The sequence below is a fragment of the Martinezella sp. CNPSo 3890 genome (genome assembly GCF_057784455.1).
Genome location: NZ_JBXSOR010000006.1, coordinates 226951 through 284621 on the forward strand (window position 1 = coordinate 226951; position 57671 = coordinate 284621).

At 59.2% G+C, this 57671-nt stretch carries 47 protein-coding genes (2 of these 47 only partly in view); 21 read left to right on the plus strand and 26 right to left on the minus strand.

The features are described from left to right. The 3 genes from bcsA to AC13RC_RS17330 form a co-directional block, all read right to left on the minus strand. Positions 1 to 861 carry the beginning of a UDP-forming cellulose synthase catalytic subunit gene (bcsA, locus tag AC13RC_RS17320; protein WP_488557922.1) on the minus strand. The gene continues 1329 nt to the left of window position 1, outside the view, so the window shows 861 of its 2190 coding nt (coding positions 1-861); its start codon is at positions 859 to 861; its stop codon lies off the left edge, out of view. Positions 862 to 921: 60 nt separating this feature from the next. Continuing rightward, positions 922 to 1905 carry a cellulose biosynthesis protein BcsN gene (bcsN, locus tag AC13RC_RS17325; protein WP_488557923.1) on the minus strand — a complete coding sequence of 328 codons (984 nt, stop codon included), beginning with the start codon at positions 1903 to 1905 and terminating at the stop codon, positions 922 to 924. 249 nt (positions 1906 to 2154) lie between these two features. Beyond that, positions 2155 to 3063: an alpha/beta hydrolase gene (locus AC13RC_RS17330; protein ID WP_113390125.1), complete on the minus strand. Its 909-nt coding sequence runs from the start codon at positions 3061 to 3063 to the stop codon at positions 2155 to 2157. A 298-nt stretch (positions 3064 to 3361) separates the two neighbouring features. Between AC13RC_RS17330 and AC13RC_RS17335 the strand changes: the two genes are divergently transcribed. Next, a complete protein-coding gene (locus AC13RC_RS17335) occupies positions 3362 to 5551 on the plus strand; it encodes a TonB-dependent siderophore receptor (protein WP_488557924.1) in 2190 nt (729 codons plus the stop codon). A 198-nt stretch (positions 5552 to 5749) separates the two neighbouring features. Next, positions 5750 to 6331 carry a dienelactone hydrolase family protein gene (locus AC13RC_RS17340; protein ID WP_488557925.1) on the plus strand — a complete coding sequence of 194 codons (582 nt, stop codon included), beginning with the start codon at positions 5750 to 5752 and terminating at the stop codon, positions 6329 to 6331. Positions 6332 to 6432: 101 nt separating this feature from the next. On the opposite strand, the gene fhuB is transcribed toward AC13RC_RS17340, so the two are convergent. The 8 genes from fhuB to AC13RC_RS17380 all read right to left on the minus strand — a co-directional run bounded on the left by fhuB (position 6433) and on the right by AC13RC_RS17380 (position 17531). Then, positions 6433 to 8424, minus strand: coding sequence for a Fe(3+)-hydroxamate ABC transporter permease FhuB (fhuB, locus tag AC13RC_RS17345; protein WP_488557926.1), 1992 nt, complete (start codon positions 8422 to 8424; stop codon positions 6433 to 6435). Beyond that, positions 8421 to 9326: an iron-siderophore ABC transporter substrate-binding protein gene (locus AC13RC_RS17350; protein WP_145323924.1), complete on the minus strand. Its 906-nt coding sequence runs from the start codon at positions 9324 to 9326 to the stop codon at positions 8421 to 8423. The genes fhuB and AC13RC_RS17350 overlap by 4 nt, the downstream gene beginning before the upstream one ends. Further along, entirely contained in the window at positions 9316 to 10128 is an 813-nt protein-coding gene (locus AC13RC_RS17355; RefSeq protein ID WP_488557927.1) for an ATP-binding cassette domain-containing protein, read from the minus strand. Before AC13RC_RS17355 ends, AC13RC_RS17350 begins: the two co-directional genes overlap by 11 nt. Positions 10129 to 10194: 66 nt before the next feature. Next, a complete protein-coding gene (locus tag AC13RC_RS17360) occupies positions 10195 to 10668 on the minus strand; it encodes a GNAT family N-acetyltransferase (RefSeq protein WP_113352450.1) in 474 nt (157 codons plus the stop codon). Between the two features lie 59 nt (positions 10669 to 10727). Further along, positions 10728 to 11318, minus strand: coding sequence for a sigma-70 family RNA polymerase sigma factor (locus AC13RC_RS17365; RefSeq protein WP_113333899.1), 591 nt, complete (start codon positions 11316 to 11318; stop codon positions 10728 to 10730). Between the two features lie 164 nt (positions 11319 to 11482). Continuing rightward, a complete protein-coding gene (locus AC13RC_RS17370) occupies positions 11483 to 12202 on the minus strand; it encodes a 4'-phosphopantetheinyl transferase family protein (protein ID WP_488557928.1) in 720 nt (239 codons plus the stop codon). Beyond that, on the minus strand, positions 12203 to 13522 hold the full coding sequence (locus tag AC13RC_RS17375) for a lysine N(6)-hydroxylase/L-ornithine N(5)-oxygenase family protein (RefSeq protein ID WP_488557929.1): 1320 nt from the start codon (positions 13520 to 13522) through the stop codon (positions 12203 to 12205). A gap of 31 nt (positions 13523 to 13553) precedes the next feature. Further along, entirely contained in the window at positions 13554 to 17531 is a 3978-nt protein-coding gene (locus tag AC13RC_RS17380; RefSeq protein ID WP_488557930.1) for an amino acid adenylation domain-containing protein, read from the minus strand. Positions 17532 to 17854: 323 nt separating this feature from the next. Here AC13RC_RS17380 and AC13RC_RS17385 point away from each other — a divergent pair, with 323 nt between their 5' ends. The 6 genes from AC13RC_RS17385 (at position 17855) to AC13RC_RS17410 (ending at position 25465) form a co-directional block, all read left to right on the plus strand. Further along, positions 17855 to 19006 (plus strand): GNAT family N-acetyltransferase, encoded by a 1152-nt coding sequence (locus tag AC13RC_RS17385; RefSeq protein WP_488557931.1) that lies wholly within the window; start codon positions 17855 to 17857, stop codon positions 19004 to 19006. After that, positions 19006 to 20376 (plus strand): MATE family efflux transporter, encoded by a 1371-nt coding sequence (locus AC13RC_RS17390; RefSeq protein WP_488557932.1) that lies wholly within the window; start codon positions 19006 to 19008, stop codon positions 20374 to 20376. The genes AC13RC_RS17385 and AC13RC_RS17390 overlap by 1 nt, the downstream gene beginning before the upstream one ends. A gap of 15 nt (positions 20377 to 20391) precedes the next feature. After that, the gene (locus AC13RC_RS17395; RefSeq protein WP_488557933.1) at positions 20392 to 21573 is read left to right on the plus strand and encodes a PLP-dependent transferase; all 1182 of its coding nucleotides are present in this window, start codon (positions 20392 to 20394) and stop codon (positions 21571 to 21573) included. A gap of 106 nt (positions 21574 to 21679) precedes the next feature. Further along, positions 21680 to 22924, plus strand: a complete 1245-nt coding sequence (gene lysA / locus AC13RC_RS17400; RefSeq protein ID WP_488557934.1) for a diaminopimelate decarboxylase — start codon at positions 21680 to 21682, stop codon at positions 22922 to 22924. A 79-nt stretch (positions 22925 to 23003) separates the two neighbouring features. Continuing rightward, complete coding sequence (locus AC13RC_RS17405) at positions 23004 to 24485, plus strand: cytochrome P450 (RefSeq protein WP_488557935.1); 1482 nt, start codon at positions 23004 to 23006, stop codon at positions 24483 to 24485. Then, positions 24482 to 25465 carry a lysophospholipid acyltransferase family protein gene (locus AC13RC_RS17410; protein ID WP_488557936.1) on the plus strand — a complete coding sequence of 328 codons (984 nt, stop codon included), beginning with the start codon at positions 24482 to 24484 and terminating at the stop codon, positions 25463 to 25465. The genes AC13RC_RS17405 and AC13RC_RS17410 overlap by 4 nt, the downstream gene beginning before the upstream one ends. A gap of 246 nt (positions 25466 to 25711) precedes the next feature. On the opposite strand, the gene AC13RC_RS17415 is transcribed toward AC13RC_RS17410, so the two are convergent. Beyond that, the gene (locus AC13RC_RS17415) at positions 25712 to 26848 is read right to left on the minus strand and encodes a mannitol dehydrogenase family protein (protein ID WP_488557937.1); all 1137 of its coding nucleotides are present in this window, start codon (positions 26846 to 26848) and stop codon (positions 25712 to 25714) included. Between the two features lie 543 nt (positions 26849 to 27391). On the opposite strand from AC13RC_RS17415, the gene fba reads away from it, so the two are divergent. Further along, entirely contained in the window at positions 27392 to 28456 is a 1065-nt protein-coding gene (fba, locus tag AC13RC_RS17420; RefSeq protein ID WP_488557938.1) for a class II fructose-bisphosphate aldolase, read from the plus strand. A 9-nt stretch (positions 28457 to 28465) separates the two neighbouring features. On the opposite strand, the gene AC13RC_RS17425 is transcribed toward fba, so the two are convergent. The 7 genes from AC13RC_RS17425 to AC13RC_RS17455 form a co-directional block, all read right to left on the minus strand. Further along, positions 28466 to 30208, minus strand: a complete 1743-nt coding sequence (locus AC13RC_RS17425) for a glycerol-3-phosphate dehydrogenase/oxidase (RefSeq protein WP_488557939.1) — start codon at positions 30206 to 30208, stop codon at positions 28466 to 28468. Positions 30209 to 30267: 59 nt separating this feature from the next. Then, positions 30268 to 31797 carry an FGGY-family carbohydrate kinase gene (locus AC13RC_RS17430; protein WP_488557940.1) on the minus strand — a complete coding sequence of 510 codons (1530 nt, stop codon included), beginning with the start codon at positions 31795 to 31797 and terminating at the stop codon, positions 30268 to 30270. A 53-nt stretch (positions 31798 to 31850) separates the two neighbouring features. Further along, the gene (locus AC13RC_RS17435; RefSeq protein ID WP_350223831.1) at positions 31851 to 32606 is read right to left on the minus strand and encodes a DeoR/GlpR family DNA-binding transcription regulator; all 756 of its coding nucleotides are present in this window, start codon (positions 32604 to 32606) and stop codon (positions 31851 to 31853) included. A 269-nt stretch (positions 32607 to 32875) separates the two neighbouring features. Next, on the minus strand, positions 32876 to 33823 hold the full coding sequence (locus tag AC13RC_RS17440; protein ID WP_069615621.1) for a D-ribose ABC transporter substrate-binding protein: 948 nt from the start codon (positions 33821 to 33823) through the stop codon (positions 32876 to 32878). A gap of 99 nt (positions 33824 to 33922) precedes the next feature. Further along, positions 33923 to 34975: an ABC transporter permease gene (locus tag AC13RC_RS17445; protein ID WP_488557941.1), complete on the minus strand. Its 1053-nt coding sequence runs from the start codon at positions 34973 to 34975 to the stop codon at positions 33923 to 33925. A gap of 22 nt (positions 34976 to 34997) precedes the next feature. Then, entirely contained in the window at positions 34998 to 36542 is a 1545-nt protein-coding gene (locus AC13RC_RS17450) for a sugar ABC transporter ATP-binding protein (protein ID WP_488557942.1), read from the minus strand. Continuing rightward, positions 36539 to 37195, minus strand: coding sequence for a DUF2291 domain-containing protein (locus tag AC13RC_RS17455; RefSeq protein ID WP_488557943.1), 657 nt, complete (start codon positions 37193 to 37195; stop codon positions 36539 to 36541). The genes AC13RC_RS17450 and AC13RC_RS17455 overlap by 4 nt, the downstream gene beginning before the upstream one ends. A 904-nt stretch (positions 37196 to 38099) precedes the next feature. Here AC13RC_RS17455 and AC13RC_RS17460 point away from each other — a divergent pair. The 7 genes from AC13RC_RS17460 (at position 38100) to derI (ending at position 45395) form a co-directional block, all read left to right on the plus strand. After that, complete coding sequence (locus AC13RC_RS17460; protein ID WP_488557944.1) at positions 38100 to 39650, plus strand: FGGY family carbohydrate kinase; 1551 nt, start codon at positions 38100 to 38102, stop codon at positions 39648 to 39650. Positions 39651 to 39727: 77 nt separating this feature from the next. After that, the gene (locus AC13RC_RS17465; RefSeq protein ID WP_488557945.1) at positions 39728 to 41239 is read left to right on the plus strand and encodes a glycerol-3-phosphate dehydrogenase; all 1512 of its coding nucleotides are present in this window, start codon (positions 39728 to 39730) and stop codon (positions 41237 to 41239) included. A gap of 28 nt (positions 41240 to 41267) precedes the next feature. Beyond that, the gene (locus AC13RC_RS17470; protein WP_488557946.1) at positions 41268 to 42200 is read left to right on the plus strand and encodes a sugar phosphate isomerase/epimerase family protein; all 933 of its coding nucleotides are present in this window, start codon (positions 41268 to 41270) and stop codon (positions 42198 to 42200) included. Positions 42201 to 42327: 127 nt separating this feature from the next. After that, entirely contained in the window at positions 42328 to 43266 is a 939-nt protein-coding gene (locus AC13RC_RS17475) for a sugar-binding transcriptional regulator (protein WP_488557947.1), read from the plus strand. 119 nt (positions 43267 to 43385) lie between these two features. Beyond that, positions 43386 to 44162, plus strand: a complete 777-nt coding sequence (locus AC13RC_RS17480; protein ID WP_152092861.1) for a DeoR/GlpR family DNA-binding transcription regulator — start codon at positions 43386 to 43388, stop codon at positions 44160 to 44162. Then, complete coding sequence (locus AC13RC_RS17485) at positions 44159 to 44929, plus strand: triose-phosphate isomerase (RefSeq protein WP_488557948.1); 771 nt, start codon at positions 44159 to 44161, stop codon at positions 44927 to 44929. The genes AC13RC_RS17480 and AC13RC_RS17485 overlap by 4 nt, the downstream gene beginning before the upstream one ends. A gap of 10 nt (positions 44930 to 44939) precedes the next feature. After that, on the plus strand, positions 44940 to 45395 hold the full coding sequence (derI, locus tag AC13RC_RS17490; RefSeq protein ID WP_069615612.1) for a D-erythrulose-4-phosphate isomerase: 456 nt from the start codon (positions 44940 to 44942) through the stop codon (positions 45393 to 45395). Positions 45396 to 45777: 382 nt separating this feature from the next. Here the strand turns inward: derI and AC13RC_RS17495 are convergent, their stop codons facing one another. Next, the gene (locus tag AC13RC_RS17495) at positions 45778 to 46479 is read right to left on the minus strand and encodes a cell envelope integrity TolA family protein (protein WP_488557949.1); all 702 of its coding nucleotides are present in this window, start codon (positions 46477 to 46479) and stop codon (positions 45778 to 45780) included. Between the two features lie 212 nt (positions 46480 to 46691). Between AC13RC_RS17495 and AC13RC_RS17500 the strand changes: the two genes are divergently transcribed. After that, on the plus strand, positions 46692 to 47507 hold the full coding sequence (locus AC13RC_RS17500) for a DUF4946 domain-containing protein (RefSeq protein ID WP_488557950.1): 816 nt from the start codon (positions 46692 to 46694) through the stop codon (positions 47505 to 47507). Between the two features lie 131 nt (positions 47508 to 47638). Here AC13RC_RS17500 and AC13RC_RS17505 read toward each other — a convergent pair whose 3' ends face one another. The 3 genes from AC13RC_RS17505 to AC13RC_RS17515 form a co-directional block, all read right to left on the minus strand. Then, positions 47639 to 48649 (minus strand): polysaccharide pyruvyl transferase family protein, encoded by a 1011-nt coding sequence (locus AC13RC_RS17505; protein WP_069615611.1) that lies wholly within the window; start codon positions 48647 to 48649, stop codon positions 47639 to 47641. A gap of 59 nt (positions 48650 to 48708) precedes the next feature. Then, positions 48709 to 50193, minus strand: a complete 1485-nt coding sequence (locus AC13RC_RS17510; RefSeq protein ID WP_112723231.1) for a lipopolysaccharide biosynthesis protein — start codon at positions 50191 to 50193, stop codon at positions 48709 to 48711. A 410-nt stretch (positions 50194 to 50603) separates the two neighbouring features. Beyond that, complete coding sequence (locus AC13RC_RS17515; protein ID WP_488557951.1) at positions 50604 to 51476, minus strand: glycerophosphodiester phosphodiesterase family protein; 873 nt, start codon at positions 51474 to 51476, stop codon at positions 50604 to 50606. 235 nt (positions 51477 to 51711) lie between these two features. Here AC13RC_RS17515 and AC13RC_RS17520 point away from each other — a divergent pair, with 235 nt between their 5' ends. Further along, positions 51712 to 52839 (plus strand): ROK family transcriptional regulator, encoded by a 1128-nt coding sequence (locus tag AC13RC_RS17520; protein WP_488557952.1) that lies wholly within the window; start codon positions 51712 to 51714, stop codon positions 52837 to 52839. 16 nt (positions 52840 to 52855) lie between these two features. On the opposite strand, the gene AC13RC_RS17525 is transcribed toward AC13RC_RS17520, so the two are convergent. Continuing rightward, entirely contained in the window at positions 52856 to 53299 is a 444-nt protein-coding gene (locus tag AC13RC_RS17525) for a hypothetical protein (protein ID WP_488557953.1), read from the minus strand. A gap of 218 nt (positions 53300 to 53517) precedes the next feature. Here AC13RC_RS17525 and AC13RC_RS17530 point away from each other — a divergent pair, with 218 nt between their 5' ends. Beyond that, complete coding sequence (locus AC13RC_RS17530) at positions 53518 to 54135, plus strand: glycosyltransferase family 29 protein (RefSeq protein WP_488557954.1); 618 nt, start codon at positions 53518 to 53520, stop codon at positions 54133 to 54135. Positions 54136 to 54172: 37 nt separating this feature from the next. Here AC13RC_RS17530 and AC13RC_RS17535 read toward each other — a convergent pair whose 3' ends face one another. Continuing rightward, a complete protein-coding gene (locus tag AC13RC_RS17535) occupies positions 54173 to 55150 on the minus strand; it encodes a DUF1402 family protein (RefSeq protein WP_488557955.1) in 978 nt (325 codons plus the stop codon). Positions 55151 to 55352: 202 nt separating this feature from the next. Here AC13RC_RS17535 and AC13RC_RS17540 point away from each other — a divergent pair, with 202 nt between their 5' ends. Further along, the gene (locus AC13RC_RS17540; protein ID WP_069615711.1) at positions 55353 to 55688 is read left to right on the plus strand and encodes a hypothetical protein; all 336 of its coding nucleotides are present in this window, start codon (positions 55353 to 55355) and stop codon (positions 55686 to 55688) included. On the opposite strand, the gene AC13RC_RS17545 is transcribed toward AC13RC_RS17540, so the two are convergent. Continuing rightward, positions 55676 to 56350, minus strand: a complete 675-nt coding sequence (locus tag AC13RC_RS17545; RefSeq protein ID WP_145323785.1) for a transglutaminase-like cysteine peptidase — start codon at positions 56348 to 56350, stop codon at positions 55676 to 55678. The two genes, AC13RC_RS17540 and AC13RC_RS17545, sit on opposite strands and share 13 nt — an antisense overlap. Before the next feature lie 328 nt (positions 56351 to 56678). On the opposite strand from AC13RC_RS17545, the gene AC13RC_RS17550 reads away from it, so the two are divergent. After that, on the plus strand, positions 56679 to 57671 hold the 5' portion of the coding sequence (locus AC13RC_RS17550; RefSeq protein ID WP_488557956.1) for a glycoside hydrolase family 3 C-terminal domain-containing protein. 1479 nt of this gene lie beyond the right edge of the window; 993 of the gene's 2472 nt are visible here — the first part of the coding sequence; the start codon lies at positions 56679 to 56681; its stop codon lies off the right edge, out of view.

The following is a 57671-nucleotide window of genomic DNA, read 5'->3' on the forward strand; positions in this document are numbered from 1 at the left end:
CTCGTTCTCGCTCGGCATGCTGTCGAAGGTGCGCAGATTGCGCTCCAGCGGGTCCGGATTGATGAAGAAATGAGGGGTCTGAACGAGAAAAAGCTTCGGATCGTCCTCGAAGTAGCCGACGGTTTCGCGCAGGAAATCACGCGCAGGAGCATGGTCGGCATCGAAAACGGCGATCAGGTCGCCGTTCGAATGCTCCAGCCCGTTGTTGAGGTTGCCGGCTTTGGCATGTTCGTTGCGGTCGCGCGTCAGATATTTGACATCCAGATCGGCGCACAGCCGCTTGAGCTCGTCATGGCGCGCGATTGCGGCCTGCGATTCCAGGATTTTGGTCGAATTGCGCTTCTGCAATGTGCCGCCATCGTCGAGCAGCCACACTTTGAGCTTGTCGGCCGGATAATCCATCGCCTTGGCGGAGGCGAGCGTGTTGGCCAGAAGATTGGTATCTTCGTTATAGGACGGAACGAAAACATCGACGCTCGGGAAATTCTTGGTTTCGGAAGCGCGCTTGGTTCGTGGCGGCAGCGGAGTAGCAACGATGAAGAGGCTGAGCATCAGCATCGCCACGTTGTACATTTCGGCGAGATAGAGCAGCAGCCCGGGAATGAAGTTTTCCAGCTGGTTTACGGGCGGTATCGTATAGGACGTGCGCCAATAGACATAGCGCAGAACGATGGCCGTGCCGAAAGCGAGCGCCACGAGCCGCCATGTTCCCTGACGCTTGAGGATCTTGATGATCGCCATCAGGGTGACAACCACGGTGCTGGCAATCAGCTGCGTTTGAAGGTTGACCGGCAACGTGATCAGCACGATTCCGCATAGTGCTATCACGGCCCATATCAAGATGCTGCGTGCAGTCTGCATCGGTGTCCCTTCAAAGGTATTGCCAGACGCCATCCTGGCGCCCCCAAGCAGCGCCGCCTGCTAGCGGCACCCCTGAGATATGCCAGTTGCCCCGTTACAGTCCGGTAAAGGCACGACGATATTGCTTGCAGTATTTGCAGGTGGCGGCGCCGCCATCGAACTTGCACCATTCGCGCCATTCGTCTGCGGTTGATCGTTCTGCCCATCCGGCAGCGGTACGCGCGGGCCGATCATCGGCGGCAGAGCTGGCGCCGCCTGCGGCTGGGGCTTCATCATGATCGGTCGGCGCACGACCGTAGGACGCGGTGCGGCGGGGCGGTTCTGGTAGCCGATGCTGATGGGTGCCGTGCGATAAGGGGCGGCATCGGGATAGACCGGTTCGCCGGGCTTGCCCAGAACGGTATCCGCGCCGCGGGGCGCGCCAAAAGGGTTGAGTGCGGCGCCGGCAAAATGGCCTGCGATCGTATAACCATAGACCGTGCTCAACAGCTGGCCTTCGCTCGCATGGGCGTCGCAGAGCCGGATGCGCACCTGTACCATGCCGAAATTGCGTTGCTCCTGGGGCGGCGCAAAGCCGGCCTTCACCTGCTGCCAGGCATAAAGACAGGTATCGCCGGCGCGGCTCTGGCCGGAGGCGTAACCGAAGGGGCCATAGTTGTTTTGAACGAAGGTTGCCGAGCGGGCGAGCCGAACGCCGGGGATCGCGGCCGCCATTTCGCGGGCGATCACACGGTCGCTGATCGTTTCGAACGGCCGGCTTCCGAGCCCCGGATCGGAGCCTGTTATGCCTTGAAATTGGATCTTGAGGAAATTCTGGCCTGAGACGGAAGATGAGGTGGAAAGCGCGATCGTCTGCTCGACATCCTTGCCATGCCTGCGCTCGACCACGTTTATGATCGCCGGTCCGCCTGGCGGCGGAAATGCCAGTGCCTTGTCACTCGAGACCGTTTCCACGCCGATCGACTGACGAACCTGGCCGGTTGTGGTGCAACCAGCGCCGATGCAGGCCAGCATCATCAACGCTATCGTCTTTGAAAAATGCATCTCTTAGATCGCGGCAATCCTGTGTGATCACATTCATCGGCAAATTGCGCGACGGTCTTTGGAATCAAGTGCTTGTATTCACTATAGCAAATAAAGGTGATTATGGTTAACCAAGGGTTAATTTTAGCCGATTGGTGTACCGCAAGAGGCCTGAAATGCACGCCGAATACGCCCTCTCGCGCCGAATGCACGAAGAGCGATGCAGAGTCGGAGATTAAGCTGCAACTTTAGGCCGCAAGCCTATGAATTTCAGGTCGATTTCTTTCTTTGAAATGCGATCTGGACGGCTCGGTTCAGCGCGACCGGGAGGACCGACATATGGTTCTCTCCCGCATATTCCTCAAACGTAATCGTTTCTGTGGATGACGCCAGTTTGGCCCATCTCTCAGCCATGTCGCGGGCGAGTTCTATCGTGCGTGTTTCTCTTGCCCGTTCTTGTCGTTTTTGCTCCTCGGCGGTGCCTTTATGGAAGGGCGCCAAGGTCTCGCCTTCATACTGACCGGCGGAAAGATGCAGCTCCATATCGAGCGGCTCTTTGTGCCTGTCGAGGAATTCTCTCTCCATCGAAAGAATAGCGGCATCTTCCCAGTAGATCGCCGGGCTTGCAGAAATCCAGCGGCTGAAGGCATTCGGTTTGCAAAACAGCGCGTAGAGCGTGAACAGGCCGCCGAACGAATGGCCGAAAAGTGTCTGGCGTGAGCGGTCGACCGCGACCTGCTGCTCTATCCAAGGCTTAAGCTCATCCTCGATGAGCGCCAGAAAACGTTCGCCGCCGCCGGTCTTCACATCCGGCGTATCGGGGAAGAATGGCGGATAGACGCGTCCGGGCGGTGGGCTCAAATCCCAGGAGCGGCGGAGCGGGTCATATGGCTCGTCCGTGGGATAGCCGATGGCAACAATGACGCCTTCCGCGACATTGGTTCCGTTCGGATAGCTCGCCTGTACTTTGAGTGCGTCGACAGCGGTCGCAAAACAGGCGTTCCCGTCGGTCAGGTATAGGATCGGCCAACCCTCCCGCGGTGCCGGCTTGTCCGGGCGATAAAGAAAGATCCTGTGCGGATGATCGGCATTGTCGAACTTCAGGTCAATGAATGTGCAGCCGGGAAGGGTGACCGGCGCCAGAATGGCAGCGGCATTATGTGACGAGGTATGGGACATGGCCTCTCCGGCTGACCGATCATGTAAGGCGCAGGAGCAACAGGCGCCGATGTTTGAAAGATGATGAAATTTCTCATATTATGAGTGGTGCGATCTGGCAAGCGGGCCAAATGCTTCGCTAAGCGTAATTTTCAGGTGTCTTCCGCAATCCGGTATTCGGCCGCCGGAGCCATTCTGCAACATGAGGGTGGAAACCAATAAAAAATATGACTCTTGCACTCATGTATTCTTGACGCCGGCGGTGCCTGCGAACTAATTTGCGCCATCTTTTTCAGAAACGGGCAGGCGCAAAGGGCTTATGAGGCAGAAATCCCATAATTATATCAGTAATTTGGCACGTAAGAGATTCCAGCTTGCAAGCAGCGCCACCGCACTTGCAACACTATTTGCTTTCAGTGGAAATGCCTTTGCGCAGGACGCTGCGGTCAATGCGAATGATGGAGGTGCCACCCAACTCGCGCCGATCGTCGTCAGCGGACAGTCGGGCGACGCAAGCGATAATACGACCGTAGCGGCAAAGAAGAGTAGGGGCGCCACTAAGATCAATACGCCCCTGGTCGAAACCCCTCGCTCCGTCTCGGTCATCACGAAGAAGGAAATGGAAGAGCGCGGCGCGCAGGACATCGTCGAGGCTGTGCGTTATTCTGCCGGCGTCCAGACCGGCTCCTATGGCTTCGATCCGCGCTTCGACCAGATCTATGTTCGCGGTAATGACATCACCATCGGCGGCGACTATCGCGATGGGTTGCGTCAGCCCTATATGAACTACGCCATGTTCCGGACTGATCCCTATGCACTCGACCGTGTCGAGATCATCAAGGGGCCTGTTTCCGTTCTTTACGGTGCCGGTTCGCCTGGCGGCATCGTCAACAAGATATCGAAGCTGCCGACAGACGAGACGATCAGGGAGGTCGGTGTTCTCTACGGGACATCGGACCGCGCGCAGACGATGTTCGATTTCGGCGGCCGGGTCAATCAAGACGATGACAGCATGCTGTATCGCATCGTTGGCCTTGCGCGAAAGGGCGATACCAATTTCGATATCGCCGACGATCGTTATCTGATCCAGCCGTCCTTCACCTGGAAGCCGGACGACACGACGAAAATCACCATCTATGGCTCGGCGCAATCCACCGAGACGGACGCAAATCCCGGCGCAATGATCGGCCCCGATGGCAATGTTCTCGATTATCGCGACAGCGACCCGGATTACGATTATCAGAGGACCAAGCAGCAGCAGGTCGGCTATCAGTTCGAACACGAGTTCGACGGCGGCTTCACCTTCCGTCAGAACCTTCGCTTTTCGCATCTTGATCTGAAAGCACGCTATCTTAGCACCTACAGCTGGGTCGGAGACGTCGCCCAGCGCGGTGCGACCGCGATCGGCGACAGGATGAATGTCTTCCAGGTCGACAACCAGCTAGAATCCAAATTCGATACCGGCCCGGCAGCCCACACCATGCTGTTCGGTCTCGACTATACCCGTATGAGCGATTCATTCGCCTATGGGATGGATGCAACGACCAGCCCCGCCTATGACTTCGATATCGACAACCCGACCTACGGAGTATCGGGTCCCACGCCCGCCTATAATGTCAGCCGGGTTGATGGCCGCCTGCAGCAGTTCGGCGCCTATGCCATGGATCAGATCGAACTCGACAAGTGGCGCTTCACGCTTGGCGGCCGTCAGACCTGGGTGAAGCAGTCGACCGACACCACCATTGTCTCCACCGATACGACCACGAACGACAGCCTCAACAAGAATGCGTTTTCCTACCAGCTCGGTGCAGTCTATCTCTTCGACAACGGCATCGCGCCTTTCACCAGCTATTCGACCTCCTTCAATCCGGTCACGGAGCGGTCTGCATCCGGCAGCATCCTCGATCCGGCTAAAGGCGAGCAGTATGAGCTTGGCGTGAAATATCAGCCGCCGGGCACCGACATCCTGCTCTCAGCCGTTGCCTATCACCTCGTCGAGAAGAACAAGCCGGTCCTGGTCGACCCGCTGACGCTCGTCTATGAGTCGCTGGGTGAGGTCACCAACAAGGGGATTGAGCTGGAAGCCAGGGCTAATATCACCGATGGCTGGGACGTGATTGCCGCCTACTCTTACAACCATTCCGAAATTACGCGGGGCGACGATCAAGGCAACGCGCCTGCGGTGACGCCAAAGAACATCGTCAGCCTATGGTCGAATTATACCTTCCAGGAGGATTCGGCTGCCAAGGGTCTGACCGTCGGCGCCGGCATTCGCTATACTGGCGAGACCTACACCAGCACGGCCAATACCGCCAAGAACGACGCGAGCTTCTATCTCGACGCTGCGCTTTCTTACGACTTCGGCGCGATCGACCAGAAATACAAGGGCCTCATCGCTTCTGTTGACGTCCGCAACATTGCCAACCGCCGCCTGACGGTCTGCAACGAGGGCTATTGCTACCTCGGACAGGGCCGCAACGTCACGGCTTCATTGAAGTATCGCTGGTAAACTTATCGGGGCGCCGTATTCTGTGCGGCGCCCGCTCCGCCCTGATAGCCTCCTCGTCGGCCGAACTCGACCTTATTGTAAGTAAGGCTGCCTTGCCGCCTGAGCCTATCGCGTAAGATATCCGCATTCTTGCCGATGCGGCGATGAGGCTGTAGCCTGGCAGAAGATGTGCCCGACCATTCCAGGGGGAGGTTCCGTATGGCCGAGGTCCTTTTGTTCCACCACGCACAGGGATTGACCCCGGGTGTGCGCGCGTTCGCTGATATGTTGCGGGGCGCCGGTCACATCGTGCACACGCCTGACCTATTCGACGGGCGCACTTTCCAGAGCATCGAAGACGGGCTCGCTTATATCGAGGGGATTGGATTCGACCATATGCGGGAGCGCGGCGCCCGCGTCGCCGACGAGCTGCCTGCTGCACTTGTCTACGCCGGGTTCTCGTTCGGTGTGCTACCTGCCCAGAAGCTGGCCCAGACACGGCCCGGAGCCCGAGGAGCTCTCTTCTTCCATTCCTGCCTGCCGATCAGTGGCGAATGGGCCTTCGGACCTTGGCCGCATGGCGTCCCGGTCCAGATTCATGGGATGGAAAACGACCTAATCTTCGTAGGCGAAGGTGATATCGATGCCGCCCGTGAGATCGTGGCAAGGGCCGAGGACGCGAAGCTTTTTCTTTATCCCGGCAATCAGCACTATTTCGCCGACAGTTCTCTCCCGTCGTATGATGCGGGTGCAACCGCACTGCTGACGAGCCGAGTGCTTGAGTTCCTCGATCGCGTCTGATCGAAGCCAGTGTAGCAACACCCGCACACTGCCCGCCTTCAGCTAGCACAAGCATCCCATTTGCATATATGCCGCGCTCGGGGAGCGTCTGCTACGTCAGACTATGCCGCTCTGCGCCGCTTCATCAGCAATATCAGCAGCAGCGGGGCGCCGACGAGGGCGGAAACCAGGCCGGCGGGCATCTGGTAGGGAAAGGCGATCATTCGGCCGAACCAGTCCGCGAGCACCATGAGGCCGCCGCCGGCGAGTGCCGCGCCGGTAAGCTGGGGCGCGGCGCGGCGCAGGCCGAGCTCGCGTGCCAGATGCGGCCCCATGAGGCCGATGAAGCTCAAAGGCCCGACGACGAGGGTGGCGGCTGCGGTCATGGCTGCGGCAAGAGCAAAGAGGCAGGCCCGGGCAAAGTTGACGCGAACGCCGATCGCCTGGGCCGCCTGGGTCCCAAGCGGCAGCAGATCGAGCCAGCGACGGGTCAGAAAGGCAAGCGCAAGGCCTGTCGCTGCTGCTGTCGTCGCAGAGATTGCCTTCGTTGTATCAACGAGATAGGTTGATCCGCTCATCCATTGCATCACGATCATTGCACGCGGATCGCCGCTCGCGACCAGCACGCTGATGAAGGCATCCAGCATGGCTCCGAGCGCAATGCCGGTCAGAAGTACCCGTTCCGGCGCGAAGCCGGACCGGATGCCGAACAGGAAGATGGCGATGAGGACGGCGAAGGCACCGATACCACCGAAGCCTAGTTGGGCGGCCATGCCGGGAGCGGGCAGAAGGAAAAGTGCGGCGGTGACGCCAAGGGTAGCGCCCGCCGAAATGCCTAAAACCTCCGGACTTGCCATCTCGTTGCCGCTGAGCCGTTGCAGGATGGCGCCGACGACGCCAAGCATCGTGCCCGCAGCAAAAGCACCGGCGACGCGTGGAAGGCGATAGGGCAGCACGTCGGGCCAATGGGGATAGGCAAGCAGCGTCCATGTTCCATCCGGTGCGCGCCCGAAGAAGACCGCGCCGGCCAGCAGAAGCACGAGTGCCGGAACTGATGCAAGCAAGAGTACGCGCGGCGTATGTAAGGCGCTGTTCGCATTCCGAGAGGGAGACGGCGTGCTGCGTTGCACGGCCTTCAGGCGCGGCAGCATCAGGAGCAGCAATGGCGCGCCCAGCAAAGCGGTGATGGCACCCGTCGGCAGGAAGGTCGAAGAGGCCCCGGAAAGCAGCATCACGGCCTCATCGGTCAGCAGCAGCAATCCTGCGCCGATGAGGGGCGACCAGACGAGCTGGCTTTTCATCTGTCGGGCGCCGGCAAGCTGAGCGATGCGTGGCGCGATGAGACCGATGAAGCCGATGACGCCGACCGCGCTGGTGACGATCGCGGCAAGCGCAATCGCGATGCAAACGGCAGCAATGCGCGTGCGCTTGACCGACAGACCAAGCCCGCTCGCGCCGTTATCGCCTAACTCCATGAGTCCCAAAGGCCGCGCCATGAGCAAGGCCGCGGAAGACAGGATGAGGATTTTCGGAAGAAGGGAAAGCGGAATGGTCCAGCTTTGCTGCGCCAGCGATCCAGCCCCCCAGATGAAGAGGCCGGAGAGATAGCGATCGTTCATCAGGACGAGAATGGCGGCAAGCGCTCCGCTCCAGACGCCGACGATCAGGCCGGCAAGCACGAGTGCCAAGGGCGAGAAGCCCCGCCTTGCACCGATCAGGAAAACGACTGCCGCAGCGGCGGCGCTGCCGAACAGGGCAACGGCGTCGCGGCTGAGGCCCTGAAGGGCCGGAAAGGCGAGCATGATGGCAACGAGCGCAAGATTGGCGCCTGCGGAAATGCCAAGTGTGGAGGGCGAGGCGAGTGGATTGCGCAGCACCTGCTGCAGCAGGCTTCCAGAGAGCGAAAGTGCGGCGCCGGCCAGCAATGCGGTAACGATCCTCGGTAGGGTTGAATAGACGAGCAGCAAACGCTGCGGATCGTAACCTGCTTCCTGCTCGAACAAGCGTGAAAGGTCAGGCGCCAGTTGATGCCAGGCAAGCAGGCTGGCGAGCACGAACAGCGTCAGCGCCACGGTTGGAGCACCGAGGACGTTATTTGCTTCGGTGCGGATCATGCGACTGTTTCCAGATGGTCAAGCAATATGCGCGCGAAGCGCTCCGCTTCCTGCACCATGCCGAACATCAATGTGCCCGGCAGCACGGAGACGCGTCCGTCTCTAACGAAAGGGAGGCTGGTCCACAGCGGACTATCCTGCAGATTGTCGAGAACGTTCGGCGGTAGCAGTGGTTCGAATGCGATGAGGCGCAGGCTTTGATCGAGCGTCGCCAATTGCTCCAGCCCGATCGTCTCGAAGCCCCAGTAATCGCCCGGCCTGATCCAGGCGTTTTTGAGCCCGATCCTGGTCATGACGTTCTGGTAGAGGCCAGCGCCGCAATAGATGCGGGCATGGCGCGGGTCGACAAAATTGATGAGCGCCAATGGTGGAGGGTTGAGCTTTTTGACGCGGTTTGCGCAGTCGTCGAAGAATTGTTCCGACCGGGCAAGGAATTCTTCCGCCTGTTGCCGCCTGCCGATGGCGTCGGCCAACTGACGCGTCGCCTCGATGGAGCGTGGCAAAGCTTCGCCGCCTTCGGCATAGATCGTCAGTTCCAGGACCGGCGAAATTACCTCCAGTTGCGGCTTCAAAGGCGCAAGATAGGGCGTCGTCAAGATCAGGGCCGGCTTGACGCTTGCCAGGACCTCGAAATTGATCTCGCTGGTGGTGCCGAGATCGATGACACCTCCAGGCATTTTCGGTTCGACGACCCATGTGTCCCAATCGGCAAGCGAGGCGATGGCGGCGGGCGTGACGCCGAGCGCCAGCAGTGTCGACGCCAGGCCGTAATCGAGGGAAACGATCGGGCCGGATATGGTTTCGGCAGCCACATCCACTTGCGGAACGGCAAAAAGTGCCGCAGCAGCAAGCAGCGTGCGGCGGGAGAGCATCAGGTTCTCGAAGCTGCTTTCAAATGACATAGGCAAGCGGCGTTCCATGCACGGGATGGGCGGTGACGCCCATGTTGGTGCCGTAGATCGTATTGAGCGTTTCGGCCTTCATGAGGCTTGGCGACGAGCCTGCTGCAATGAGGCGCCCTTGCTTCAGCGCATGCAGATGATCGCAGAAATGTGCCGCGACATTGATATCGTGCAGGACGAGAATGACGCTCAGATCCTTCGTCCGGCAAAGCTCGCGCACGAGCCCGAGGATTTCCATCTGGTGGGCGATGTCGAGTGCCGATGTCGGCTCGTCGAGCAACAGGCAGCGGCTGTCCTGGGCAACCAGCATCGCGATCCAGACACGCTGGCGTTCGCCGCCGGAGAGCGTATCCACCATCCGGCCTGCCAGCGTATCGACATGCGTGAGCTTCATCGCGGTCTCGACTTTTTCCCGATCGATATCGGTGAACCGCCCGAGCGCGCCATGCCAGGGATAACGCCCGCAGGCGACAAGCTCCTCGACGGTCATGCCGGCAGCGGAACTGGTGTCCTGCGGCAGATAGGCGACGGCGCGGGCAAAGGCGCGCATGTCATAGGAGCTGGCGGCTACGCCATCGAACAGGATGCGCCCGCCGGTCGGCTGAATCTGTCGAGCCAGCAGTTTGATCAGCGTGGATTTGCCGGAGCCGTTATGGCCGATCAGACCGGAAATCTCGCCCGCCTTGAAGCTGATATCGAGCGGGTGCAGAATGGTCTTGCCGTCGACCTCGAAACGCAGGCCTTCCGTCGTGAAGACGGTTGCGTGATTCTGATCGTATCCGGTGATCGTTTTGTCGTTCATGGTCATTATCATTCCTGCTGAAGCGCGCTGGCTTCGTGAAATTCCGATGGCCGGCGGGTGGCCTGGTTAGTTTATTGAGGTCAATGGCTTGACGAAGAAGAGGCACGGATCGCTTTCACGCCAGAGGGTCGGGAATATCTCGGCGCGGATGAAGCCGTTTCTATCGTAGAAGGCGCGGGTCTTTTCATATTGCGGTTCGTCCCTGCCGCGCGGCGCGAGTGTCTTGACCGTCAGGAGCTTGCAATCGGAAGAGCGGGCGAAGGTCTCGGCTGCGGCCAGCAATCGCTTGCCGACGCCGCTGCGATGGTGTCGGCGCCTGGTTGCTATCACGAGAATCTCCATGGCGGCTGGCGGATGGGCGCGCAGCGCAACGAAGCCGGCAACGGTATCCGCCTCGACGCAGCCGAACATCGGCAGGGTCTCCACGGCACCCGCACAGGCTTCGATGACATCGGGGTCGGTAAACCAGTCGGTCAATTCCGACATGATGTCACGACAGATAGCGCCTTTGGATTTGGTTATCTCGATGGCTTCCTGCATCTGTTCTTCCCTTTCCTGGCGGTGGAGCGCGGTTCGCAGGCGATGGTGGCGAACCACCACTAGACCCGCATCTCGCGCACCCGTGTTGTTCGGTTTCGTTTGTGACTGCCGCCGGCAGCGCAAGCATGGTCGGCCTCAAGCGAAATGGCGGCGAGGCATCGCGAATGCGCCTCCCGCAGGAGGCCGCAAACAAGGGCGCACGATACGCCCGCCTCCTTGGCAATGATGTTTTGGGGGATATCGTCGAAATAGTGCTCTTCATAGAACTTCCGGGTTCTGGCGGGCATGGATTCGACCGTGCAGCGGAAGGCCTTGTAGGCCTCGGCCTCGTGAAGATGCTCCTCGGGGCTTCCATAGGCCGAGGTATTGCCGCCGACTTCCTCTTCGACGAACAGGCCGCGCTCATATTGCCGGCGCCGCATATGATCGGTTGCCAGATTGCGCACCATGCGCATCACATAGGGCGTGGGAGCCGCTATATCCTCCTTCAGTGGCTTGGAGACCAGTTGCAGGAGAACTTCCTGCACGACATCCTCGGCCAAGCTCATGCAGCCTGTGATCCTGCGTGCGACGGAGAGGAGCTTCGGATAGGCGTGAAGTGCTGTTTGGAGTTGCTCATTGGAAGTCGACTGCGAATGGTTGGCAATCATGTCGGGCTCTCGCTGAAATCCAAAGTTGCATTTCTGTGTGCCCCTCTTTTTGAGAGGGAACCTATAAAACATGACAATGATAGTCAAGATAGCGGAGTCGAAAAGTGAAGCATCTCCTAAACCAAGGTTTATCCACCTGATTTTATTTTAATTTTTTTAGCAATCTAGAAGAAAATCCCGCTTTTGTGATGCTGCCATTGCGGCCGTGCCACAGCTCTTGAGGTCGCGATAGCCCATTGAAAATCCCCGCTTTCTCCATTGCTGATCCTGCCGGAATGGATGAAAATCGCTTCGTCCGATATCCGGCTTTTGCTTTCAAAGGTTGTATTTCCCGGCGCCAGCATCACACCTTGCGCGTCGGCCAGAAAACCCTGGCCGAAGCATTTCAACGCAGCCTCTTTCTGAACCCAGCAGGCGAGAAAAACATCGTGGCGATATCGCTCATCCAATTGATGCACCTGATTGAGCTCTTGTTCGGAAAGGATCATCGGCATGATCTCGGAGGCTTCCTTCTCCGAAAATGCGTCGAGGCGCTCGATATCGATACCGATGCGGCCGCCGCGACAGATCGCGAGCGCTATGTGGTCTTTGGTGTGCGAGAGATTGAAGTCGATGTCGGGGTAATCACGCAGGTAGGGCCTGCCGGAAGGGGTAATCGCGAGACAAAGTGCTTGCGGGGCGCAGCCAAGCAGATTGGCGATAATGCTTCGGCACAGCACCCGTCCGGCAACGAAAAGGCGCCGCGCCGGGCATGATCTGAATGCTGCGGCACGGCTTTTTTCTGCCTCGCTCAAAATCGAGTCCGGTACGGGAAGCTCGTCAGACAGGTACAGGCTATGAAGCTCTACCTGCGCTGTCTCTTCCCCCGGTTGAGCCGTTTTCACCTATTCCGCTGCCTGTCCCATGTGAGAGGGAAGGTTCGACGGCTGCCCGTGCGTTTCCCACTGTACGATGGGATCGAGCTGATCGAGATCGAAATGTGGGCGACCGAGCAATGCATTGGCAATCACGGCGCTGCGCCATGCGGCGAGGCTGAGCTGCGGTTCGGCGATGCCGTGGCTATGGCGTCCGGCATTGAGAACGAAGATGTGGTTCTCACGCGGCCCGTCCCATGCCAGCGAGAAGTCGCTTTCCAGCACCGGTTCACCGATGGCGTTGAGTTCGATGCGATTTTCAAGCGAATGCAGGAATTGCGGAAGGACAAAGCGATAGCCGGTTGCAAAGACGACCATGTCGACAACAAGCGTCTCGACGCTGTCATCGAAACCGTTGCGCATGGTCAGCGTGATTTCGGGACCATCCTGCTCGGCTGCGATGACATTGCGGAACGGGCGCAGTGATATGCCCTGATCGGGGTTATCGGCGGCATCGAGCTTTCGCTCGTAGAGCCGGCGATAGAGTTTTTTCAAGGTGGATGCGGAAACGCCGTCGCTCGCCAGCACCTGCCGGCGTGTGTGCGTGAGCCGCAGCTCTTCGGGAAGTCCGTGGAAACGCTCCATATAGCCTGGCGTGAAGAGCTCGTTGGTGAATGGCGTCGCGTCGAGCGGCTCGAAATTCGGCCGGCGGCTGATCCAATGGATGGACGAAACCCTGTTCAGATCTATAAGCGCATCGACGATCTCCGCCCCGCTTTGGCCGCCGCCGATAACGGCAACACGGGGCGCTTTGACATCACCGATACGCTGCGTCGCTTCGCTGCTGTGGAAGGTCATGGATTTGGGCAGCTGTTCGGCCCAGGCCGGACGAGACGCAATCTTGCCGACGCCGACGGAGAGATTGCGGGCGCTGATTGCGCCATCCTCGGTGGCAATGGAGAAGAAGCCGTCGTTGGCGTGGACCTCCCGGACGCTGGCGCCGAAGCGCAGCGACGTCAGGCCGCGCGCGACCCATCCGAGATAGTCGGCGAATTCTTTACGCGGAACGGCTTCATATTCCGCATTGAGAAATTGATAAAAGCGTTTATGCGCAACAAGATAGGAGAGGAAGCTCCACGGACTTGTCGGGTTGGTGGCGGTTACCAGATCTTTTAGAATGGAGGTCTGCATTTCCGCGCCCGGCAGCATCATTCCCGGATGCCATGCGAAGGATGGGCGCCGCTCGAAGAAGCGGACGGAAAGTTGCGGTATGGAATCGAGCTGAGCGGCAAGGCTGAGGTTGAAGGGACCGATACCGGCCCCGGCGAGGTCGAGCACGTGCGATGTCATGATGCAGCTCCAGAATGATGTCGAAGAGGGGTTACTTGACGGTGTCTTTGGACAGCGGCGCCGGCGCAAAGGCATGATCGAGCCGCCGGGCGAAACGCTGGTGGAAGGGCGTCTTGCCGATGATCGTCAGATGGTTGGTGCCGGTGACGATCTCCGATGCCGTGGCGTTAGGGGAATAGCGCCGCCAGTCGATGACGTTGAGGGCGCGCGTCAGAGAATCCTCGGCCGCAAAGGCATGGATGCGAAAATCGGATTGCTCCAGGCGGTAGTTTCGGAAGATCATCGCATTATCGATGAGGATCCAGAACGTATGTTCTTCCGAGCCGATATCGGGACCATCCGTCGGCAGTTTGACATTATGTTTGACGACATGGTGGAGGAACTGTTCGTAAACCTCCTCGTTCATAGCGGCGAACAGTCTCTTCCAATCCTCGCGCATCGGCGTGGTGGCAAGCCAACTCTGCACGGCAGCATGGGTGCGATCCCGGATACCGTCTTCGAAGCGCGGCATGATGCCGACGGTAAATTCCTCGTCCATGTCGCAGACATCGACCATGCCGATCATGCGCAGATCGATGTCATCGCCGAGCTGACGGGCTGCCTCATAGGCGAGCAGCCCGCCCCACGACCAGCCGAGGAAGGCGCATGGCCGGCCCTTGGCTTGTCTGCGCACGGCTTCCGCATAGCGCGCCGTGATATCTTCGACGCGGGTGCTGAGCGTCTTGGTCTCGGTCAGTGAATAGCAGATGAAGCCGGTCGCCGGCTGTTCCGGCCCGAGATAGTCGACAAGCCGCATATATTCGCGCGTGCTGACGAGCAGGCCCGGGAAGCAATAGAGCACCGGCCGATCGCCATTGCGTCTGAGGTAGACGACGTCGACGCCGGTTTCATCGCGACTGCCGTCTATCGCCAGTGCCAGATCGCGAACCGTCGGATGGTTGAACATGTCGGCGATCGACAACGGCCATTCGGGATGGCGCATCTTCAGGCGCGAGACGATGCGCACGGCCATCAGCGATTGCCCGCCAATATCGAAGAAATTCTCCGTGACACCGATATCGCCGATGTCGAGGATGTCTTTCCAGACCTCCAGGATTGCTTTTTCCTTGTCATTGGCGGGCGCCGCCATTTCCCGTTCGATACGCGGTACCGGCAGGGCGGCGCGGTCCAGTTTGCTGTTCGGCCCCATCGGCAGCCTGTCGATCAGCATGATCGTTTGCGGCACCATGTAATCGGGCAAGGCGGTCATGGCGGTGCGGCGCAGTTCTGTCACGCTCAAGCTTTCGCCCTCGCGCGGCACCACATAGGCGACCAGAGAACTACGTCCGCCGTCATTGTGCAGCAGGATGACAGCCTCGGCGACACGTTGGTCTGAGCGCAGCACAGCTTCGATTTCGCCTGGCTCGATGCGGAAGCCGCGCAATTTGATCTGGTGATCGACGCGGCCGGCGAATTCGACGATGCCGTCCTCGCGCCAGCGGCCGAGATCGCCTGACTTGTACAGTCGTCCGCCCGGTGTGAAGGGATCCGGAATGAAGCGATCAGCCGTCAGCTCCGGCTGGCCGAGATAGCCGCGGGCCAGGCCGCTGCCGCCGATATAGATTTCGCCGATTACACCGACCGGGACGGGCGCGAGGTCGGCATCGAGCACATAGATGCGTCGATCGCCAACGCCGCGGCCGATCGGCGCGACGGTCCCTTCGAAGCGAGTTCCCGCCGGGATCTTCCAGATCATCGGCGTCATGATCGTTTCGGTCGGACCATAGCCGTTGATCAGCAGCTGCGCCTTCAGGTTCTCGGTGATCATGTCAAACACCGCCTGCGACAGCGCCTCGCCGCCGAAGGAATAGAGCCGCAGCCGCGGGATTTCGTTGTTCTCGCCCGCATATTCGGCAAGGCCGCGCACATAGCTTGTGGGCAGGCTGGCATTGTTGACGCCGTGCCGCTTCATGGCTGCAAAGGCATCTTCAGGCGTGGCAAGCTTGTCTTGCGTCAGCACCACACCGCCGCCTGCCATCAGTGGCACCATCCAGCGCTCATGGCCGCCGTCCGAAGTGAAGGGCAGTACCGGATATTCGCAGGACTCCTCGCTCATTTCGTAGATGCGCAGGGTCGCCTTGCAATGGTGGGCGAGCGGGCCGTGCTCGACGGCGACGCCTTTCGGCACGCCCGTCGAGCCTGACGTGTAGATCACATAGGCAAGTTGCTGCGGGGCAATGATCGTTGCCGGTGCGTCGACGCTCTCCGCGGACAGGTCGATGGCATCGAGATTAAGATAGGGTGTTGCGATATCGCTCGGCAGGTTGGCGATATGCTTTGCCCGGGAGATGACGAGCGAGAGGCCCGGAGCGGTCAGGATGTGACGATTGCGGGCCTCAGGATGATCCGGCTCCACCGGCGTGAATGCGCCGCCGGCCTTCAATACAGCAAGAATGGCGATGATCGCGTCGATCGATTTTTCAAGGGCGATAGCCACGCGTTTTTCCGGGCCGATCCCCATCGCGATCAGCCGATGGGCCAGCCGGTTGGCGGCAGCTTCGAGTTCGCCATGTGTCACGGATTTCTCGCCCTGTGCGACGGCAAAGGCGTTCGGCCGCCTTTTCGCCTGCGCGGAGATGACCTCGTGGATCGGTGTGCCGTCGTCCGCTTCCGGTGCGTCGGGATAGGGTGCGGAAAGCCTGTCCAATTCCTCTGGCGACACGAAGGGGATGTATTTGACCTGTGCGCCGGGATTGGCATTCAACTGCGCAAGCGCAATGACAAGATCGTCGGCGAAGCGTATGATCTGCTTTCGATCATGCTTCTGCGGGTCGAAACCGATGCTGATACGCAGTTTGCCGGCGGATGCCGAAGAAACGGTAACGACCAGATCGGCATCGCGGCGCGCCTGCGGTTTGATGGGGCTGCGCAACGCGACGTCGCTCGAGGTTGCTTCAAGGAGACGCAGGGGCGGACGCACATCGAGGAGCGTCTTGACGAGGCCGGTGGTGTCGAAGGATTCGTCCCGTCTTATCAACGCATCGGCAAGGGCCTCGAAGGGCAGGGATTGCCGGGTTACGGTCTCGATTTCCTTGACGAATGCATTGCGAACGTCCTTGAGCGTCATGGCGCCGTCGAGTTCCGGCGTCAGGATCAACACGTCCTCGTTGCGGGCGGCAACTCTTTGCCTTTCCAGACGCGTGACCAGGCCGATCCTCTGAGTGCCGTATCCGGTATGGCGCCGCAGGGCGATCCCGAGGGAGGCAAGCATGTCCTCGGAGATGTCAGCGGACGATTGTATCGGCACGTCAAGCATATGCTCGAACCATGCCTCGTCGGCCGTGTTTTTCCCCGCCGATGTTTGCGGCAGGAGCGACGCAATATTCTCCTGAGCCGTCAGCCGCTGGAACCAGAAGTCGATTAGCTCCGGTGCCGCAAGGCGTGGTGCACCATTGGCAATCATCCACGAAGCGGCGTCGGGTAACGCCGTCTCTACGATATCCGCTGGGGCGTGACGGTCGATGTTGCGAAGGAAATCCGTAGCAAGCAGGTCGAGCGCCGCAGCGTCGGCAAGAATTGCGTGGAGGGAAAATAGTGCACCCACCGCCCGCCCTTCTTGCGCCAGGAGAATGAAACGGGCCGGATTGCCATCGGTAAGGTCGATCGGGCGGACCTGTTCCGCCGTAGCAGCCGCGGTCAACGCCTCGTCCGGGTTTTCGCCTGCAGTCAACGTCGCCTCGATGATCTCGACGAAACGATCGTTCTTCAGGATCTGCTGGACGGCGCCGCCCGCCCGCGCCTCGAATTCCGAGGTGATGAGGGGATGTTGCCGAGAAAGTTCTGATAGGCCCTCGCGCGCGAGGTCAAGAGAGATCGAAGGGAAGACGATCCCGAGTATTTGTCGCCCGTAGACGACTTCGTTACCCGTCTCCGATAGGAGCCAGATACGTGACTGTGCTGGCGATAGCGAGCATTTGGCGAGGTAATCCGTATCGTTTGCTGCCTTGGCGTTCCGATCGTGGACAGTCATTTCTTCGCCATTCTCCCTGGGTGTACTGAAATACATATCTAATCAATCGAAATACAATAGCGTATACATCTCAATATCTATTGTAGATATTAATTTTAATCGATTGATATCTCTGACTTCTGGCGTCGATAAACTCGGATAATCCGGGAATTACATCAACGCAGCTGCATGACGAATGGTGTTTGGGAAAATTCAGGAGATTTTCAAAAAATATTTCCGGAAAATATTTTGAATTTTTGCCGATGCCGTTCGTCACCGCAGAATTAGCGCTGTGCTTGGACTGTCGATCTCAGCCGGCGGTTCTGAAGATATGGAGATGAAATATGGATGTTTCCCTGGCGATGAGGAGCGATGGAGCAGCGGAGAAATCCTCTGATCTGCGCCTGCCGGCTTCGGGCTTTGAGAGCAGTGCGCTTGTCTGCGGCCAGCCGCTCATCATATCGGCAGGGTCTGCACCAGGGAGTTTCCGCGTCGAGCATCACGGAGTGAAGGTGGCCTCAGGTCATCTATCGGGGCCTGCCACCAATCTCCTGGTCTTTGATACAATCTCGACGGCGATGCCGCCGCTTTCTGGCGAGGATATCGTCAACGCCGTGTCGGAAGCCGTTCTGACGTGCAATCCGCATCTGATTTGCTTCGAGATCACGCTTGCGGATGATGATCTTGCAAGGCGACTGCTGGAGACCGGCGCGATCGAGCGTAGCGGCGAGCGCCTCATCGTGCGGCCGGAATCCTTTTTCCAGCAGGCAAGATCCTGGCTCGGACGTGCGCCAAAGGCCTATCCGGAATTGCCGACCCTGACGAATGGTGCCCTTCATCCGCAGCGGCCGCCGAAGCCCACTGGCCGCGTCTACAGCCGCTTCATTCCCTGGCTGAATACCCAGCTTGGCTTCCATGTCGCCGATATCGAGGCCGATCTTGCGCATTTCCATCGCTGGATGAACGATCCGAGGGTTGCTGCCATATGGGAAGATAGCGGCGATCTTTCCTATCATCGCGATTTCATCGCCGGTCGCCTTGCCGACCCGCGCACGCTGCCGCTGATCGGAACCTTCGGCGGCGTGCCCTTCGGTTACTTCGAACTCTATTGGGCAAAGGAAGACAGGATCGGACCGCATTACGACGCCGATGGCTATGATCGCGGCTGGCATGTGGCGATCGGTGAGGATGATTTCCGCGGAAAAGCCTTCGTCAGCGCTTGGCTGCCATCGCTGATGCATTACATGTTCCTGGCCGATCCACGCACCCGCCGTATCGTCGGCGAGCCGATCCATCATCACGTCCAGCAAATCCGCAATCTCGACCGTTCCGGCTTCGCCAAGGTTAAGCATATTCAGTTCCCGCACAAGAAGGCGCTGCTGGTCATGCTCCTGCGCGAGCGCTTCTTCATGGACCGGCTGCTGCTGCCGGATCTCACCGGCTTGCCCACGGAAGATGGACAGCCTGTCCTTGGCTCGCTGGCGCGAGGCGCCTGATGAAAACAGCCGTCGATATGAACGATCCGCGCGTCAAGCGGCTCGTTCTGGCGGTCGCGCTTCCGGCCGTGGCTGGACTGGCCGCCAGTGCCGGCCATCATGCGATCAACGCGATCTTCCTGGGAACGCTCGGCCCGGACGTGCTGGCGGGCATCAGTCTGGTCATGCCGCTGTTTCTGCTTGTCGCGGCTGCAGGTCAGGGGCTGGGTATCGGACTTGCGACGCTGCTTGCGCGCTATCTTGGCGAAGGGGATATCAAAGCCGCGGCGTCGGTCGCCACGACAGCGCTCGCGGCGACGATCCCGCTCGGCATCCTCTTGTCGATGCTGATCTATCTCGGCCTGCCGGATTTTGTCGGCGCACTTGGCGCCAGCGACAATCTCCTCGCCCCTGGGCTCGATTATGGGCGGCTGCTTGCTTTCGGGGTGACGCTCGGGCTTTTGCAGGCTATCTGCGATTTCATCGCGATTGCCGAGGGCAATTCACGTTTCTCGATGATCGTGTTGATCGCGAGCTTCGCCTTGAACGCGATTCTCGACCCTGTCTTCATCTTTCTCTTCAAGCTCGGCGCGTCCGGCGCAGCACTGGCGACCGTTGTTTCGTCCATTGCAGCCCTTGCATGCTATGCCGTCTACCTCCTGCGCCGATGGGGAACGGTGAGCGTGACCGGCGGGGCGATTTGCTGGCAACTGCTTTGGCCGATCGCGCGGATCGGCCTTCCCGCTGCCGCAACAAGCATTGTCACCGGCCTCGGCTTTCTGGTCCTGATGCGGGAGGCCGCGGTCCATGGCGGCGATACCGGCGTCGCCGCAACGGCGATTGCCATCCGGCTGATGACTTTGGGACAGCTTCCGTTGTTTGGTTTTTGCCTCGGCGCCCAGAGCGTCGTCAGTCATGCCTTCGGCGCTGGCGATGCCGAGCGCCTGAAAGCCGTGATCCGCTTCATGCTGGCTGTGACGATACCGGTCGCATTGCTGTATTCCATCTTGCTGTTCTTGGCTGCCGAGCCGATCGCACGCTTGTTCACGGATAACCACGAGGTCGTGGATGAGGCAATCGCTTGGCTGCGGTCCCTCTTTCCGATCTTTCCGCTTGCGGCGTTTCAATCCGTCCTGCTCGTCATGCTGCAATCGCGGGGCCGGGCAGGTCTCTCCGCGCTCGTGGGGCTTGCACCGCAGGGCTATCTGCTGATCCCGCTTCTGCTCCTGCTGCCGCTTTGGATGGGCTTTGCCGGCGTCTCCATTGCTGCCGCTGCCGCTGCCATTCTCGCTGCCATCCTCGGCGGCTTTGTCGGGTGGAGGGAATGGCTCGCCATTCTGCCGGCCGACGCACCGGGCCGCCTTGTTGGCCAATCGACACTTCACTCCTGACCTAAGAGGAACGCCATGAACGAGACGCCAAGATTCGACGCCTACCGCCACGCCATTCCAGATGCGCTGATGCCGCCGCGCGACGATCCGTTCGATGCGGCCGTGCCGCCGATCTACCAGACATCGCTCTTTCTGTTCGATAGCTACAAGGAGCTGGAGGACGTCTTCGCCGGCCGTTCGAAGAAGCCGATCTATTCGCGCGGCGACAATCCGACCGTGCGGCTTCTGGAGCGCAAAATCGCCGAGATGGAGGGCGCGGAAGAGGCGCGTGCCTTTTCGAGCGGCATGGGCGCAATTGCCGCCGCGGTTCTCGCCTTCGTCGGACCCGGCGACCGTATCGTCACCGTGCGGCACGTCTATAGCGACGCCTTCCGCTTCTTCGAAAAGGTGCTGAAGCGCTTCGGCGTCGTTGTCGACTATATCGACGGCACCGATACACAAGCCATGATTGCGGCACTTCCGGGTGCCAAGCTTGCCTATCTCGAAAACCCGACCTCGATGGTTTTCGAGCTGCAGGATCTGACCGCGATCGCCGAGGCCGCTCGCCGCCATGGCGTCGTAACGATGGTCGACAATTCCTGGGCCACGCCGCTCTTTCAGAAGCCTCTCTCCGTCGGTATCGATATCGTCATCCACGCCGCCTCGAAATATCTCGGCGGACAGAGCGACACGGTGGCGGGACTTGTCACTGGCTCGAAGGCGCATATCGACCGGATCAACAGCGAAATCTATCCCTACACCGGAGCGAAGCTCGCGCCGTTCGAAGCATGGCTCGTCCTGCGTAATTTAGAGACGCTGCCATTCCGCATGCGCCATCATCATGAAGCCGGGCTCGAAGTGGCGTCCTGGCTCGATGCCCATGCGGATGTGACCAACGTCATGCATCCGGCACTCGGCGACCATGCCGGAAAGAGCACTTTCAGCGGCTTCGGCGGGCTGTTTTCCTTCGAGGTTTCGGACCGCATCGATGTAGCCGATTTCGTCGATGCATTGCGCCTCATTCGCATCGGGGTGAGCTGGGGCGGGCCGGAAAGCCTGGTGGTGCCGGCAAAGGCAGCACTCAGCATTTCGCCGGAGACCAATGTCTTCGCGCGCTTTGGTGTCAGCGACCGCACGATCCGCCTGAACGTCGGGCTGCACGCGGCCAAGGAGATCATTGCCGATCTCGAGCAGGCACTTGCCGCCGCCAGGTTCTAGCCAGCTGCAGCACTCTTGTATCGAGAAAGGGTGGAGTGACACGGTCGCTCCGCCCATACTATTATTCATTGTTGATCCATTCCCGCCCTGACCCGATCGAGACAAGATGACCATCCCTTCCAATGAAACGCTGAGCGCGCTTGCCGCCGAATATGGAACGCCGCTCTGGATCTATGATGCCACTGCAATCCGCCGCCGCATCGCGCAACTCTCCGCCTTCGACGTCATTCGCTATGCGCAGAAGGCCTGTTCGAACATTCATATTCTGAAAGAGATGCGCAAAGCGGGCGTGCGGGTCGATGCCGTCTCGCTCGGCGAGATCGAGCGGGCGATGCGGGCAGGTTTTTCCGCTGGGAATCCGTCGGGAGCTGCGGAGATCGTGTTCACTGCCGACGTCTTCGACCGGCCGACATTGGAACGTGTCATTGCCGACAAGATCGAGGTGAATATCGGTTCCATCGATATGCTGCATCAATTGGGTGAGCGTTCGCCGGGTCATCGGGTATGGCTGCGCATCAATCCCGGTTTCGGGCATGGCCATAGCAAAAAGACCAACACCGGCGGCGAAACCAGTAAGCACGGAATCTGGTTCGAGCAATTGCAGGAAGCCGTCGCGCTGACGCGGCAATATTCGCTGAAGCTCGTCGGGTTGCACATGCATATCGGTTCCGGCGTCGATTATGGGCACCTACAGCGTGTCTGCGGTGCGATGATCGGATTCTGCCGCGCGCTGGATGTCGATATCGAGGCGATCTCAGCCGGCGGTGGACTTTCCGTGCCGTACAGGGAAGGTGAGGCAGAGATCGATCCCGCTCATTATTTTTCGCTCTGGGACAAGGCGCGGCGCGAGATCGAGGCGCATTTTGGCCATACAATCCGGCTGGAGATCGAACCGGGCCGCTTCCTGACCGCCGATTCCGGCGTATTGCTGGCTGAAGTCAGAGCCGTCAAGATGATGGGCCGCAACCGCTTCGTCCTCGTCGATGCCGGCTTCAGCGATCTTGCCAGACCGGCTATGTACGGCAGTTATCACCATATCTCAGTCATTCCAGGCACAGCGCCTCGCGATACCGCCGGAACAACCTTCCCGTCAGTCGTGGCAGGCCCCCTTTGCGAATCGGGTGATGTTTTCACGCAGACGGACAATGGCACCGTAGAAACGCGCGATTTGCCCGAAACCCATGTCGGCGACTATCTCGTGTTTCATGGCGCCGGCGCTTACGGGGCAACCATGTCGTCGAATTATAACAGCCGTCTTTATGCACCGGAGGTCCTGATCGACGGCGAGACCCATCGCTTGATCCGCAGGCGCCAGACACTCGATGAGCTGTTCATGCTGGAAGCCATCTAGCCGCCATCGATTTCAAAGCAAAGTTGAGCGGGGCTTTTCTGCGGTTGCGAAATGAATATAGTGACTACGACCGTGCGTCGTGGCGCTCGGCCGTTCTCACATCGTCACCGGCCGCAAGGCGCGAAAGTTCTGCACCGCTATGCTGGCCTGGCTCGATCACAAAACCGAAATCGTCGAACACGCCGATCAATCCGCGCAATATTTCGAGCCGGCCCACGCCGCCTATTATGGCGGCAAGCCCGGCCAGCCGCTGAAGCTTATGCTGCAGGCGCGCAGCGACTTTCTGTCGATCTGGCGTCGCGCGGATTATCGCGAGCATGTGGCGGAGTTCAAGCTTCTGGGCCGGCAGCTCGTCATCGTCAATTCGCCCGAGGCTATCCGCTATGTGGTTGCCAAGCGCCATGAGAACTTCGAGCGCAAGACGCCGCAGATGCGACGCGCGCTGGAATATCTGCTGGGTGACGGCTTGTTCATTTCCGACAAAGAGACCTGGAAGCAGCGCCGGCCGCTGGTCTCCGATATCGTGCATAAAAACCGCGTGCCGGCCTTTGGTTCGATCATGCAGAGCACGGCAAGCGAGCTTGCCGACCGCTGGCAAAGCTTGGGCGAGGGCGCGGAGGTCAATGCCTTGTTCGAGATGGCCGGGCTGACGGCGGAGATCATCTCGCGCAGCGTCTTCGGCAATGATCTCGGCGAGGAGAGCGCCAATGCGGTCACCGAAGGCTTTGCGAGCTACCAGTCGCTGGTCGATTCCATCAATTTCGGTTATTTTCTCGGCTTCGATGAGGGCCTGCCGATCATCAGGACGCCGAGCTTGAGCCGGTCGGTGAAACGCATTCACCGCATCATCGACCAGGTGATCGAAGATCATCTGGCCGGCAAGGGTGATAACAGCTCGATGGTCGAACTGCTGATCCGCCGGCAGCAGCGCAATCCCGAGCTGAAACTCGATGTCGTGGCGCTTCGCAATGAGGCCGCCACCATCTTCATGGCCGGCCACGAAACCACTGCGGCGACCCTGACCTGGACCTGGTATCTGCTCGCAGGTGCGCCCTGGGTGGAGGAGGCGATTCATGCGGAAATCGAGGCTGTCTGCGGTGATCGGGTCCCCTCGATCGATGATGTCGCGAAGCTAGACTGGTGCCGCGCGGTCATCGAAGAGACGCTGCGCCTCTATCCCCCTGTGCCGATTTTGGCCAGGCAGGCCGCCGAGCCGGACCAGATCGGCGACGTGAAGGTACGCAAGGCAGCGCTAGTTCTGATCGTGCCATGGATCCTGCATCGCACGGATTCGCTCTTTCCCGAGCCGCATCGCTTTCATCCGGAGCGTTTCCTCGGCGAGGCACGGCCGACGCCTTACAGCTATATTCCCTTCGCGGCCGGCCCGCGTGTATGTCCGGGCCTGCAATTCGGCCTCACCGAGGCGATCCTCTGCCTGGCGATCTTGGCTCAACGTTTTCGCATTCGGGTCAGAGATGGACATAAGGTTCAGCCACAATGCCGCCTGACATTGCGTCCGCGTGGCGGCATGCCCGTGACACTGCATAGGCGCCGGGGATGACGACCGAGACCGATAAAGAAGTCACCGCCGGTAAGCGCAAGGCGTGGACCTATGAGCCGCCGAAAGCTCCGCCCCTTGCCGATTTCGTGGCTGGCGGCGACCGGCGCAAGGCATTTCTGCGCTATTGGCTTTATGAGAATATCGACAACGCTATCGATCTCTTCCTCTATTTTGCCTTCATGCTATTGCCGGCGAGCGTCTGCTCTGACCTTGGCGGTTGGCTCGGACGAGTTCTGGCTCCGCGCTTCCATAAAAGCGCTTATGCGCGCGCCGCAGCTAATCTCAAGATGATCAGGCCCGAGCTTGGCGATGCAGAGCTCGATAAGCTCCTCAGGGCTTATGCTGATTCTCAAGGGCGGCAGATGGCGGAATATTCAGTCGTGCCGAGACTGGCACGACGGCACGTTCGCATGATTGGCACCGAAGGACTGGTCGAGCGTTGCAGTAAAGGGCCGGTGATCTTCATCGCGCCCCATATCAGCAATTGGGAGGTACTCTGGCATTGCCTTCTCGACATGGGACTCGACGTCACCATGAATTACGACCCGCCCAAACGCCGCTCACGCCACTATATCGTCAACCGCTTGCGCAAGAGGGCGGGACTTGGAATCTTGAAACCCGGCCGCAGCTTCGTGCGCCCGGCCCTGAGAATCCTGGAGAACGGCGGCAATCTGCTGATGTTCTGTGACGAGGGCTTCAACGGGCATATCCGAGCGCCGTTCTTCGGAAGGCCGGTGCATCTTGAGGGCAATTATGCGCTCATCGCGCGAATGGCTCGAAGGACGAATGCATTGATCTATCCGGTTTATATCGTTCGTGAGAAGGGGACGAGATTTGCACTGACGGCCCTGAAGCCTTTCGTGCTTCCCGAAAGGTCAGAGGAGCATATTGTTCAGGACGTAGCGCAATTGAATGCCGTGATAGAACCGATGGTGCGCTCCTGTGCGGACCAATGGTATTTTGTAGATAATCGGCTGTAATTAAGAAACGGAGATTCAATTTAAGTATTTTCTCAGGCGGGCCTTTCGAATGGTGGTCGCGTTGCTATTCAGCCATTTCCTATCGTTGCTGTTTCAGCCGAGCAGACCGTTTGCAAAGCCCATTTTACGGAAGTGCCGCCGCTCCTCGGCGAGATCATAAAACCTGCCATCTGTATAGAGAGGCAACAAACTAGCGTCTTTTCGTTGTCGTCAGAATTGATGGGGCTGGTTCAGCCTCAACGGCCATCATCGTATAGCCCCAACCAGAGGATAGCACGCCGCTATTTGTCGCAGCGCAGGCATGTCTGATCCGCTACCCGCCTTATCCGCCCAATCCAGAAAGGCGTGGATGCGGCGGGCGACCTTTTCGGGATGATGCTGGCTGATGTCGGCGATGCGATGGTCTAGAAAAGGATTGAGGAAGCGGTCGAGTGTCGTAGCGACATAGGCCTTCGCCTCGTCGCCCATGCCGTTTGCGGCAAAGCCGGGCAGCACTTCGCTTTCGTAGAGAGTATCGAGTCTCGCCCTTACGCCCTTGTCGGCCAGTATGGCGCGCACGGTTTCGTCCGCCGGACGACTTTCGCGCTGCCAGATTTCGGCAAGGAAGGTGTGGCCGAGATTGAGGATATGCAGTTTCAGGCGCTCATAAGGGGCGAGATCGTCGGTCAGTACGATGCTTGGATGCTGACATGGCGCGCGGACACCGGGCGCGCGTTTGATCGCCCATAGGGCATAGGGTTCGGCAACAGCGCCGATCGGCTCGATCGGCTCGGAAACGATGCGATCGACCAGGGTGTCGGCGAAGGCAGCGTGGCCGTCGAGCCAGGTATAGAATTCAGCCGGCACATCGTTGAGCCGGGCGCAATCGATGACCGTCTGTTTCAGAACGCGGCCGTTGCCCGTCATCAGTTCGCAAGGAAGGATGACCAGGGGGCGCCCGGAGGCCTGCCAGCGTCTGACGAGGAGCGCGGCAAGCTTGGCGGGGAAAGATCGCGGAACCTGGCCGTTTGTGACGAAGCGGTCTTCCTCCGGCCATGTCTGGTAGCCGGTTTCGCCGGTGTTGGAGATGACGAATTCCGCATCCTCGGCAAAGAGCCTTGACAGCTCCCCCCAGTGTTCGACTGCAGAGAGGCCGCGATCGACGCTCATGACCTGGACGCTGCGATCGACGGGTTGCCCATCCGACATGCCGCGTATGATGACGGGATAGCCAGCCGGATTGCCGAAGGCAGCGACGCGCCCGCTGCGGCTGCTGGCGCCTGAAACCTGAACGACAGCAATGGGACCAGCATCTTGGCCGGATTGTCGTGCCTCATGCACGAAGAATGCCGCATGCGCCTGCAAGAACCGGCTGGTGCCGAGCTGGATGATCCGCGAGCTCACGCCACTTTCCTCCCATATTCGATGTTGATCAATAGGACCGTCCGGCTGAGGCAACATGCAACTTTCATACACTCCGGCCGGCTTCTGTTTTTTATCTATAGAAAACAGCGAAACCATGAGCAGTCAATGTTTTTATAGAAGTGAATGCAGGTTGGGCTGCCGCAGCAGCTCGAGGAGCACGGACTCGATCGCGTATTCTTCGATTGTTTATTCAGTGACCCGTCATGCCTCGCCGTTGCCGGCAAATGACGATCAATAATGGAGCCGCGGCGCGATCGGATCTCTCCCGCAGCTACAGTGACCTCTATTCCCCACATTCGAGACTGATCTCCTTGTGAAAATCGAAGAAAATCTCATAAAAACTGTGATTTTGTCATATTTTGCTGTTATGTTTGTGCTTGAGGATACCTTGCTGTCTGCATGCCCTGTTTGCCGGATTTTAGCGTGGTCACATATCGACGGCGCACATCTCCATAACGAGGTCGGGCAAATAGCAACATCCACGCAATCTTAGCCGCCCATCATGACCCAGGGGAGAGTTGAATGGCACGTATCACCTTAAGGCAATTGCTCGATCACGCCGCTGAAAACGGCTACGGCGTTCCGGCTTTCAATATCAACAATATGGAACAGGCGCTCGCCATCATGGAAGCGGCCGATGCGGTCAACGCGCCCGTGATCATGCAGGCGTCGAGGGGTGCCAGGGCTTATGCCAACGACATCATGCTGAAACATATGATGGACGCAGTCGTGGAAATCTACCCGCATATTCCCGTCTGCGTGCATCTGGATCATGGCAACGATCCCTCGAGCTGCATGACAGCGATCCAGGCCGGCTTCACCTCGGTCATGATGGATGGATCTCTGAAAGCGGATGCCAAGACGCCGGCAGATTGGGACTACAATGTCGGCGTGACCAAGACGGTGGCCGACATGGCGCATCTCGGCGGCATTTCCGTCGAGGGTGAGCTTGGCGTGCTCGGCTCGCTGGAAACCGGCATGGGCGAAGCTGAGGATGGTCATGGGGCGGAAGGCAAGCTGTCTCATGATCAGTTGCTCACCAATCCGGACGAGGCGGTGAAATTCGTGCGCGAGACCAAGGTCGACGCTCTGGCGATTGCCATGGGCACCTCGCATGGCGCCTATAAGTTCACGCGCAAACCGGATGGTTCGGTGCTGGCGATGAGCGTGATCGAAGAGATCCATCGCAAGCTGCCCAACACCCACCTTGTCATGCACGGCTCCTCCTCGGTGCCCGAGGAGTTGCAGGAGATCATCAACAAATATGGCGGCCGGATGAAGCCGACCTGGGGCGTGCCGGTCGAAGAGATCCAGCGCGGCATCAAGAACGGCGTGCGCAAGATCAACATCGATACCGATGGCCGCATGGCGATGACGGGCCAGATCCGCCGCGTGCTGCAGGAGGATCCGAGCGAGTTCGATCCTCGTAAATATATGAAGCCCGCTATGGCTGCACTGACGAAGCTCTGCAAGGAGCGCTTCGAACAGTTCGGCACGGCCGGCCACGCTTCGCGTCTCCAGCCGCTTTCCGTTGCCGAAATGGCCAGGCGTTACAAATCCGGTTCGCTCGACCCGGTTTTCTCCTGAGCCAGATGATCAGCGTGCAGCCGGGCCTGCCGCCTGGCGCACGCTTTCTTCGCTCAGCGTCTGGCCGTGAAATTTCGATAGCGATACAACGACATCGTCGATCTCCTTGGCCAGTCGCTGCGCATCCCACTGCAGGGCTGCTGCGGCGATTGCACCGATTTCGCGTAATCCCTGGATCGTCAGCAGGCCCTCGATCGCCATGGTCGTACGCCGGAAGACAATGTCGGAGAGATGTACGACCATCTCCTGCCGCGCGATCCAATCGATCTCGAGCGCGCTGTGGCGGGGTGCGCCGCTGATGCGCTGGCCGTCTTTATAGTCCGAAGGGCGAGTGAGAATAGCTGCGGCAGTCGTACCGTATCGGCTGAGCAGCTCGTCCGCTCTGCTGGCTTCGACGCCGGCCTTTGCCGCCACTGACTTGCTCCAGCTCGCCCGCTCATCGAAATTGACCGGGAAATCCCGGCCGCCGCCGATCGCAAGCCGCTCCGTGGACGTCTTGCGGCCGCGTTGAAGGCGCGCCAGCACAGTATCGGCAACCTCTTCGGCAAAGCCGCGGAACGTGGTCCATTTGCCGCCGACCAGAGAAATGATCGGAAAGGGACGTCCGGCCTGCGGCTCGAAAACGGGTGCGGAGTGATCGCGGCTGATCAGGCCCGGTGACGAGGCGTCCGAGGCGGGCAGGGGGCGGATGCCGCTGTAGCTGTAGGTCACCTGATCGCGGTCGAAGCGCAGGCTCGGAAGGAGTGATCTGACGCTGTCGAGGAAGTAGTCGATCTCGTCTTCCTCGCAACGCACATTGTCTGGATCGTCGCAAGGGATATCGGTCGATCCTACAAGCGCCTGGCCGAGATAGCCGTAGACCAGGCAGATGCGCCCGTCATCGGCTTCGAAATAGATCATGTGGCCGTTGAGGCTGCGCACCAGTTCGGGATGATCGAGCAAGATATGCGATCCCTTGGTGCCGCCGATGAGATGGGCGGGTGCTCCAAGAGCCGCGTTGACATGATCGATCCATGGACCGGCGGCATTGATCACGAGCTTCGGCTTGGCCGAAAAGGCATAGCCGTCCGCGCGCTGGAAGGTCAGCAGGCCGTCGGCTGACGAAACAAGCCTTGTCGCATTTGCGGCAAGCGAGCCCTTGTTCGCCTCTAGCCCGTCATTGACGAGCTCGTAGACCAGTCGCTCCGGCCGGCTGATCTTGGCATCGTAATAGATACCGCCGGCGACGATCTCAGGCGTGACATGCGGCATTTCCTTCAGCGCCCGGCGCTTCAAAAGGAACCGGTGGCGCGGCATGACACGGTTTCGCGAACCGAAGAAGTCATAGAGCGCAAGCCCGATCTTGATAAGCAAGGCGCCACGGCTGCGCGGGGCGGTGGTCGAGCCCGTCAGCGTGCGAAGGGCTGCCCAGATGCCGCGTGTCCATGAGAAGATCGGCACAAAGGTCGGCAGCGCTTCGACGCAATGCGGCGCGTTCCTGAGCAGAAGGTTTCGCTCAAGCGCCGATTGCGCGACCAGGCCGAATTCGCCTGTTTCCAGATATTTTAGGCCACCATGGATCAGCCTGGATGGCGCAGCACTCGTTCCCGAGCCGAAATCTGATTTATCGACGATCAGGCAGTTGATGCCCTGCAGCGACAGATCGCGAAACAGCCCCGCGCCATTGACGCCTGCGCCGAGGATGACAACATCGACATCTCCGTCTTGAAGCTGCGAGAAGCGTTGTTTCAGATCGGCGGTCCTATCGGTCATAACATCATTGTCCTGGTGAACTGCCGCGACAGAGTCTTCTCGCGCGGCGCAATTTTGGTTTAGCCTTGGGAGTGCTGGGTCGCGAGATTGCCGATCCGCGGCCAGAGCGGCGTCATTGCTTCAGCGATGTCGCGGAAGAGGTCGTAGCGGACGCGATAATCGGCGCTGCGGGTGGAATCCGGATGATAGGTTCTGGCGATCTTGCCGACATCGCGCGGATCGCTTTGCGGGCTGGTATAGACACCGAGCCCGGCACCGGCGCAAAGTGCGGCCCCCCAGGCCGCGGCTTCATCGGTTTCGGTGACGGTGACGGGCATGCCGAGCACGTCGGCAAACATCTGCACGACGATCGGATTGCGCGAGACGCCGCCTGCCAGCCTTGCCTGATCGAAGGAAAAACCATCGCTTAGGGCATCGACGTGAATCTTATGGTTGAAGGCGATGCCTTCGAGGACGGCGCGCAGCATATCGCCGCGATCATGCCAGCCGCCAAGCCCGAAAAAGCTGGCGCTTGCCTCAGCGCCATAGGGGGAGCCGAAGAGATAGGGGTGGAAGAGCGCGCTCGATGGCCGGTTGAACGCCGCCTCGATCTCGGGGCCGAGTTCGGCATGGATCGACTTGCCCGCTGCTTCCGCGCTTGCAATTTCTCTGGCGCAGAGTTTGTCGAGGAACCATTCGTAGTTCGCCGACGACGCCGGCGAGATTGACATGTTGTTCCATTGGCCCGGTGCAATGGCATTGCGGCAGAACCAGCGGCCGTCGACGCGCGGTTCCGAGGAGAGCGTCTCGTTGATCGAATAGGTGCCGGCAATGACGGCGACGACACCGGACGCATAGCCGCCGGCTCCGAGGGCTGAGGCGGTCACGTCGTGCAGGCCGGCAACGACGGGCGTATCTTCGGCAAGGCCAGTTCGCTTCGCGACGGCTTCTGTCACGTATCCTACGATTTCGTCGGATCGCGAGACAGGTGGCAAGGCACCCGTCACCTCGGCAATGCCGAAAAGCTCCAGGGCATCTGCAGAATAATCCTGCGTCGAAACATTGGTGAAGGAGGTGCTTGCTTCGGTACGGTCGGTACCGGCAACGCCAGTCAGGCAGAACCGCAGCCAGTCCTTGCAGCTCAAAATGTGGCCGATTTCAGCAAAGCGCTCGGGCTCATTGACCTTGATCCAGGCAAGGAGCGCCGATGGGGCCGAGACATGCGGCAATTGACCGGTCAGCTTCAAAGACGCTTGGGCAACAGGAGTCTTCAACCATTGTTCGACAATCGATCCGGCGCGGCTGTCGAGCGAAAGAATGGCGCGCCCGAGCGGCTTCTTTGCCTTGTCGAGCAGATAGATGCCGTCGCCGTGCGCGGTTGCGGCAATCGCCTGGATATCGCTTGCTGGGCGGTTGCTGAGCTTGATCGCCTCGGCAATAGCGTCGGCCGTCTGGTTCCAGAGTTCGTCCATGTCCCGCTCGACATGGCGTGCCTTCGGCATGAACTGGGTCACCCGACGGCGCGCAACGGCAAGCGGCGTTCCGTCAATGTCGAAGATGACGGCTTTGGTGACGGTCAAACCGCTGTCAATTCCGAGCAGACTCGGCATTCCCGTGACTCCTGATCATGAACGAAAAGAGGTGGCCTTTGCGGGCTTCAGCCTCACGATCGCTCCTTGTCGCCTTTGGCGACGACCACGTTGATATTCTTGTTGCGCATACGCTCCAGATGGGCGGCGGGTGTCTTCTCGTCGACGATGACGACATCGAATTCGCTCAGATGCGCGAAACTATGCAGCGCCCGCCGTTCGAACTTCGTATGATCCATCAGCAAGATGCGCTTGGCGGCACTGTCGAACATCGCGCGCTTGATATCGACGATCTCGGGCGACTGATGGAACACGACGTCGTCGATGATTGCCGACATCGAGATGAAGGTGACATCGGCCCGTAAGCGATTGATTTCGTTGATCGTCATTCGCCCCATGAAGGCATTGCACCAGTTATAGTATTGCCCGCCGAGCGCCAGAAGCGTCACGTCATGCATATCCTTCAGCGCATTCATCAGCGTCAGCGAATTGGTGATCGCCGTCAGAGGAACCTTGGCCGGCAGCTGCGAAGCCATCTGCAGGACGGTGGTGGAATCGTCGAGGAAAATTGCCTGGCCAGGCTCGATGAACTGCATGGCAGCCGCGGCGATCATCTTCTTTTCGCTTGCCTGCCGGTTGGCGCGATAGACGTCGCTCGATTCGATCAGGCTGGTCGCTGCGGCCGATACGATGCCGCGCGTCTTGCGGAATAGGCCTCGGCTGACCAGTTCGTCGACATCGCGATGAGCCGTCATCAGGCTGATGCCGAAGCGCTCAGTCAGATCCTCGATGCGCATCGAGCCTTCCGCCATGACGGCTTCGGCGATCATCTGGCGCCTGGCAATCTGGCGCGAATGCCGGCTGTCGCTCGGCAGCTCGTCTTGCAGGAATGATACGGGGCTTGTCTTGTCTGTCACTTTGGCCTCTGACGCTGAACCTTGCGGAGATTAACTTGCCGCAGCGAACGTCACGTTATAGAAAAAGATATAAAGAACAGTTCGCTATCAGAGTTTCTGCAAGTTCTGTCTAATGTTGAGCCAGGGTGCCGCCCGCCGCGGTCTAGGGATAGGGGCGCCGAGTTCCGGCGCCCCCGATATCATTACTCGGACAGAACGAAAGGTGCCGTGTACTTGTCGACATTATCCTTTGTGATCAGGATGCAATCGAAAAGCTGCTTTTCGCTCTTGGCACCGGTCTTGCCGGTCTTGATGAAGCTGTCGGCCTGCTTGACGGCTTCTTCGGAGAAGACGGCAACCGGCTGCAGGACGGTGTACTGAAGCTCACCGGCCTTGATGGCAGCAACAGCGTCCGGCGAACCGTCGAAGCCGCCGACCTTGACGTTGGCGAGCTTGCCGGCTTCCTTGAGAGCGGCAATCGCGCCAAGCGCCATTTCGTCATTGCCGGAGATCACGCCAGTGATGTCCGGATGCGCCTGCAGGATCGACTGCATCTTGTTGTGGCCCTGGGTGCGGTCCCAGTTGGCAACTTCCTTGGCAACCTTCTTCAGGTCGGGATATTGCGTCAGCACGGTTTCGTAGCCGTTCGAGCGCGTAGCGGCATTGTTGTCCGAAGGCGAGCCGAAGAGTTCGGCATAATTGCCCTTGTCGCCAACGGCTTCGACCCACTGCTGAGCGCCGATCGCCGCACCCTGGGCGTTGTTGGAAACGAGCTGAGCCTTGGCAAGGCCTTCCTGGTTGATTTCAGCGTTGACGAGGAAAACCGGGATTCCGGCTGCAACGGCTTTCTTGACTGCACCGACCGAGCCGTCAGCATTGGCCGGATCGAGGATAATTGCGACCGACTTGTTGGTGATCGCCGTATCGATCAGGTTGCTTTCGGTGTTGGTATCGCCCTTATGCGCACCGACTGTGGCGGTATAGCCGAGCTTCTCAGCGGTTGCCTTGGCGATATTGCCTTCCGTCAGCCAATAGGGGTTGGACGGATCGTTGACAATGACGGTGATCTGACCGGCGGCCCAGGCGGCCCCCGTTAGAAGCGGTGCCACAGCAACTGCTGCCATGACGATGCGCAAACCTTTTTTGAACATTAGTCTCTCTCCCTTTGATGAGCTCTGGTAATGCCGGCGAACCGGCGGTCCTTTCTCCGATCGGCATCTCACCGACCGGGGACAAGTCTTGATGCAGTGTCAGCCGGATTTGGTCCGGCGCCCGTACTGGATGCTGTTCATGAGCACGGCGAGCACGATGACCGCGCCGGTAAAAACCGTCTGCCAATAAGCCGAGACGCCGATGATGACGAGGCCGTCCGCCAGGAAGCCGATGACGAAGGCGCCCAGCATGGTGCCGCGCACCGTACCGCGGCCGCCCGTCAACGCGGCGCCGCCAATGACGACGGCGGCAATTGCGGTCAGCTCATAGCTGGTGCCGGCATTCGGACCGGCCGAGGTCAGCTGCGAGGACAGGACGAGGCCGGCAATGGCGGCGCAAATGCCTGAAAGCACGTAGACAGCGATCTTGACCTGCTTGACCGGAACGCCGGAAAGATCGGCAGCGCGCTCGTTGCCGCCCGAGGCGTAGAGCCAGCGGCCGAAGGCGGTACGGCTGAGAACGATACCGCAGATGATCGCAAGCACCGCAAGGACGATGACGCCGATCGGGACGCCGGCGAGGCGATTGAAACCCAGCCAGTTGAAGCCGGTATTGCCGAGTTCGGGGCGGCCACCGAGATTGTTGTAGGTAAGCCCGTTCGTCATCAGCAAAGCGATACCCCGGGCAACATAGAGGACGCCCAACGAAGCGACGAAGGCCGGAACGCGCAGATAGGCGATGAGCATGCCGTTGACTGCACCGACGATGCCACCAAGAATGCAGGTCAGCACGACGACAGCCCAGACCGGCGGATAGAGGATGACGCCGAAACTCGACAGCGTGACGCCCTGCATCAGGAAGCCGGCGATACAGCCGGCAAGGCCAAGCGTCGAGCCGACCGACAGGTCAATGCCGCCATTTAAGATGACGAGCAACATGCCGATGGCGAGGATGCCGAAGATCGCAACATGCGAGGCCATAGTCAGGAAGTTGCTGAGCGAGAAGTAGTAGGGCGACAGGAAGGAGAAGACCGCGATGATGACGATCAGCGCAAAGAAGGCGCGTCCTTCCAGGATCAGCCGCACGAGACTGAAATTCCGCCGCTGTCCGTTGGATACTGGTTTCTTATCTGTAATGTTCGTGACTGACATAATCAGTGCTCCATGAATGCGGCTAGTGCGCGACCACTGCTTCGCCCGAGGCGGCCATGATCTTTTCCTTGGTGACATCAGGACCGAATTCGGCAGAAATCTTGCCGCGGTGCATGACGATGATGCGATGGGCGATGCTCAGGCACTCGGCGACTTCCGAGGTCGAATAGATCACCGCCAGACCCTCTTTGGCGCGCTCGGCGAGCAGCTTGAAGACTTCAGCCTTCGCGCCGATGTCGATACCGCGGCTCGGTTCGTCGAGCAGGATCACGCGAGGCGCCGTTGCCAGCATTTTGCCGATAACGACCTTCTGCTGATTGCCGCCGGACAGAGAGCCGATTGCGGCCTCGCCGCCATCGGTCTTGATGTGAACTTTGCGGATCGAGTCGTTCACCAACGACCGCTCACGGCCGCTCGATGTGAAAAGACCCTTGGTAAAGGCACCGATGCTCGCAAGCGACAGGTTCGAGCCGACGGTCATCGTCTGAACGAGACCGTCGCGCTGACGATCTTCCGGCACCAGCACCAGCCCCTGCGCGATCCGGCCGGCAATGGAAAGACCGCCGACATCGGTGTTGCCTAGGAGCACGCGGCCACCGCTCGACCGAAGCCGCCCCGCCACACATTCGAGCAGCTCGGTACGGCCGGCGCCCATCAGCCCGTAGATGCAGACGATCTCGCCGGCGCGGACTTGAAGCGACAGGCGGTCGACCGCGTTATAGGCGGCGCCCGACGGGCCGGGGACGGTGAGATTATCGATCGTCAGCGCCACATCGCCCATTTTATGGCCTGTCGGCGGGCTGCCGAGGTCGAAATTGTCGCCGACCATGTTGCGCACGATCCATTCGAGATCGATGTCCTTGCGTTCGGCATAGGCGGTCATGTTGCCGTCGCGCAGAACGACGGCGTGATGGGTGATCTGCAGCGCCTCTTCCAGATGATGCGAGATATAGACGATCGACACGCCGCGGTTCGTCAGATCGCGAATGACCTTGAAGAGAACTTCGACTTCGCTGGCGCTGAGCGCCGAAGTCGGCTCGTCCATGATCAGGATGCGGGAATTAACGGAAAGCGCGCGAGCGATCTCGACGATCTGCTGCTGGCCGAGGCGAAGATCCTCGACGGGTGTGAGCGGATCGATATTTTCCTCGAGCTCTTCCATCAGCGCACGGGTCTGGCGCTCTTCCTCGGCAAAATCGACTACGCCACCCTTCATGATCTCGCGCCCCATGAAGATGTTGTCGCGGACGCTGAGATTCGGTGCCAGGCTCAATTCCTGGTGGATGATGGAAATGCCGCAGGCGCGCGCATGCGTGGAGGAGGCGAAGGAGATTGGGGCGCCATCGAGAATGATCTCACCCGATGTCGGCTGGATAACACCGGAGAGAATCTTCATCAGCGTCGATTTGCCGGCACCGTTCTCGCCGAAGAGGGTGGTGACTTCGCCGCGGCGAATATCGAAATTGACGCCCTTCAGTGCATGGACGCTGCCATAGGATTTAGCGACATTGCGGGCGGCGAGAACAACTTCGCCGGTGGTGGCGCCATTGTGCTGAACCTGGCTCATTTCACATCGACCTTTACCGGGGTGACGAGCCAGTTCTTCGGATTGATGAGCTTGAAAACGCCGACGACCGTCGCCGTCTTGCCAGTCAGTTTCTCCGGATCCAGACTGCCAAGCGTCGCCTTCTTCATCTCATTGTTGATGGCGGAGCCGGCGTCCTGATATTCGATCTGGTTGGTGAACTGACCGAATTCGATCTTGCCAGTCGCATCGCGAAGATCGGTACCGTTGATTGCCGGACCTGTTTGGACGCGGATGGTGATGCCTTCGGGTATGCCGTCGACCTTGAATTCGTTGAGGTTGGCCTTGCGCTCGCCGAACGTGCCCGTCAAAGAGACGGGGAGGACGGGACCGGTTGTGGTGGCGACGCCATATTTCTCGCCCGCCGCCTTCTTGTCGGCCAGAACCGCACTGGCGAGCGTTACTGCATCGACGGCGCGCTTTTCGACATCGGCTTGGACTTTCGGGAATTCGGTAGCGCCAAAGGTCTCCGGCTGGAAGCCCTGCTCGCGCACGTCGTGTTCCGAACCGATCTTGACCACCTTGGTATCGGCAGCGATGGCGCCGATTACGATCACCACCGCGGCGATGCCGGCGACGATCTTGAGCTTGGAGCCAGTCGGCTTGGCAGTTGCATATTGAGCTTGCGTATTCATGTTCGAACGACCTTGGGCATGTCAGCCGGATTACCTGATGGAGAAAGGGAGAAAAGTCCGATGGTTCCGGCTTAACGGAAGCACGGCTCGCGCGTTCGCACCGTGGAGCGCTCCGCTTGGCTTCGGGCGGCGCCGTCACCGGAAAGGAAATTCAACATCAGGAAGCCTCCTCAGCGTGCGGACGGCTGTCTCCTCCAGTCGCCCACCTTGGTTTCGCAATCGCCGCATCTATGCGACAATTGTGATATAAGTATGTTAACTTCTGCATTTCATATGTTATAAATCTTTGGGCGTGTCAACCGCGATTTAACAGGTCCTGTATCCGGTCGGTATCTTTGGATCTCAGTGCTTCCCGCCTTTTCACAGTCGAAGCTTTCGCTTTGTCGGCCTTCTTCCGAGGTTCGCCGATCGGCGTCGTTTTGGCCGACATGATATCAAAGCTTCCTGATAATAACTTGATATACCTCAAAATTATAAGGTGATCGTCCGGCGCTTTTCAATAGTCTTCCCGATTCGATCCGAGAGATTCAGGTCGTTGATCCGTGTTCCTCCAAGGCGTTGCCGCAGTCTTTCCCTGCTGCGGCTTGCCTATCAACCACATCCATTTTATATGAAAAAAATTACAATGCCAGAAAAATATTACTGTAACAACGATATGATTATGTTATAAAGCCGCGAGCTGCTGGATGGGTTGCGGCTGTGCGTCGGATCCATTGCGTGGCTGGTATCGGGTGCGCGCTGGTGCTTCGTTCGCGATCCTCCCTTTGGAGCGGAGAGTACGATGGCGACGATAGATGCGACCTGGCGTAGATTATGCCCTCGGCCGCGTGGGGAGGAATGAAAATGTTTGTGATGGTTACCGATGCTCTTGCCGGAGGGTGTCGCGTGGTGGAGCTGGCTTGCAATGTCTAAAAGCGACGGGATCATCATCGGGATCGATGCGGGTACCTCGGTTTTGAAGGCGGTTGCCTTCGAGCTATCCGGACGGCAGATCGCTTCGGCTTCAGCGCGCAATCGCTATGAGACGGGAGAGGATGGGTCGGTCACCCAATCACTCGGCCAGACGTGGTCGGATTGTCTCAGCGCATTGCGCGGCCTTAGTGAGAAGGTGGGCAACCTTGCCGCCCGAACGGCTGCGATCGCGGTTACCGGACAAGGCGACGGCACCTGGCTTGTCGGCTCCGGTAATGCTCCGGTCGGTGATGCCTGGCTGTGGCTTGACGCCCGCGCGGCATCGACCGTCACGCGCCTGAGCGCCTCGGCCGACAACCGCGCCCGGTTCGAGGCGACGGGTACAGGGCTCAACACCTGCCAGCAGGGTGCTCAGCTCGCCCATATGGACCGCTTCATGCCCGAGATTCTCGATCGGGCGGAGACAGCGCTGCATTGCAAGGACTGGCTCTATCTGAACCTCACCGGCATACGGGCGACCGATCCATCGGAGGCGAGCTTCACCTTCGGCAATTTCCGCAACCGCCAATATGATCCGGTTGTCATCGATGCGCTTGGCCTTGCCCGCCGGCGCTCGCTTCTGCCCGAGATCGTCGACGGAACCGAGATCAGCCATCCCCTGACGGAGGCCGCCGCCAAGGCCGCCGGCTTACGTGCGGGAACGCCAGTCTGCCTGGGTTACGTCGATATGGTCATGACCGCGCTTGGCGCAGGCGTCCGCACTGGCGGTCGGAACGCCGCCTGCTCGACGATCGGATCGACGGGTGTGCATATGCGAGCCAAGGCCGTGCCCGATGTCCAGCTCAACGAAGAGGGGACGGGATATGTCATCGCACTGCCGATCCCCGGTATCGTCACGCAGGTCCAGACCAATATGGGCGCGACCATCAATATCGATTGGATTCTCAAGGTTGCGGCGGATCTGATGTCAGCTGGCGGTAGCGAGATTTCCTATTCCGACCTTATTCCGCGCATCGATGCGTGGTTTACCGAAGCGCGTCCGACGAACCTTCTCTATCACCCCTATATTTCCGAGGCCGGCGAGCGCGGTCCCTTCGTCAACGCACATGCGCGTGCCGGCTTTACCGGACTTTCGACGCGGCATGGCTTTGCCGACATGCTGAGGGCCGTGGTCGAAGGGCTAGGCATGGCAACGCGGGATTGCTACGCGGCCATGGGCGACATGCCTTCGGAGCTGCGCATCACCGGAGGGGCCGCCCGTTCGCGCGCTCTACGAGGTTCGCTATCTGCCGCCGTCAAGGCGCCGGTGCGGATTTCGGATCGCGAAGAGGCGGGGGCTGCCGGTGTCGCGATGATGGCTGCCGTCGCGATCGGCGCCTATCAGGACATGGACAGCTGCATTGCCGACTGGGTGACGCCCTTGCTTGGCGAGGCCGAGGCGCCCGATCCGGCAAATATCGAGCGCTATGATCGTCTGTTCGATGCCTACAAGGACGTGCGTCAGGCGATTGCGCCGGCTTGGGACAAATTGGCCCAGCACTAGCCGATGACGAAGCCGGCGAGGAGCTTGGCCTTAGAAGATTGAATTGATGATGCCACGGGCATCCTTAGGAGCATGACATGATGGAACAGGAAATCTATGATCTTTTCGTGATCGGCGGAGGCATCAATGGTGCCGGCATTGCGCGCGATGCAGCCGGCCGCGGCCTTTCGGTTATCATGTGCGAGAAGGGCGATCTCGCGGAGGGTACGTCCTCGCGCTCCGGCAAGCTGGTGCATGGCGGCCTGCGCTATCTTGAATACTACGAGTTCCGCCTGGTACGTGAAGCCCTGATCGAGCGTGAAGTGCTGCTGAATTCGGCAAGCCACATCATCTGGCCGATGCGCTTCGTACTGCCGCACAGTCCGACCGATCGTCCCGCATGGTTGGTGCGTCTCGGCCTCTTCCTCTACGATCATCTCGGCGGCCGCAAGAAGCTGCCGGGCACGCGCTCGCTTGATCTTCATCGTGATCCGGAAGGGGCGCCGATCCTCGACCAATATTCGAAAGGTTTCGAATATTCCGACTGTTGGGTTGACGACGCCCGACTCGTTGTCCTCAACGCTCTCGATGCTTCCGCCAAGGGCGCGCAGATCCTGACGCGCACAGCCTGTGTCAGCGCGCGCCGCGATCAGGGGAGCTGGGTTGTCCAGATGCGCAACGAGCGTTCCGGCGAGGTGCGGACCGTGCGCGCCCGCGTGCTGGTCAATGCCGCCGGCCCCTGGGTCAACGACATTATCGGCCGTGTCGTCGGCTCGAACAGCCAGCGCAGCGTCCGGCTCGTCAAAGGTAGCCATATCATCGTTCCGAAATTCTGGGCCGGCCAGCAGGCCTATCTCGTCCAGAACCACGACAAGCGCGTGATCTTCATCAACCCTTATGAAGGCGACAAGGCGCTGATCGGCACGACCGACATTCCCTACGAGGGCAAGCCGGAGGAGGTGAAGGCCGACGAGAAGGAAATCGATTATCTGATCACGGCGGTCAATCGCTACTTCAAGGAGAAGCTGCGCAGATCCGACGTGCTCGAGAGTTTCTCCGGCGTCCGCCCGCTGTTCGACGACGGCAAGGGCAATCCCTCGGCCGTCACGCGCGACTATGTCTTCGATCTCGACGAGACCGGTGGTGTGCCGCTCCTGAGCGTCTTCGGTGGCAAGATCACGACCTTCCGCAAGCTTTCCGAACACGCCATGCAGCGGCTTGCAAAATTCTTCCCGAAGATGGGCGGCGACTGGACGCGGGGCGCCACGCTTCCGGGCGGCGAGATTCCGAATGCCGACTACGTTGCCTTTGCCGATACCCTGCGAGCGGCCTATCCCTGGATGCCGCGTGCGCTCGTCAATCACTACGGCCATCTCTATGGCGCCCGCACCAGACAGATCGTCGGCAATGCGATGTCGCTTGCTGAACTCGGCCGCCATTTCGGCGGCAATCTCTATGAGGCCGAGGTTCGCTATCTCGTGGCTTCCGAATGGGCGCAGGCGGCCGAAGACGTGCTGATGCGACGCACCAAGGAAGGTCTGCGTATGACCGCTGAAGAGAAGGCGGATTTCGCGGCCTGGTTCGACGCCGAGCTGGCGCTCGCCGCCTGAACCAACAGACCTTGCCGGGAGACCTAAAATGCCCTTGACGCTTTCACTCAACACCAATCCGCTTGTCAATCGCTTTGCCGAGCCGGCCGACCTGATCGAAACGGTGGCGCGCGATCTGCGTATCCGCGATCTGCAGCTGACGCACGAATTCATCAATCCGAGCTGGCAGGCGCCGGTCATTCGCCGCCTGACGCGCGACATGCAGGAGGCATTGAAGCGCACCGGCGTTCGCGTAACCTCGGGAATGACCGGTCCCTATGGCCGTCTCAACCATTTCGGACATCCCGACAAGGATGTCCGCCGCTATTACGTTGACTGGTTCAAGACCTTTGCCGATATCACCGCGGATCTCGGTGGTCATTCCGTCGGAACGCAGTTCGCGATCTTCACTTACAAGGATTATGACGATCCGGCCCGGCGCGAGGAATTGATTGAGATTGCGATCGAGTGCTGGGGCGAGGTGGCCGAACATGCTCGGGCTGCCGGCCTCTCCTATATCTTCTGGGAGCCGATGAGCATCGGCCGCGAATTCGGCGAGACGATCGATGCCTGCCTTTCCCTGCAGGACAGACTGACGAAGGCGCCCTTCGCCATTCCGATGTGGATGATGGCCGATATCGATCATGGCGATGTCACCTCGTCCAATCCCGACGATTATGATCCATATGCGTGGGCGCGTGCCGTGCCGAAGGTGTCTCCGATCATTCACATCAAGCAGAGCCTGATGGATAAGGGTGGGCATCGCCCCTTCACGGCGGAGTTCAATGCCAAGGGCCGTATCCAGCCCGAACCTTTGCTCAAGGCTTTTGCCGAAGGAGGCGCCAAGGACAACGAAATCTGCCTGGAACTGTCGTTCAAGGAGCGCGATCCGAACGATCGTCAGGTCATCGCGCAGATTGCCGAAAGCATCGCCTTCTGGGCGCCCCATATCGACACGGGCGCTGGCGACTTGCATATCTAGCCGGTGGCGCGGACGAGTCCCGATTCCTTAAACGCCAAATCCTTTCGAGGAGGTAGCCGGATCGGGACGTTATGGCCGGAGAGAACAGGCAAGGGACGATGCAGAGCAAAATGAAAGGGAACGGACGATGACGGATGCAGATGCTTCGCTCGCCGTGCGGGCGGCCTGGTTGCACTATGCCGGCGGGTTGACGCAGTCCGAAGTGGCAAAACGTCTCGGCGTTCCCTCGGTGAAGGCGCATCGCCTGATTGCGCGCGCGGTCGCCGAAGGCGTCGTCAAGGTGACGATCGACGGCGATATCGTCGAATGCGTCGAGCTCGAGATGCAGCTTTCGGCACGCTTCGGCCTGCAATATTGTGAGGTCGCGCCCGATCTCGGCGAAGACGGCTTCGAGTTTCGTGCGCTCGGCCAGGCGGGCGCGGGTTTCCTGAGGCGAGAAATCGAGAGCGGCAACAATAAGGTTATCGGTCTCGGCCACGGGCGAACGCTCTCGTCTGCCGTGCATCACATGGCGCGCGTCAGCGCCAAGGACTTGCGCTTCGTCTCGCTGCTCGGTGGGCTTACCAGAAACTACGCCGCCAACCCCTATGATGTCATGCATCGCATTGCCGAAAAGACCGGCATGCAGTCGCATGTGATGCCGGTGCCGTTCTTCGCCAATACGCGCGAAGACCGCGACGTGCTGCTTGCCCAGCGCGGCGTGAAAGAGGTCTTCGATCTTGCAAATGGCGCCGATCTTAAGCTGGTCGGTCTCGGCACGGTCGATACCGACGCGCAGCTTGTCTTGTCGGGGATGGTGGAGCCTAAAGAGATCAGGGAAATCACCGCGGCCGGTGGCGTCGGCGAAATTCTCGGCCATTTCTTTGATGCCGACGGCAATATCCTTGAGACCACGCTGACCTCTCGCACATTGTCTGCCTCCCTGCCGCGCATGAAGGGCGAGCGGCTGGTGGCACTGTCAGGCGGGTTGCCAAAGGTCGAAGCCATCCGCGCGGTCCTTAAGAGCCGCTGTCTCTATGGGCTAATCACGGATGAGAAAACAGCGCAGGCACTGTTGAAGATCTAAGAATGATGCTGGTTGCGAAACACGAATTTATCTCAATGTAACAACAGAAATGTTGAATTGTGAGATTTTAGTGTTATATTTCTCAGAGTTCCATTTCATGCCGATGGCCGGAGTAAAAGGTGAAACGGGAAGAGCGCCAGCAATCGATCATCAATCTGCTCATCGAGCATAAGACCGTCGATCTCGACGATCTGGCGGATCGTTTCGTTGTGTCCAAGATGACGATCCACCGCGATCTCGATGATCTCGAGCAGGCCGGCGTGCTGCGCAAGGTTCGCGGCGGCGCGACCATCGATGCCGGCACCCAGTTTGAAAGCGATTTTCGTTTCCGCGAGCGTCAGGGCCATGACGAGAAGCTGGCGATGGCGCGCGCAGCACTCGATCTGGTTGAGCCCGGCATGACCGTCATGATCAATGACGGGTCCATGGCCGCCGTTTTAGGCGAGATGCTGCTGCAGAAGCGGCCGCTGACGCTGATCACCAACAATGCCGCAATCATAGACCGCATGAGGAACGAAAGCGGCATTACGCTGATCGCGCTCGGTGGCGTCTATTCCGCCAAGTTCAACGCCTTTCTGGGCGTCGTTACCGAGGAAGCACTATCGCGCCTGCGGGCTGATATTGCCTTCCTGTCGACGCCGGCCGTTTCCGGCAGGCTCGCCTATCATATGGACGATAACGTCGTGCGCACGAAGCGGGCGATGATTGCATCGGCGGCCAGGAGCTGCCTGCTCGTCAGCCATCAGCGCATCGGCCATACGGCTCTGCATGTGATGGCCGATCTTACCGATTTTGATGCCGTGATTACCGATCACGCGCCTGATGCCGCCATTGTCGCGCAATTTCGTCGCGACGGCATCGCCCTTACCATCGCCTCGAACCAGGATATGACATGACTGAAAAGCCTCGCTATTGGATCGGCACGAGCTGGAAGATGAACAAGACGCTCGCGGAGGCGCGCGCTTTCGCCGAGGCCCTGCGCGCCGCCGATACCCTGCGTGACGACCGTATTCAGCGGTTCATCATTCCGCCGTTCACGGCCGTGCGCGAGATCAAGTCGATCCTGTCGGAAAGCTCCGTCAGGGTCGGTGCCCAGAACATGCATTGGGCCGACCAGGGTGCCTGGACGGGGGAAATCTCCCCGTTGATGCTGAAGGATTGCAATCTCGACATCGTCGAGCTTGGCCATTCGGAGCGTCGCGAACACTTTGGCGAGACCAACGAAACCGTCGGATTGAAGACCGAGGCAGCCGTCCGTCATGGCTTGATCCCGCTTATCTGCATCGGCGAAACGCTGCAAGATCGCGAAAGCGGCCGTGCAACCGAGATTCTGAGCGAGCAGGTCATCGGTGCGCTATCGAAGCTCTCCGACGCCCAGAAGCAGGCTGAAATCCTGCTGGCCTACGAGCCGGTCTGGGCGATCGGCGAAAAGGGGATTCCCGCCGAGCCCTCCTATGCCGATGCACGCCAGGCCGAGATCATTGCGGTCGCGCAAGACGTGCTCGGCCGAAAGATTCCGTGCCTCTACGGCGGATCGGTCAATCCGCAAAACTGTGAAGAACTCATATCCTGCCCGAACGTAGACGGGCTTTTCATTGGCCGCTCGGCCTGGAACGTCGAAGGCTATCTCGACATCCTCGCCAAGTGCGCCGCCAAACTCTGAGGAGCATACAATGAAGCTTGCTATTGCTGGAGACAGCGCCGGCGAAGGCCTCGCCAAGGTTCTTGCCGACCACCTGAAGGACCGTTTCGAGGTGAGCGAAGTCTCGCGCACTGATGAAGGCCCCGATGCGTTTTATGCCAATCTTGCGGACCGCGTGGCCTCCGGCGTCATCGACGGCACCTATGACAAGGCGATCCTTGTCTGCGGCACCGGTATCGGCGTCTGCATCTCGGCCAACAAGGTTCCGGGCATCCGTGCGGCACTGACGCATGACACCTATTCGGCGGAGCGCGCCGCTCTGTCGAACAACGCCCAGATCATCACCATGGGCGCTCGGGTCATCGGTACCGAACTCGCCAAGGCAATTGCAGACGCCTTCCTCGCCCAGACCTTCGACGAGAACGGCCGCTCGGCCGGCAACGTCAAGGCCATCAACGAGGTCGATGCGAAGTACAACGCCCGTTAAGAACAGCTTTGGTCTGAAGGCTGAAACCGAGTGGGTAGCGAGCGTTGGCTGCCTCGCGCCTCTTGGCAGCTAGCTGCCTCTCAAATGGTATCAGCCTCCAAAAAACGGGTGGGATCGCCTAAGGTGATTCCGCTCGATATCGTATCGTGGTCTTGCCGCTGGATTAGGGATCGACGACGAGCGCGCAGCCTTGCTCAGGCAACGGTTATTGTCGGGCCGATGCACATTTCGTCGACGCCTGTCCGTAAAGCTCGCTCAAGGACGTTACCTTCGAGGCTTCACCAATATTTGGAAGCCATTGTGGATGGCGTTCCTGGCATAGAACTGACTCATGAGACCGGTCACAGATATTTCTGAAGAGACACAGTTTCTTATGTTTGCCTCACCCGGCCTGAAAATCGATCAATACTTCGCGCCACTGATCGTAAAGATCCTGATAGGGGACTAAATCCTTGAACGGCGCACAGCGTTGAACTGCCTTGACGGCACTTGTTGCAAAGGGGGCGAAACGTGGATCGTCGGAAGAATTGATGACAACGGGATTCAACAGGAGCGAACCGTCGCGGCCGAGGACGAGTTTCAACCTCGGCTTTTCGGAGGGAACGGCATCGGGTCGAATCCAGCAACTCGCGATATTGGCCATCAGATTTTTCCGGATGATGGTCTGGATGTCGGGTGAAGCAGGCGATCTTTGCTGTTTCTCAGCCTCCTTAGTACCCGTCATTGGCCCGAAAGCTAATTGATCGCTCTGCATGTTTCGCTCCGCGAGACCGATCCAGGATCTCGCGCCGATAGCCTGCAAGGCAAGTACAATCAAAAGGATCGTCGTGAACGTGATTGCAATGCGCAAAAATGGCCAGGTTGTCGCAGACTTGCTTGCCCAAAAGCCGGTGCAAAGTGCAGGTACAGCGACCGTAAAAAGCAGTCGGCCAAGTGCTTCACCGGCGTAAGGTCCGGCTAACCCGAAAACAGCCAGGAGGCCTGCCAAGAAGAGCGTGAATGCTATGCCGGCACAAACGAACGCCTGTGCGAAAGGACCCCGCATCGGTAATATCCAACCACTGGAATGGGTACGAACGATCACAAGTGGCAGCTCTTAGCATCGCTTGGTAAAGCAGTCGATGGCCAAAATTATATGTCACGCGGCGATCATTACTGCCAGATCCTGTCATCCGAAGGAGCTTAAGTGGTTCATGACATCGTGGCCTTGTTGATTCATTGCCGACTCAATGGCAGCCGCATGTGAATCGTTTTATATGCCAGACTTCCACCTTACGCATTTGGGCTTGCCGAAATATGGATACCGTCGACAAGGAGCGACCAGGCTTTAAGAAATTGAGTTGGTGGCAGTGGCTTCTACTGGCTCTCATGGCCATCGTCAGCACGGTGTTGCACAGCCTATCGGTTGTGGACGCCACGTCGCCGGAGCTCGCCGCGCAACAAGGCGGCGCTTTGCTAGGTACCCTTATTGGCGCGATCATAATCCCCTACGGCCTCGCCTATCTTATTGGACGTTTGGCTCGGCGATCGCGAACTGCTTTCCTTTTGAGCTTGTGGGGGCTGGCCTTGCTTGTATTGGCAGCGCAAATCGGCCAATTGACGAAGACGTCTACCGCTGCGAATTCGGAGGCAGCAAATGCCAGCAATATGCCTATTACCTGGCCAGCAGGATATAATGTCACCAGTACCTCAATTCCCGTCGAGAATTTTGGCGGACCATTTCCGGGACTGTCACAAACCGCGATTAAATCGAACCCAGACGGCTCACCCCTCACCGCTATAATTCTGACCAGCTTGCCGCATAGAGAGAGTGAAGAACTAAAGCTCGATGATCAGACACGCACTATGCTTGCAACCGTGCGCAATTCATACGAAGCCCAAGGCATGAAAACCGTCTGCGACACGCCTGTGGGGCAGATGCTTGGAGGGATTCCCGCACTGCAAACGACCTGTACAGGAGCCGTGAATGAAGTTCCTTCCGTTAAACAAGTTATTCTCGTCGCGATTGACAAGAGACAAGTTTATTCCCTGAGCTTCACTGCGCGGCCGGCAGATTTTGTCGAACATGGGGCTGAATTCACGATGGTACGCGATAGTCTACATTTCCGATGAGCCGCCGCAGCCGCTGGCTTCAATTAAAGCGAAGCCCACAAGACAAGCCCATGGGTCGTTGTTCTTCACTGGTATCCCTAAAATGATGTCTTGCGGACGCAGCCCGGTCGCATGATGCGACCGGAAATACGTCAGGCGGCCGGTGCCAATGGTTGTGTAGCCTGATTACGCGCCCAGGCGATACCGTCTTCGAGAGAGGTCGCGCGGTAGGCGAGATCGGTGCCGCCGGAAAATGCCGCCATGAACCGACGTATCTTGCCGTAGCTATTGTCCAGCACGGCATGCGGTCGTCCAAGCAGGATCGAGCAGATGTGGACATGCAACCGGTCTGTGACGATCGCGCGGCCGCGGGAAATCTGGCGGATGCCACGCCGCAACCGGTTATGCGCCGCCGCGTCGAGCTTGCGCAGGCGTATCTCGGCCGGCTTGAGGGCGAGCAAAGCCGTTGCCGCACCGAAGGCTTTGGAGATGCGTACACGTTTGGCGGATTCAGTCGTCCAGTCTTCTTTCGGAATGTCGGGATAGGCAGAAAGGTTGGCGTCTCCGACCTTCTCGAGATCCGATCTCAACATGGCAAGGACGTCAAATTCCGGTTCATCCGGCCGGATCGTTCCGATGCTGAAGGCCATATCCGGGCAAAGACGCACTTCGCAGTCGAAGTGCTTATGGGCGAACTCTTTCGATTCTTCGTCGCGCACGAGCAATACGAAATGCTTGTGGCGTCCGATGACGCGGGCGCTTTCCTCTATGCGTGCCTGCGACTTGTAATGGATGGATTGCGGGAACTGGATCACCTGCCGATTGGGAAATCGTTCCAGAACCCGTTCGCGAAAGTCCTGATGCGCATCCCAGATGTCGCCGAAATTGCCGCCGCCATGAATGAAGATCGGACCGGTCGGCATGGTGCGCTCGAGTTGCTCGGGCGAGAAGTCGTCGATCCGCGAGACATAGGTCGGCCGCTTGCCATATCGCCGGTTGAGATAGGCCATTTCGCCGAGCCAAATGGCGGAGTCGCCGCAATTGCGGATGTCAGGAAAATCGAGGATCGCCAGCGGCTCATCTTTGCTGATGTAATCCTTCAGGCAATCGTGGATCATGTTGTCCAGTTTCGCGATCAGCTGTTGATTTGATTGTAATGTCATTTCCCCATTCCCCCGTTTAGATGACAGGTCAGTCTCCGGCCGATATCGGCCGCGCGTTTTCAGGCAGGACGAAGCCTCGGCAGCACTTTGCCGAGTATGTTTCGTACCTCCGTTTCCGGGCCGGCCGGCCGCCTCATCAACGTCCACAGCAGGAGCGTCGAACCGCAATAGAGCAGGCCGCCAAGCAGGATCAGGATGGCGAGGTGCGTCACGAGCACGAGCTTGTCGTCTGTGTAGGCAAGATGGCTCGAGGCGAGCGAGACGCCTGCCGCCATGATGGCGACGCTCACGAGTGCCCGAAGGTTCACCGATAATTGCCTGGCAACGCTGATGCCGGTGAAGCGCCGTACGAGCATCATGTTGACGGCGGTACTGAAGAGGCCGGTGAAGACGCGGCCGGCAATGACCCCCGGAAGACCATAGAGCAGCAGGCCGCCTATCATGATCGGCACGCGCAGGCAGAACATCTGCGTGTCTCGGACGAAGAGCACGCGCGTCTCGCCTTTGGCCATGCCGAGCGGCTGCACCAGCGAGCCCAGCGTCTGCAGCGCAAAGACAGACGCAAGCGACTGGATGATGAAGATGACGGGCGCCCATTTGTCGCCGAGCGCGAGCCTCACCAACGGGTCGGCGGTCACGGCAACGCCGATGCCGGCTGGAAGAGCTACAGCAGCAACCAGTGCCTGAACACGCTGATAGGCGGCGGCGAGCCTGCCCGGATCATTGTGAATGCCAGCGAAAGCCGGATAGATCGTCTGGGTGAGGGGCGCGGTCGCCTCCCGCGTCGGCATCATAGCGAGGTTGCTGCCGACCGAATAATAGCCGAGCTGGATGCCGCCGAGCATCTTGCCCACAAGCAGATAGTCGAAGCGCCAGTTGAGCGTGCTGACGATCTGGCCTGCGGTCAGCCAGGCGGAGAAGGAGAAGAACTCCCGCATATGCTGGAAGGTGATCCTGGGCCGGAACGGCAGCACGAGATAGGAGACAATGACGTTCGTCGCCTGGCTGATCAGCGTGCCGACGACGAGTGCCCAATAGCTTTGATAGATGATCGCGATCGCAACCGAGACGACGAAGCCCGCGAATTTCTGCGAAACGGCGAGCACGAACTCCTGCCAGAAGATCAGATCGCGCTGCAGCATAATGCGCCGCGGATTCGTAAGGCCGCCCATCAGCATGCTGATGCCAAGAGCGAACATGACACCCGTCAGCCTCGGCTCATTGAACAGGGCGGCGGCCGGATAGGCAAAGATCGCAAACAGGATGCAGATCGCCAGCCCGCGTGCGGCGTTCAGCGTCCAGGCAGCACTGAAATGGGATTCATCCGGTGCATCATGGCGGATCAGCGCCTCGGAAAGGGAAAGCTCGGTAACGGTCGTGACGATCATCAATATCGTCATGCCGAGGGCGACGACGCCAAAATCAGCCGGCGCTAGATAGCGGGCCAAGACGAAGGTGCTGAGTGTTGCAAGCCCGTTCACGATGGTTCGAGATAGGCTTAACCACATGCTTCCCTTGACGAGCCGTCCCGTGATGCTGCTCATGCGATACTGAAGTCCCACTGCGCTGTGATGCGACCTCTTAACCGCACAGATATCCCGTGCCGTACCAACGTCTTACGGCTGGAACGGCTGCGCAGAATTATGCAGATTCATATGGTCGCTGTGGATGGGGCGGACCCCGGCGTCTCAGCGGGAACTAGTTCAGTGAATCCTTAAGTCAACATTTCCAGTTCATTTTCGCGTCAGTTTTAATTCATCTCCGCATCATTTTTTTCGCGGATGCAGCATTTGTCCTCATAGGGGAACGATCTCGACCGGCTCCGCTTATGGGAGGCAAGCCTTTCGCAGGGAAAATATGTTTCGATGCGGATAACTGCTGCGACAGGACGCAGAAGCCCGGACGATCGGAAGACCGCCCGGGCTTTTCTGTCTTGCCGTTGCCGAAGATCCTGTCAGTTGGCGCCTCTGTTCGCGAGCCACCGCTTGAATTCGACATTCGTGTCGGTCTGGATGGCACCGACGCCGGCGTCAACGAGCGCTCCCCAGACGCCTTCAGGGTCGCCGAGCGCGCGGCTGTCGTTGAAGTCGAGATTGTGGGAGACGTCGAGTGTATTGATCCAGAGCCGGATATTTTGACGCTCCAGTTCCTCGCGCCCGGCGGCAAGATCGGCAATGTCGGTGAATTTCACCTCGACCATCGGCGCCTTGAGCGATTCGATCATCCTGAGGTCCTCGGTGAATTTTCCGGGCCGGACGGGAAACATGGGCATATGCGGGATCGAGCCGAACCAATCGGCGTCCAGCACCGGGAAGCAGCCGCTTTGCGGCGCGACATCCGACTTGATAATGACGTGATCTTCGGCACCCAGCCGCCGCACTGCAGCAATGACCTGCGGCAGTTCGCGGGGGAATTTCGTGTCGATATTGACGAAGACGCGCCCGCGCGCCTCCTCCAGCGCTTCTTCGAGCGTGGGAACGCGTTCATCCGTCATTACAGCCAGCTCTCCGCCGGCACCGGCACGCAATCGTGCATCGCGGACTGTGGCGAAACTGCTCGCTCCGACGACACCCTTGGCGGAGGTGGTGCGGTCCAGCGTCTTGTCGTGAATGACGACGAGATGGCCGTCGGCGGTCGCCTGCGTGTCGATTTCGACGAATTCCACCCCAAGCTCGGCTGCCGCACGGATTGCCGCCAACGAATTTTCGGGAGCTGCCGACCAAAGCCCGCGATGGGCGATCGTCAGAATGTTCGGATTGGCCAGGGAGAGGAGGTCGTAGATATCGGCATTGCGGGATGAGGGCGATGTGGCGGTCTGGCTATGCATGGGAAAAGCTTTCGTGGGCTGTCGGTTTTCAGGCGGGAATGAGCGGATGCGAGGTTCGATGTCGAATGTGAGCACCAATGGGTGTGGCCGACGCGATGTATTGGCATCGATCGCTGCTATGGCTATTAATACACATAAAGTGTAATATTTATGACGAGAGCCGCGAATATGGGGTTCGGATTGTACGCTGACAGGCGCGGGCTAAGTCGGCATGACAGGAAGCAGGATTGCACTCATGGCAGCGCTTGAAAAATCCCCACTGGCAAGCGAGAACGAGCGCCTCATCCTCGATATTGTCCGCAGCCGCGAGCCAATCCCGCGCGCGACCATTACGGCCCACACCAATTTGACGCAGCAATCGGTGCATCGGCTCGTCGAGACACTGACAGCTCGCGGCTTGCTTCGCGCCGGTGCGCCATTCAAGGGTGCGCGCGGGCAGCCGAGCCCTACTATCGAACTGGAACGGAAGGCGGTTTATTCGGTTGGTATTTCCGTCAATACCGATGCCGTGACACTGTCGCTTGCTGATTTCGGCTGCGACATCGTCGATCAGGAGGTGCTCAGCGGCGTGCCCGCCGACCGCAAGGCAACGCTGGCAATCCTTGCCGAGAAACTGAGTTCGATCCTGACGCGCCACGAAATATCGCGCGCAAGTCTCATCGGACTTGGCTTTGCCATGTCGGGCTTTTTCGTCGGCGATGATCGTCGTTTCAATGCTCCGGAGCCGCTGCGCGAATGGTCGTTGGTCGATCTGCAGCCGGAACTTGAGCATGTCTTTGCATTGCCGGCCTGGTTGGAAAACAACGCAACAACGGGCGCAATCGGCGAAAGCTTGCGTGGTGTCGGGCGCTGGTGCAAGACCTTCGCATACCTGTCCTTCAACTATGGATTTGGCGGCGGCCTTGTTCTGGAAGGCAGGCCTTATCTGGGCTTTCATGGGAATGCCGGGGAGTTCAGCGTCATATACAATCCCGACGAAGTGCAGCGCCGGCCGGCTTTGCAATATCTCATCGCCACATTGCGGGAGAGCGGTGTCGACATAGGCTCCCTTGAGGAACTCAAGCAGAATTTCGACCCTTCCTGGCCCGGCGTCGAGAGCTGGCTCTCCGAGACCATGCCGATGCTCGACCGTCTGATTGCCACGCTTGCTGGGGTGATCGATCCGCAAGCCATCGTCTTCGGCGGCCAACTCCCGCCCGAACTTGGGCGAATGATGATCGCGCGCGCCCGCCTGCCGTCGCAGCGTCCGCATCGCTATGGTGCCGCGCCGCCCGGGCCTCGGCTGGTTCTTAGCGAAACCGAAGGTGACGCCAGCGCGATCGGCGCGGCCCTGCTGCCGTTGAAGTTCCGGTATTTCTTGTGAGCGTGCCGATCGCCCGTTATGCAGGATTATCGGATGACGCCGCTTGACTAGCCGGTATCTGCCAGCTTTCCGGCAGGTCGGCGAAATAACCCCAAGAGGCCCAGGGGAGATCGCCGTTGTTGCTTGGTCGCGTCGCGAGCCGCCATTCCGGTGGATCGGGGAAGCCATGCCAAATCAGCCGCATCAAAAGCATGTCCTCACCGTCACACGTCGCATAAAATTCGGCATCAAAACTGCGAAGGTCGCTTGCTTCCATGCCGAACAGCGACTGGTCGGCACCGAATATGGAAGCCCAGGCAATCGCCTTTGCAGCCCTGTTCTGAAATCCGGCGAATTGTAAGTCCGCCACCTTGTCGGGAGCATCCCACGGGTCAGCCTCCCACTCGTTCGACGTCGAGTTCATGCGATCGATTTGCTTCATAAACTCTCCATTCGATCCGCTTTTGGCATTGAGAGGCAACAGTCTATAGCGACTTGGCGCGGTCTGCCAGCAAAGCCTCTTTCACTGCGGTTGCTCTGTGCAGATGCCGTTAATATGCTCGCTTGGTAGGCGGATCAAATTCGACCGGACGTGCTGGAACGGCTGGTCGAGGGGATTTCAGTTCTGCATCATCAATGTTTCAGTGTGCTGTCAGAACGGCTTGTTAATGCACGGCCCGTATTTTCTGGACGACCGCATTGGCGCGTAAGACTGCAATCATTGTCGGCAATGGAAAGCTGGAACACGATATCGCCGATATCGTAGACGAGGCGCAATTCGTCATGCGTTTCAACGAGCCGGTTCTTTCCGAAGGCATGAGCGGCGAGCGCACCGACATGATCATGCTGGCCGCATCAAGCAAGATCTTGTATCGGCGGCTTCTCGATCCGAGCTTCATGGATAATGCCGCGCTCAAGGCCGCAAAGGTCTTCATGCTGGCCTATCACCCCGATATCATTCGCAAATATCACCCCCGACCGAACATCTTCCAGCGTCTGCAGGGTCGAAAGGCTGACTGGACGATGCAGGCAATCGAGTTGCTGGGCAGGGCCGGCAAGGAGATCCGCATCATGCCGCCTCAGACCTACATTGACGGCTGCGACGAGCTCGGTATTTCCGGGCGTCGCATGCACAAGGTCTTTCCTAGCACAGGCTTCCTCGGCATCTGTTATGCGCTTTCAAGGTTTCCCGCCTCGGAATGGGACATCAAGCTGTGCGGCTTTGGCTGGGAGGGATGGAAGCGGCATGATTGGCAGAATGAAAGAGCCTGGGTCGAAAACAAGATTGCCAATGATCGCGTCAGCCTGATTGCCTGATCAAACCGGTGTTCTTCATGGATAAAGTTCTGACGGCTTACTGGCTATTGTCGCTGCCGAGCAACCCACGAAGCTCCGGCAGTTTGTCGTTCACCAGCCAGCCATAATAATTTTCTTCCGGTAATTTCTTCCCGCCCGAAGCATCCGCCGCCTGCCGCAGGGCAGCCGCACGGCGGCGCGGTTGGCCGACATTGTAAAGCGTAGCCGTCAGGCCGGGATTGTCGGTGATGTCGAAGCCCTCCGCGCGATAGGCGTCAATGGCATCCTTTACGATGGCGGCAATATAGATCACGCTGCGATCGGGATCCATGATGTCGCGATAGATCGCCTGCGGATCATCGACCGATAGCTTCGGCAGGCCGCTTGTCGCGTGGACGAGATCGGTGACTTCAAGGGCGGTCAAAGGGCTGATCTGGCCAAGACCGAAGGTCTGGCCCGCAAAGAAGGGCTGAAAGAACGCGCGCTGGAACGTCATGTTTTCATAAGTGACACCATCGATGACCTTGCCTCGAAAACTCTTGTCCCAGGTCTCGTCGCGGCATTCCCAAAGTTCGGCGCTGCCGGTGAAGGCGTTGCAATGGGCGAATTCCGGCTTCTTCAGGAAGGTTTGGACCGTCACGTCCTTATAGGCGAACTTGAAATCGGACTGCGAATAGGCGAGCGCCTTGACGTAGTAGGACTTCACCCTGTTGACGATCGTGATGTTGTAGGTGTGTTCGCCGACCAGGGCGCCAACAATGTGGATGGGGTCGATCCCATAGGCCTGCCCGGCCTTCCTGATCGAGGCCATCAGCTCCTTGTCGTCGCGAAGCACGCCGATGATCTTCTGATATTTTTCGTCGTAGGTGGTGTTGAAGGCCTTGGCCCGCAGTACCGAAGTATTGGGGATGGGCGGCTGAACGCCGTTGCGATTGCCTGGCGGCACGTGCACGAGCTCACGCGCAGAAACCGCGTTCGTCAATGCAAGGATAAAAAGAAGACCGAGTGCCGGGAGTATCGACAGGCGTGTTCGCATTCGCAAAGTGGCTTTCCAAAAATATTCCCCGGCGCGGGGACGATCTTGATACGCGATCGCTATCCGAAGGCAAGAGCGTAAGCTTCTTCCGTCTCACGAATCACAATAAACTTCGATCAAAGCAGCTCTCGGCTGCACAGGCATAGGGGATATGGCCGTCCAGGGTTGCGTTCCCGTGGTCCGGGCTTTCGAAAGGATGTCGATGCAACATCTCGTGATCGCAGGGAGCATCTTGCTTGCAGCCGCCCCCGGCGAAGCCTTGCCGACGATGGCGGATGTTCCGGCGCTGGCCAAGGCGGCGGTCGCGCGGCGAATAGAGGTGCCGCCCTCAGCTATCCATATTCTGGAAGCCAAGCCGAGCGAACGAATGCCAGGCTTCGTCGTTTGCGGTCGTGTCGATACGGGAACTGCGAATGACGGCGCCGGTGCGGAAGGTGCAGAACGCTTCTTCGTCGTCATCCCCGGCAATTTTGCCATTCTGGACCAGGATGGGAAAGGCCTGGTCGACAGCTATTGGGCCGCCAATCACTGCGAGTGAGACGCCAGTGCCTTGCTGATCATGGCAAGCTCTTCGGGTGTGCGACCGGATTCCAGCCGAACCCAATTGTTCGGATTATCGGCCGTCTGGCGCTTGATGAAAGTGTAGCCCGTTCCGCTCCAGTTTTTCACCGTATCGGTGAGATTGTCGAGGATGAGATCGCCATTATTGGTGCGCGCCATCAAGACAAGATGTCCTTCGTTATGGGTATCGAGGACGACCGTCAGCAGCAGAGCAGATCGCGGCCAGCCTGCTTCCACGAGCAATTTCTTCTTTAAGAGAACATAGTCATTGCAGTTGCCGGCACCATCGTCGGGATAGGTCCACCAGTTGATGATGCCGAGCTTGTAGATGCCGTAATGATCGTTGTCGCCGACACCCTCGATCTCATGATTGACGAGGCTGTTGATCTGCTGCAGCTGCTCCCAGCGGTCATGATCGAGATCGGCGAACTCCACGCTCTTTTGGCCAGCCACGCATTCGGCTGGCTGCGCTTTGCAGAAGCTCGTCCAGCCGACGGGCACGCTCGCATCCGTCACCTCACGCGCAAACTGATGTGCGTGTGCCGCGGCGGTATTGGCCACGGGTTTTGCCGTTGTTGCCGTCGAAAACAGCAGGCCGGCGGCGAAGAGAAAGCTTGCAGCGACTAGAAGTGAACGCATACTCGGCTCCATGAGTTGGGCTCATGAAATCCGACGCGGTCAAATTTATTCGGAAAAAGATTATTCGCATTTTATCGAACCGGCGCTTTTGACCGGTACGGCAATCAGGGACGTCCATTCCTGTGCCGAACTTATGATTTCCGATCGGTTGCGAAGCGTGCTCCGTAGCGGCTGCGACCTGAATGTCGGCAAAAAAAGATATGGAATTTCATTCACATATCGCACTATCGGAAGAACATCTGGCGTGTTTATGATTTGTTGGTCTTAAATGCGAATCTCCATCGCGGATGGACGATGGAACAGCCAGCGAATTGCTCGGGAGGCCTTTATGATCGACGATATTCTCGACCGGATGACGCTTGAAGAGCAGGTTTCGCTGCTGTCCGGCGCCGATTTCTGGACCACGGTGCCGGTCGAGCGCCTCGGTGTTCCGAAGATCAAGGTTACGGATGGGCCGAACGGAGCCCGCGGTGCCGGCTCGCTGGTTGCGGGCGTCAATGCCGCCTGCTTTCCCGTCGCCATCGCCCTTGGCGCGACATGGAATCCGGCTCTTGTCGAGCGCATGGGTGTGGCACTTGCCGGTCAGGCCAAGAGCAAGGGCGCCTCGGTGCTGTTGGCGCCGACGGTCAATATTCACCGGTCCGGTCTCAACGGCCGCAATTTCGAATGCTATTCGGAAGATCCGATGCTGACGGCCGCGCTTGCCGTTGCCTATATCGAGGGCGTGCAGAGCCAGGGCATTGCGGCCACGATCAAGCATTTCGCCGGCAATGAATCCGAGATCGAGCGCCAGACGATGTCGTCGGATATCGATGAGCGTGCTCTTCGCGAAATCTATCTGCCGCCGTTCGAGCAGGCTGTGAAGAAGGCTGGCGTCATGGCCGTCATGTCCTCCTACAACCGGCTGAACGGCACCTATACGAGCGAGCATCCCTGGCTGCTGACCAAAGTTTTGCGACAGGAGTGGGGTTTCGACGGCATCGTCATGTCGGACTGGTTCGGTTCGCATTCGACGGCGGCGACCATCAATGCCGGGCTCGATCTCGAAATGCCCGGTCCGACGCGCGACCGTGGCAAAAAGCTGGTGGCGGCAGTCCGCAACGGCGAGGTCGAGCCGAAGACGGTGCGCGAAGCCGCCCGCCGCATTCTGACATTGCTGGAGCGTGTCGGCGCCTTCGAGAAGGTGCCCGATTTGAGCGAACACGCGCTCGATCTGCCTGAGGATCGTGCTTTGATCCGCGAGCTCGGGGCCGAGGGTGCCGTGCTCTTGAAGAACGACGGCATTCTGCCGCTGCAGAAGGCAGGCCTTGGGCATGTGGCG

Excerpts from the sequence above, each read along its gene's own strand:
- AC13RC_RS17380 (WP_488557930.1), bottom strand. The coding sequence starts at position 17,531 with ATGACTGTCCACGATCGGAACGCCAAGGCAGCAAACGATACGGATTAC.
- AC13RC_RS17540 (WP_069615711.1), top strand. The coding sequence starts at position 55,353 with ATGCAACATCTCGTGATCGCAGGGAGCATCTTGCTTGCAGCCGCCCCC.
- AC13RC_RS17485 (WP_488557948.1), top strand. The coding sequence starts at position 44,159 with ATGACTGAAAAGCCTCGCTATTGGATCGGCACGAGCTGGAAGATGAAC.
- lysA (WP_488557934.1), top strand. The coding sequence starts at position 21,680 with ATGACCATCCCTTCCAATGAAACGCTGAGCGCGCTTGCCGCCGAATAT.
- AC13RC_RS17430 (WP_488557940.1), bottom strand. The coding sequence starts at position 31,797 with ATGCCGAGTCTGCTCGGAATTGACAGCGGTTTGACCGTCACCAAAGCC.
- AC13RC_RS17535 (WP_488557955.1), bottom strand. The coding sequence starts at position 55,150 with ATGCGAACACGCCTGTCGATACTCCCGGCACTCGGTCTTCTTTTTATC.
- AC13RC_RS17520 (WP_488557952.1), top strand. The coding sequence starts at position 51,712 with ATGGCAGCGCTTGAAAAATCCCCACTGGCAAGCGAGAACGAGCGCCTC.
- AC13RC_RS17330 (WP_113390125.1), bottom strand. The coding sequence starts at position 3,063 with ATGTCCCATACCTCGTCACATAATGCCGCTGCCATTCTGGCGCCGGTC.
- AC13RC_RS17425 (WP_488557939.1), bottom strand. The coding sequence starts at position 30,208 with ATGACCGATAGGACCGCCGATCTGAAACAACGCTTCTCGCAGCTTCAA.
- AC13RC_RS17450 (WP_488557942.1), bottom strand. The coding sequence starts at position 36,542 with ATGAGCCAGGTTCAGCACAATGGCGCCACCACCGGCGAAGTTGTTCTC.
- AC13RC_RS17460 (WP_488557944.1), top strand. The coding sequence starts at position 38,100 with ATGTCTAAAAGCGACGGGATCATCATCGGGATCGATGCGGGTACCTCG.
- bcsN (WP_488557923.1), bottom strand. The coding sequence starts at position 1,905 with ATGCATTTTTCAAAGACGATAGCGTTGATGATGCTGGCCTGCATCGGC.
- AC13RC_RS17385 (WP_488557931.1), top strand. The coding sequence starts at position 17,855 with ATGGATGTTTCCCTGGCGATGAGGAGCGATGGAGCAGCGGAGAAATCC.
- fhuB (WP_488557926.1), bottom strand. The coding sequence starts at position 8,424 with ATGATCCGCACCGAAGCAAATAACGTCCTCGGTGCTCCAACCGTGGCG.
- AC13RC_RS17435 (WP_350223831.1), bottom strand. The coding sequence starts at position 32,606 with ATGATCGCCGAAGCCGTCATGGCGGAAGGCTCGATGCGCATCGAGGAT.
- AC13RC_RS17470 (WP_488557946.1), top strand. The coding sequence starts at position 41,268 with ATGCCCTTGACGCTTTCACTCAACACCAATCCGCTTGTCAATCGCTTT.
- AC13RC_RS17505 (WP_069615611.1), bottom strand. The coding sequence starts at position 48,649 with ATGACATTACAATCAAATCAACAGCTGATCGCGAAACTGGACAACATG.
- AC13RC_RS17440 (WP_069615621.1), bottom strand. The coding sequence starts at position 33,823 with ATGTTCAAAAAAGGTTTGCGCATCGTCATGGCAGCAGTTGCTGTGGCA.
- AC13RC_RS17395 (WP_488557933.1), top strand. The coding sequence starts at position 20,392 with ATGAACGAGACGCCAAGATTCGACGCCTACCGCCACGCCATTCCAGAT.
- AC13RC_RS17390 (WP_488557932.1), top strand. The coding sequence starts at position 19,006 with ATGAAAACAGCCGTCGATATGAACGATCCGCGCGTCAAGCGGCTCGTT.
- AC13RC_RS17365 (WP_113333899.1), bottom strand. The coding sequence starts at position 11,318 with ATGATTGCCAACCATTCGCAGTCGACTTCCAATGAGCAACTCCAAACA.
- AC13RC_RS17445 (WP_488557941.1), bottom strand. The coding sequence starts at position 34,975 with ATGTCAGTCACGAACATTACAGATAAGAAACCAGTATCCAACGGACAG.
- AC13RC_RS17500 (WP_488557950.1), top strand. The coding sequence starts at position 46,692 with ATGGATACCGTCGACAAGGAGCGACCAGGCTTTAAGAAATTGAGTTGG.
- AC13RC_RS17475 (WP_488557947.1), top strand. The coding sequence starts at position 42,328 with ATGACGGATGCAGATGCTTCGCTCGCCGTGCGGGCGGCCTGGTTGCAC.
- AC13RC_RS17375 (WP_488557929.1), bottom strand. The coding sequence starts at position 13,522 with ATGACATCGCACGTGCTCGACCTCGCCGGGGCCGGTATCGGTCCCTTC.
- AC13RC_RS17545 (WP_145323785.1), bottom strand. The coding sequence starts at position 56,350 with ATGCGTTCACTTCTAGTCGCTGCAAGCTTTCTCTTCGCCGCCGGCCTG.
- AC13RC_RS17510 (WP_112723231.1), bottom strand. The coding sequence starts at position 50,193 with ATGAGCAGCATCACGGGACGGCTCGTCAAGGGAAGCATGTGGTTAAGC.
- AC13RC_RS17465 (WP_488557945.1), top strand. The coding sequence starts at position 39,728 with ATGATGGAACAGGAAATCTATGATCTTTTCGTGATCGGCGGAGGCATC.
- AC13RC_RS17355 (WP_488557927.1), bottom strand. The coding sequence starts at position 10,128 with ATGAACGACAAAACGATCACCGGATACGATCAGAATCACGCAACCGTC.
- AC13RC_RS17350 (WP_145323924.1), bottom strand. The coding sequence starts at position 9,326 with ATGTCATTTGAAAGCAGCTTCGAGAACCTGATGCTCTCCCGCCGCACG.
- derI (WP_069615612.1), top strand. The coding sequence starts at position 44,940 with ATGAAGCTTGCTATTGCTGGAGACAGCGCCGGCGAAGGCCTCGCCAAG.
- AC13RC_RS17515 (WP_488557951.1), bottom strand. The coding sequence starts at position 51,476 with ATGCATAGCCAGACCGCCACATCGCCCTCATCCCGCAATGCCGATATC.
- fba (WP_488557938.1), top strand. The coding sequence starts at position 27,392 with ATGGCACGTATCACCTTAAGGCAATTGCTCGATCACGCCGCTGAAAAC.
- AC13RC_RS17410 (WP_488557936.1), top strand. The coding sequence starts at position 24,482 with ATGACGACCGAGACCGATAAAGAAGTCACCGCCGGTAAGCGCAAGGCG.
- AC13RC_RS17360 (WP_113352450.1), bottom strand. The coding sequence starts at position 10,668 with ATGCAGGAAGCCATCGAGATAACCAAATCCAAAGGCGCTATCTGTCGT.
- AC13RC_RS17455 (WP_488557943.1), bottom strand. The coding sequence starts at position 37,195 with ATGAATACGCAAGCTCAATATGCAACTGCCAAGCCGACTGGCTCCAAG.
- AC13RC_RS17335 (WP_488557924.1), top strand. The coding sequence starts at position 3,362 with ATGAGGCAGAAATCCCATAATTATATCAGTAATTTGGCACGTAAGAGA.
- AC13RC_RS17340 (WP_488557925.1), top strand. The coding sequence starts at position 5,750 with ATGGCCGAGGTCCTTTTGTTCCACCACGCACAGGGATTGACCCCGGGT.